This window comes from Lapillicoccus sp., assembly GCF_025353065.1.
In the GTDB taxonomy this organism is placed as follows: Bacteria; Actinomycetota; Actinomycetes; order Actinomycetales; family Dermatophilaceae; genus Lapillicoccus.
The window spans coordinates 1-51,472 of the sequence record NZ_JANXRJ010000272.1; the positions used below are offsets into that span (position 1 = coordinate 1).

General features: G+C 72.1%; 48 protein-coding genes and 1 pseudogene. 14 read left to right on the plus strand and 35 right to left on the minus strand.

Going from position 1 to position 51,472, the window contains the following annotated elements; translation table 11 throughout:
- Nucleotides 1–69 precede the first annotated feature (69 nt).
- From Q0R63_RS19745 to Q0R63_RS19780, 8 genes are all read right to left on the minus strand, one after another.
- Nucleotides 70–1,890: an ABC-F family ATP-binding cassette domain-containing protein gene (locus Q0R63_RS19745; protein WP_295701222.1), complete on the minus strand. Its 1,821-nt coding sequence runs from the start codon at nucleotides 1,888–1,890 to the stop codon at nucleotides 70–72.
- Nucleotides 1,890–2,825 carry a 4-(cytidine 5'-diphospho)-2-C-methyl-D-erythritol kinase gene (locus tag Q0R63_RS19750; RefSeq protein WP_295701225.1) on the minus strand — a complete coding sequence of 312 codons (936 nt, stop codon included), beginning with the start codon at nucleotides 2,823–2,825 and terminating at the stop codon, nucleotides 1,890–1,892. The genes Q0R63_RS19745 and Q0R63_RS19750 overlap by 1 nt, the downstream gene beginning before the upstream one ends.
- Before the next feature lie 9 nt (nucleotides 2,826–2,834).
- Nucleotides 2,835–3,752: a 16S rRNA (adenine(1518)-N(6)/adenine(1519)-N(6))-dimethyltransferase RsmA gene (gene rsmA / locus Q0R63_RS19755; RefSeq protein ID WP_295701228.1), complete on the minus strand. Its 918-nt coding sequence runs from the start codon at nucleotides 3,750–3,752 to the stop codon at nucleotides 2,835–2,837.
- 115 nt (nucleotides 3,753–3,867) lie between these two features.
- On the minus strand, nucleotides 3,868–5,037 hold the full coding sequence (locus Q0R63_RS19760; RefSeq protein WP_295701230.1) for a resuscitation-promoting factor: 1,170 nt from the start codon (nucleotides 5,035–5,037) through the stop codon (nucleotides 3,868–3,870).
- Nucleotides 5,038–5,351: 314 nt separating this feature from the next.
- Nucleotides 5,352–6,233: a TatD family hydrolase gene (locus Q0R63_RS19765; protein ID WP_295701232.1), complete on the minus strand. Its 882-nt coding sequence runs from the start codon at nucleotides 6,231–6,233 to the stop codon at nucleotides 5,352–5,354.
- Nucleotides 6,230–8,032: a methionine--tRNA ligase gene (metG, locus tag Q0R63_RS19770; RefSeq protein WP_295701234.1), complete on the minus strand. Its 1,803-nt coding sequence runs from the start codon at nucleotides 8,030–8,032 to the stop codon at nucleotides 6,230–6,232. Before metG ends, Q0R63_RS19765 begins: the two co-directional genes overlap by 4 nt.
- A gap of 194 nt (nucleotides 8,033–8,226) precedes the next feature.
- Complete coding sequence (locus Q0R63_RS19775) at nucleotides 8,227–9,882, minus strand: PH domain-containing protein (RefSeq protein WP_295701237.1); 1,656 nt, start codon at nucleotides 9,880–9,882, stop codon at nucleotides 8,227–8,229.
- A complete protein-coding gene (locus tag Q0R63_RS19780; protein WP_295701239.1) occupies nucleotides 9,879–10,421 on the minus strand; it encodes a PH domain-containing protein in 543 nt (180 codons plus the stop codon). Before Q0R63_RS19780 ends, Q0R63_RS19775 begins: the two co-directional genes overlap by 4 nt.
- 120 nt (nucleotides 10,422–10,541) lie before the next feature.
- Here Q0R63_RS19780 and Q0R63_RS19785 point away from each other — a divergent pair, with 120 nt between their 5' ends.
- Nucleotides 10,542–11,006 carry an SRPBCC family protein gene (locus tag Q0R63_RS19785; protein ID WP_295701243.1) on the plus strand — a complete coding sequence of 155 codons (465 nt, stop codon included), beginning with the start codon at nucleotides 10,542–10,544 and terminating at the stop codon, nucleotides 11,004–11,006.
- 111 nt (nucleotides 11,007–11,117) lie between these two features.
- On the opposite strand, the gene rsmI is transcribed toward Q0R63_RS19785, so the two are convergent.
- Complete coding sequence (gene rsmI, locus Q0R63_RS19790) at nucleotides 11,118–11,975, minus strand: 16S rRNA (cytidine(1402)-2'-O)-methyltransferase (protein WP_295701246.1); 858 nt, start codon at nucleotides 11,973–11,975, stop codon at nucleotides 11,118–11,120.
- A 177-nt stretch (nucleotides 11,976–12,152) separates the two neighbouring features.
- The gene (locus Q0R63_RS19795; protein ID WP_295701249.1) at nucleotides 12,153–13,073 is read right to left on the minus strand and encodes a DMT family transporter; all 921 of its coding nucleotides are present in this window, start codon (nucleotides 13,071–13,073) and stop codon (nucleotides 12,153–12,155) included.
- Between the two features lie 149 nt (nucleotides 13,074–13,222).
- Here Q0R63_RS19795 and Q0R63_RS19800 point away from each other — a divergent pair, with 149 nt between their 5' ends.
- The 4 genes from Q0R63_RS19800 (at nucleotide 13,223) to Q0R63_RS19815 (ending at nucleotide 18,512) form a co-directional block, all read left to right on the plus strand.
- A complete protein-coding gene (locus tag Q0R63_RS19800; RefSeq protein WP_295701252.1) occupies nucleotides 13,223–16,054 on the plus strand; it encodes an alpha/beta fold hydrolase in 2,832 nt (943 codons plus the stop codon).
- Nucleotides 16,051–16,905: an ABC transporter permease gene (locus Q0R63_RS19805; protein WP_295701255.1), complete on the plus strand. Its 855-nt coding sequence runs from the start codon at nucleotides 16,051–16,053 to the stop codon at nucleotides 16,903–16,905. Before Q0R63_RS19800 ends, Q0R63_RS19805 begins: the two co-directional genes overlap by 4 nt.
- Before the next feature lie 351 nt (nucleotides 16,906–17,256).
- Complete coding sequence (locus Q0R63_RS19810) at nucleotides 17,257–17,829, plus strand: DinB family protein (RefSeq protein ID WP_295701257.1); 573 nt, start codon at nucleotides 17,257–17,259, stop codon at nucleotides 17,827–17,829.
- Between the two features lie 86 nt (nucleotides 17,830–17,915).
- Nucleotides 17,916–18,512 carry a DinB family protein gene (locus Q0R63_RS19815; RefSeq protein WP_295701260.1) on the plus strand — a complete coding sequence of 199 codons (597 nt, stop codon included), beginning with the start codon at nucleotides 17,916–17,918 and terminating at the stop codon, nucleotides 18,510–18,512.
- On the opposite strand, the gene Q0R63_RS19820 is transcribed toward Q0R63_RS19815, so the two are convergent.
- The 3 genes from Q0R63_RS19820 to Q0R63_RS19830 are packed head-to-tail and all read right to left on the minus strand — an operon-like array spanning nucleotide 18,484 to nucleotide 20,901.
- Nucleotides 18,484–19,557: an AMP-binding protein gene (locus tag Q0R63_RS19820; protein ID WP_295701262.1), complete on the minus strand. Its 1,074-nt coding sequence runs from the start codon at nucleotides 19,555–19,557 to the stop codon at nucleotides 18,484–18,486. The genes Q0R63_RS19815 and Q0R63_RS19820 overlap by 29 nt on opposite strands.
- On the minus strand, nucleotides 19,554–20,048 hold the full coding sequence (locus Q0R63_RS19825) for an AMP-binding protein (protein ID WP_295701264.1): 495 nt from the start codon (nucleotides 20,046–20,048) through the stop codon (nucleotides 19,554–19,556). Before Q0R63_RS19825 ends, Q0R63_RS19820 begins: the two co-directional genes overlap by 4 nt.
- Before the next feature lie 58 nt (nucleotides 20,049–20,106).
- Entirely contained in the window at nucleotides 20,107–20,901 is a 795-nt protein-coding gene (locus Q0R63_RS19830; RefSeq protein ID WP_295701265.1) for an SDR family oxidoreductase, read from the minus strand.
- Nucleotides 20,902–21,100: 199 nt separating this feature from the next.
- On the opposite strand from Q0R63_RS19830, the gene Q0R63_RS19835 reads away from it, so the two are divergent.
- The 3 genes from Q0R63_RS19835 to Q0R63_RS19845 all read left to right on the plus strand — a co-directional run bounded on the left by Q0R63_RS19835 (nucleotide 21,101) and on the right by Q0R63_RS19845 (nucleotide 24,362).
- Nucleotides 21,101–21,787 (plus strand): TetR/AcrR family transcriptional regulator, encoded by a 687-nt coding sequence (locus Q0R63_RS19835; protein WP_295701270.1) that lies wholly within the window; start codon nucleotides 21,101–21,103, stop codon nucleotides 21,785–21,787.
- A gap of 113 nt (nucleotides 21,788–21,900) precedes the next feature.
- Nucleotides 21,901–22,716 (plus strand): CPBP family intramembrane glutamic endopeptidase, encoded by an 816-nt coding sequence (locus tag Q0R63_RS19840; RefSeq protein ID WP_295701272.1) that lies wholly within the window; start codon nucleotides 21,901–21,903, stop codon nucleotides 22,714–22,716.
- A complete protein-coding gene (locus Q0R63_RS19845) occupies nucleotides 22,713–24,362 on the plus strand; it encodes a phospholipid carrier-dependent glycosyltransferase (RefSeq protein WP_295701274.1) in 1,650 nt (549 codons plus the stop codon). The genes Q0R63_RS19840 and Q0R63_RS19845 overlap by 4 nt, the downstream gene beginning before the upstream one ends.
- Before the next feature lie 93 nt (nucleotides 24,363–24,455).
- On the opposite strand, the gene Q0R63_RS19850 is transcribed toward Q0R63_RS19845, so the two are convergent.
- The 4 genes from Q0R63_RS19850 to Q0R63_RS19865 all read right to left on the minus strand — a co-directional run bounded on the left by Q0R63_RS19850 (nucleotide 24,456) and on the right by Q0R63_RS19865 (nucleotide 28,432).
- On the minus strand, nucleotides 24,456–25,202 hold the full coding sequence (locus Q0R63_RS19850) for a DUF4118 domain-containing protein (protein WP_295701278.1): 747 nt from the start codon (nucleotides 25,200–25,202) through the stop codon (nucleotides 24,456–24,458).
- 57 nt (nucleotides 25,203–25,259) lie between these two features.
- A complete protein-coding gene (locus Q0R63_RS19855; protein WP_295701281.1) occupies nucleotides 25,260–26,537 on the minus strand; it encodes a hypothetical protein in 1,278 nt (425 codons plus the stop codon).
- An 89-nt stretch (nucleotides 26,538–26,626) separates the two neighbouring features.
- Entirely contained in the window at nucleotides 26,627–27,898 is a 1,272-nt protein-coding gene (locus Q0R63_RS19860) for a trehalase family glycosidase (protein WP_295701284.1), read from the minus strand.
- 75 nt (nucleotides 27,899–27,973) lie between these two features.
- Entirely contained in the window at nucleotides 27,974–28,432 is a 459-nt protein-coding gene (locus Q0R63_RS19865) for a MarR family transcriptional regulator (protein WP_295701289.1), read from the minus strand.
- A gap of 58 nt (nucleotides 28,433–28,490) precedes the next feature.
- Between Q0R63_RS19865 and Q0R63_RS19870 the strand changes: the two genes are divergently transcribed.
- Nucleotides 28,491–29,912: an MFS transporter gene (locus Q0R63_RS19870; protein ID WP_295701292.1), complete on the plus strand. Its 1,422-nt coding sequence runs from the start codon at nucleotides 28,491–28,493 to the stop codon at nucleotides 29,910–29,912.
- A 227-nt stretch (nucleotides 29,913–30,139) separates the two neighbouring features.
- Nucleotides 30,140–31,177 (plus strand): zinc-binding dehydrogenase, encoded by a 1,038-nt coding sequence (locus Q0R63_RS19875; RefSeq protein ID WP_295701295.1) that lies wholly within the window; start codon nucleotides 30,140–30,142, stop codon nucleotides 31,175–31,177.
- A gap of 162 nt (nucleotides 31,178–31,339) precedes the next feature.
- Here Q0R63_RS19875 and Q0R63_RS19880 read toward each other — a convergent pair whose 3' ends face one another.
- From Q0R63_RS19880 to Q0R63_RS19905, 6 genes are read right to left on the minus strand one after another with little or no spacing between them, the layout of a single operon-like run.
- Nucleotides 31,340–32,395 carry an ABC transporter ATP-binding protein gene (locus Q0R63_RS19880; protein WP_295701298.1) on the minus strand — a complete coding sequence of 352 codons (1,056 nt, stop codon included), beginning with the start codon at nucleotides 32,393–32,395 and terminating at the stop codon, nucleotides 31,340–31,342.
- Nucleotides 32,395–33,423 carry an ABC transporter ATP-binding protein gene (locus tag Q0R63_RS19885; RefSeq protein ID WP_295701300.1) on the minus strand — a complete coding sequence of 343 codons (1,029 nt, stop codon included), beginning with the start codon at nucleotides 33,421–33,423 and terminating at the stop codon, nucleotides 32,395–32,397. Before Q0R63_RS19885 ends, Q0R63_RS19880 begins: the two co-directional genes overlap by 1 nt.
- Nucleotides 33,420–34,346 carry an ABC transporter permease gene (locus Q0R63_RS19890; protein WP_295701302.1) on the minus strand — a complete coding sequence of 309 codons (927 nt, stop codon included), beginning with the start codon at nucleotides 34,344–34,346 and terminating at the stop codon, nucleotides 33,420–33,422. The genes Q0R63_RS19885 and Q0R63_RS19890 overlap by 4 nt, the downstream gene beginning before the upstream one ends.
- The gene (locus Q0R63_RS19895; protein WP_295701304.1) at nucleotides 34,343–35,419 is read right to left on the minus strand and encodes an ABC transporter permease; all 1,077 of its coding nucleotides are present in this window, start codon (nucleotides 35,417–35,419) and stop codon (nucleotides 34,343–34,345) included. Before Q0R63_RS19895 ends, Q0R63_RS19890 begins: the two co-directional genes overlap by 4 nt.
- A gap of 3 nt (nucleotides 35,420–35,422) precedes the next feature.
- Nucleotides 35,423–37,294 (minus strand): ABC transporter substrate-binding protein, encoded by a 1,872-nt coding sequence (locus Q0R63_RS19900; protein ID WP_295701306.1) that lies wholly within the window; start codon nucleotides 37,292–37,294, stop codon nucleotides 35,423–35,425.
- Nucleotides 37,291–38,682, minus strand: a complete 1,392-nt coding sequence (locus tag Q0R63_RS19905) for a M20/M25/M40 family metallo-hydrolase (protein ID WP_295701310.1) — start codon at nucleotides 38,680–38,682, stop codon at nucleotides 37,291–37,293. Before Q0R63_RS19905 ends, Q0R63_RS19900 begins: the two co-directional genes overlap by 4 nt.
- Before the next feature lie 175 nt (nucleotides 38,683–38,857).
- Here Q0R63_RS19905 and Q0R63_RS19910 point away from each other — a divergent pair, with 175 nt between their 5' ends.
- Entirely contained in the window at nucleotides 38,858–39,844 is a 987-nt protein-coding gene (locus tag Q0R63_RS19910; protein WP_295701313.1) for an LD-carboxypeptidase, read from the plus strand.
- Here Q0R63_RS19910 and sigK read toward each other — a convergent pair.
- The 3 genes from sigK to Q0R63_RS19925 form a co-directional block, all read right to left on the minus strand.
- Nucleotides 39,804–40,322 (minus strand): ECF RNA polymerase sigma factor SigK, encoded by a 519-nt coding sequence (gene sigK / locus Q0R63_RS19915; protein WP_295701316.1) that lies wholly within the window; start codon nucleotides 40,320–40,322, stop codon nucleotides 39,804–39,806. The two genes, Q0R63_RS19910 and sigK, sit on opposite strands and share 41 nt — an antisense overlap.
- 123 nt (nucleotides 40,323–40,445) lie before the next feature.
- Nucleotides 40,446–41,711, minus strand: coding sequence for an MFS transporter (locus Q0R63_RS19920; RefSeq protein WP_295701318.1), 1,266 nt, complete (start codon nucleotides 41,709–41,711; stop codon nucleotides 40,446–40,448).
- A 35-nt stretch (nucleotides 41,712–41,746) separates the two neighbouring features.
- A complete protein-coding gene (locus Q0R63_RS19925) occupies nucleotides 41,747–42,190 on the minus strand; it encodes a hypothetical protein (protein WP_295701320.1) in 444 nt (147 codons plus the stop codon).
- Nucleotides 42,191–42,308: 118 nt separating this feature from the next.
- Here Q0R63_RS19925 and Q0R63_RS19930 point away from each other — a divergent pair, with 118 nt between their 5' ends.
- Together Q0R63_RS19930 and Q0R63_RS19935 are read left to right on the plus strand one after the other, a co-directional pair.
- Nucleotides 42,309–42,545: a toxin-antitoxin system antitoxin subunit gene (locus Q0R63_RS19930; protein WP_295701322.1), complete on the plus strand. Its 237-nt coding sequence runs from the start codon at nucleotides 42,309–42,311 to the stop codon at nucleotides 42,543–42,545.
- Complete coding sequence (locus Q0R63_RS19935) at nucleotides 42,542–42,958, plus strand: type II toxin-antitoxin system VapC family toxin (protein ID WP_295701325.1); 417 nt, start codon at nucleotides 42,542–42,544, stop codon at nucleotides 42,956–42,958. Before Q0R63_RS19930 ends, Q0R63_RS19935 begins: the two co-directional genes overlap by 4 nt.
- Before the next feature lie 128 nt (nucleotides 42,959–43,086).
- Here the strand turns inward: Q0R63_RS19935 and idi are convergent, their stop codons facing one another.
- From idi to Q0R63_RS19955, 4 genes are read right to left on the minus strand one after another with little or no spacing between them, the layout of a single operon-like run.
- Complete coding sequence (idi, locus tag Q0R63_RS19940; RefSeq protein WP_295701328.1) at nucleotides 43,087–43,686, minus strand: isopentenyl-diphosphate Delta-isomerase; 600 nt, start codon at nucleotides 43,684–43,686, stop codon at nucleotides 43,087–43,089.
- Nucleotides 43,683–44,756 (minus strand): NAD(P)/FAD-dependent oxidoreductase, encoded by a 1,074-nt coding sequence (locus Q0R63_RS19945; RefSeq protein ID WP_295701332.1) that lies wholly within the window; start codon nucleotides 44,754–44,756, stop codon nucleotides 43,683–43,685. Before Q0R63_RS19945 ends, idi begins: the two co-directional genes overlap by 4 nt.
- Nucleotides 44,749–45,312 (minus strand): isoprenylcysteine carboxylmethyltransferase family protein, encoded by a 564-nt coding sequence (locus tag Q0R63_RS19950; RefSeq protein WP_295701334.1) that lies wholly within the window; start codon nucleotides 45,310–45,312, stop codon nucleotides 44,749–44,751. Before Q0R63_RS19950 ends, Q0R63_RS19945 begins: the two co-directional genes overlap by 8 nt.
- 2 nt (nucleotides 45,313–45,314) lie before the next feature.
- Nucleotides 45,315–46,382 carry a 3-oxoacyl-[acyl-carrier-protein] synthase III C-terminal domain-containing protein gene (locus tag Q0R63_RS19955; protein ID WP_295701336.1) on the minus strand — a complete coding sequence of 356 codons (1,068 nt, stop codon included), beginning with the start codon at nucleotides 46,380–46,382 and terminating at the stop codon, nucleotides 45,315–45,317.
- Between the two features lie 36 nt (nucleotides 46,383–46,418).
- Between Q0R63_RS19955 and Q0R63_RS19960 the strand changes: the two genes are divergently transcribed.
- Entirely contained in the window at nucleotides 46,419–47,240 is an 822-nt protein-coding gene (locus tag Q0R63_RS19960) for a UbiA family prenyltransferase (RefSeq protein WP_295701338.1), read from the plus strand.
- 87 nt (nucleotides 47,241–47,327) lie between these two features.
- Here the strand turns inward: Q0R63_RS19960 and Q0R63_RS19965 are convergent, their stop codons facing one another.
- From Q0R63_RS19965 to Q0R63_RS19985, 5 genes and pseudogenes are all read right to left on the minus strand, one after another.
- Complete coding sequence (locus Q0R63_RS19965) at nucleotides 47,328–48,407, minus strand: LacI family DNA-binding transcriptional regulator (protein WP_295701341.1); 1,080 nt, start codon at nucleotides 48,405–48,407, stop codon at nucleotides 47,328–47,330.
- Between the two features lie 32 nt (nucleotides 48,408–48,439).
- Entirely contained in the window at nucleotides 48,440–49,372 is a 933-nt protein-coding gene (locus Q0R63_RS19970) for a carbohydrate ABC transporter permease (RefSeq protein WP_295701343.1), read from the minus strand.
- 1 nt (nucleotide 49,373) lies between these two features.
- The gene (locus tag Q0R63_RS19975; RefSeq protein WP_295701346.1) at nucleotides 49,374–50,231 is read right to left on the minus strand and encodes a sugar ABC transporter permease; all 858 of its coding nucleotides are present in this window, start codon (nucleotides 50,229–50,231) and stop codon (nucleotides 49,374–49,376) included.
- Nucleotides 50,232–50,374: 143 nt separating this feature from the next.
- A complete protein-coding gene (locus Q0R63_RS19980; RefSeq protein WP_295701348.1) occupies nucleotides 50,375–50,941 on the minus strand; it encodes a hypothetical protein in 567 nt (188 codons plus the stop codon).
- Nucleotides 50,942–51,027: 86 nt separating this feature from the next.
- Nucleotides 51,028–51,447 (minus strand): annotated as a pseudogene (locus tag Q0R63_RS19985) (extracellular solute-binding protein); the annotation flags it as partial.
- Between the last annotated feature and the right edge of the window lie 25 nt (nucleotides 51,448–51,472).

Here is a 51,472-nt window from a genome sequence, read left to right on the forward strand (position 1 = left end):
GTGGTGTGCACACCACGACCTCAGCGCCAGACCACGACCTCGGCCGGATGGGCGGTGGGTTGGCCAGGTTTAGCCCACGACCTCGGCCGCGGTCATCCACGCCAGCTCCAGCTGCTCGCGCTCGTCGACGAGGGCGCGCAACGTGTCGTTGAGGCGCAGGACGGCTGCGTGGTCCGCGGCCTTCTCGGCCATCTCGTGGTGCAGCCGCTCCTCCTGGTCGGCCAGCTTGGTCAGCTGCCGCTCCAGTCGGCTCATCTCCTTGCGGGCCTCGCGCTGGTCCGCCGGGCTCGTCGTCGGGCCTCCGGACCCACCTGCCCCCGAGCCCGAGCCCGAGCCCGAGCCCGCCGGCATACCGTCCCGGGCGGGGACGCTCTCGAGGAGCTGGAGGTACTGCGCGACCCCGCCGGGGAGCTCGCGCACCTGGCCGTCGCCGAGGAGCGCGACCTGGCGGTCGGCCACGCGCTCGAGCAGGTAGCGGTCGTGGGAGACCACCAGCAACGTGCCGGCCCAACCGTCCAGGACGTCCTCGAGCGAGGTCAGGGTCTCGATGTCGAGGTCGTTGGTCGGCTCGTCGAGGATGAGCACGTTGGGCTCGGACATGAGCAGCCGCAACAGCTGCAGCCGCCGCCGCTCGCCACCGGAGAGGTCGGAGACACGGGTCTGCTGCCGACCACCGCTGAAACCCAGCCGCTTGGCGAGCGAGCTCGCGCTGACCTCCTTGTCGCCGAGCATGGTGAAGCTCTTGACGTCCTCGATGGCCTCGATGACCCTCCACGAGGCGAACTTCTCGAGCTCGCGCACCTCCTGGGTGAGGAAGGCGACCGCCACCGTCTTGCCGACCTTGCGCTGGCCGCCGGACAGGGGGACGTCGCCGGTGAAGGCGCGCAGCAGCGTCGACTTGCCGGAGCCGTTGACCCCGACGATGCCGACCCGCTCGCCGGGGGCGAGGCGCCAGGTGACCCGGTCGAGGATGGGCCGGTCACCGAGCTCGACGGAGGCGTCGACGAGGTCGATGACGTCCTTGCCGAGCCGGGTCGTGGCGAAACGCACCAGCGAGACGTCGTCGCGCGCGGGCGGCTCGTCGGCGATGAGGTCGTTGGCCGCGTCGATCCGGAACTTGGGCTTGGTCGTGCGCGCCGGCGGTCCGCGACGGAGCCAGGCCAGCTCCTTGCGGAGCAGGTTGTCGCGGCGCTCGGAGGTCACGGCGGCCATCCGCTCGCGCTCGGCCTTCGCGAGGACGTATGCCGCGTAGCCGCCGTCGAAGGGCGACACCTGCCCCTCGACGACCTCCCACGTGAGGGTGGCGACCTCGTCGAGGAACCACCGGTCGTGAGTGATCGCCACGAGGGCGCTGTCCGGCCGGATCCGTTTGGTGACGAGGTGGTTCGCCAGCCAGGCGACCCCCTCGACGTCGAGGTGGTTGGTGGGTTCGTCGAGCAGGAGCACGTCGGGGTCGGCGACGAGCAGCGCCGCCAGACCGAGCCGCCGCCGCTCCCCACCCGACATCGGCCCGACGACCGCCCCGAGGCCCCCGACGGACCGGGCGTCGATCCCGCCGAGCAACCCGGTCAGCACGTCGCGCACCCGAGGGTCGCCGGCCCAGACGTGCTCCGGGAGGTCGCCCAGCACTGCTTCGTGCACGGTATGCGTCGGGTCCAGCAGGTCGACCTGGGAGAGCATCCCGACGGTGACCGACCCGCCCCGGGTCACGCGCCCCTCGTCCAGCACCTGCTGGCCGGCGATGACCCGCATCAGGGTCGACTTGCCGCCGCCGTTGCGGCCGACGACCCCGATCCGCTGCCCGGTGTTGACGCCGGTGGAGACCTCGTCGAGAACGTGGGTCGTTCCGAAGACCAGCGAGGCCCGTTCCAGGGCAACAAGATTCGCCATCAGACCCGCGTCGGTCCGGGGACGACCTGGGCGCCGTGCACCGGTGCCTTGGCGCGCCGGACGTCACCGGCGACCCCTGACGCGGTCAGGGACACGCAGAGGTCGAGGGCCGCCTCCGGAGAGGCGGTGAGGAACGCGACCGTCGGCCCGGACCCGGAGACCAGACCTCCGAGGGCTCCGTACTCGACCCCGGCCTCGAGCACCTCGGCGAGGCCCGGCTGCAACGACAGGGCCGCCGGCTGGAGGTCGTTGTGCAACGCCCGTCCGAGCGCCTGCGGGTCACCGGAGCGGAGCGCGGTCATCACCTCGGGCGACGGGGTGGGGGCCGGGACCCGGCGGCCGGCGCGCAGCCGGTCGCACTCGGCATACACCTCCGGGGTGGAGAGGCCGGTCTCGCTGAGCGCGAACACCCAGTGGTAGCTGCCGCGGGCGAGCACCGGGGCGAGCTGCTCGCCGCGCCCGGACCCCATGGCGATGCCGCCGGACAGGGCGAAGGGGACGTCGCTCCCGAGCTGTCCCGCGAGGTCGGCCAGCTCGTCGCGGCTCATCCCCGCCGACCACAGGTGGTCGCAGGCCACGAGCGCGGCGGCCGCGTCGGCCGACCCACCCGCCATGCCCCCGGCGACCGGGATGTCCTTGTGCAGGTGCAGCGAGACGGGATCGTGGACGCCGACCTCCTCGGCGAGCGTGCGGGCGGCCAGCAGGGCGAGGTTGGTGTCGTCGGTGGGGACGCCGGCCGAGCAGGGCCCGCCGACGGTGACCCGCCACGTGTCGGACGTCGTGACCGTGACCTCGTCGTGGAGACCCACGGCCATGAAGACGGTCGACAGCTCGTGGTAGCCGTCGGGGCGGACCGGCCCGACGCGCAGGTCGAGGTTGACCTTCGCCGGGACACGCACCGTGACCGAACCGGGCGACTGGTCTGCGGTGGTCACGTCCTCACCCTAACCATTCGGGACCACGGCTCCGGGCCCGCCATCGGAACGAGGACGCGCGGCAGCGATCGCGGCGAACGCGATGATGTCGAGCTGCTCGCCCCGGGTGCGCGGGTCGATGCCGGCTGCGCGCAGGGCGACCTCGGCCGCCTCGGCGGAACCCGCCCAGGGGGCCAGCGCCGCGCGCAGGGTCTTGCGTCGCTGCGCGAAGGCGGCGTCGATGCAGGCGAAGACCTCGGTGCGGGTCGCCGTCGTCGGCGGAGCCGCCCGCCGGACGAGGGCCACGAGCCCCGAGTCGACGTTGGGGACCGGCCAGAACACGCTGCGGGGCACGGTCCCCGCGAGCCGCACGTCGGCATACCAGGCGGCCTTGAGGCTCGGCACGCCGTAGGTCTTGCTGCCGGGCGGGGCCGCGAGCCGCTCGGCGACCTCGAGCTGCACCATGACCAGCGTCCGCTCGAGGCTCGGGAAGCGCTCGAGGAACGACAGCACGACGGGCACGGAGATGTTGTAGGGCAGGTTGGCCACGAGCGCCGTCGGCTGCGGGTCGTCGAGCGCGGACAGCTGCAGGGCGTCGGCGAGAACGACGCGGAGGCGGGCGGCCGACGCGGGCTGGCGGGCGGCGACGGTGGACGCCAACGCCGCGGCGAGCACCGGGTCGATCTCGACCGCCACGACCTCGGCGACCTCGGGCAGCAGGGCGAGGGTCAGTGACCCGAGCCCGGGCCCGACCTCGACGACGACGTCGTCCGGGCCGACCCCCGCGAGCCGCACGATGCGGCGCACGGTGTTGGCGTCGACGACGAAGTTCTGACCCCACTTCTTCGTGGGGCGGATCCCCAGGCGGGTGGCGAGCTCCCGGACCAGGCCGGCCGTGAGCAGGCTCCGGCGGTCAGGGGCGACGTCGCCCGCCTCGTCCCCGCCCATGCGGCCTCACCCTACGGGGTGGCCGGACAGCCGGACGTCCGCGCCGACGGCATACCGGTATGCCGTTGACGCGGACGTCGGGTCGGGCTGGGGTCGCGCTGGTGTCGGGCTCGGGTCAGGCCGCGTGGGCGCAGCCCCACGGGCCGAGGCCGCGGGCGGCATACAGCCGGTTGGCGACGGTGATCTGCTGCTCGCGGGAGGCGAGGTCGGCGCGGGAGGCGAAGTCGCCACCACCGTTGGACAGCCAGGTGCCGCTGTTGAACTGCAGGCCGCCGTAGTAGCCGTTGCCGGTGTTGATGCTCCAGTTGCCGCCCGACTCGCAGGCGGCGATCCGGTCCCACATCGCGGCGTTGGCGAGGTTGATCCCGGCTCCGGACGTCGGACCGCTGGGCGGCGGCGGGGTGGGGCTGGGCGCAGTGGGCGCGGCGGGCGGCGCCGCGACGACCGGGAGGGGCTTGGTCCCGATCGCGAGGACCCGGTTGACCGGCGGCGTGGTCACCGCCGACGACGCCTGGACGCGGGACGCGAGCTGTCCGTCGATCCAGGTCTCCGACCAGGTGAGCGCGCGGACGCCGGCAACGCCTTCGGCGCTGGTCCGCGTCGTGCCGGCCGTGAGCGTCGCGTCGTTGGTGCGCACGGTGGCGAAGCCGATCGCCTGCGTCTCCGCCACGGACTTCCTCACGACCCGCTTCACGCTGATCGCGAGGCCGTTGGTCACCGCGGTCGACAGGGCCGGCTGCACCCAGTCGAGGGGTCCGACGGTGACCGCGAGCTGCTGCAGCGCGTCGGCGACGGTGGCGACGGTGGTCGACGTCGGGAGGGTCTTGCCGTCCACCGTGACGGTGATCGCGCGGGGGCTAATGATCGACATGGTGAGGCCGGCGCGGCCGAGCGGCTCCGAGCGGGAGACCGAGAGTCGGGCCGTGGCGTCGGCGCGGATGCCGAGCTGCGCGAGCGCCTCGTCGACGGACGTCGCCGTCGTGTAGTAGTCGGTCGTCTTCCCGTCGATGCTGACGACCAGCTTGCGACCGTAACGCACGACGACGGTCTCACCGTCCTCGAGGGCCGAGGTGGCCGACGGGGAGACGCTGTCGTGGGCGCCCACCGTGATGTCCTGCTTGGCGAGGAGATCGCCGACCGAGCTGCCGAGGACGTGGACGGACGAGGTCTTCCCGTCCACGCACAGGGTCACGGCCTTGTCGAGGTGGGCGATGCTGAAGGCGCCGACGGCGACCGCGGCAAGGACGCCCGCCTGGGCGACATACCGAACCGAACGTGAGATCACAATGCTCCAAAACTGGGACGTCCCGGGTCGAGAAGCGGTCCCGGCAAGACGAAGGGCGTCTGCCGGCCCGACCCGGGATCTCGTCCCGAACCGCCCGATGAACGCCCCTGTGTCTCGCCGGCCCGTGGTCTCACTACCGGCCAACAGCCGCTTACTGTCCTCGACGGGGCAGGCTTTGGTCAACTTTTGGTAACGGAGGATCGTCACCTGTGGGACGGATGTGGCTCAGGTGACACAAGTCCGGTACGCACCGCCTCACCTCCCGCTCAGCCGTGGCAGTGTCCTGCCGCGACAGGAACACGCTAATCCGGCTGTTAGCCCTCGCGTGTGGGCGGGATCGGCTGGGCCCAGGAGCCGTAGACGCGCTCGGAGTTGGCCGCGAGCGCCGCGCAGAGGGTGGGCACATCGAGGGTGAGGACCCCGGCCATCGCGCGGACGGTGAGCGGGATGAGGTAGGACGCGTTGGTGGCGCCGCGGTGGGGGGTCGGCGTCAGGTAGGGGGCGTCGGTCTCGACGAGCAGGTTGGCCGTGGGGGTGACCGCGAGGGCGTCCCTCAGGGTCTTGGCGTTCTTGAACGTCACGGTGCCGGAGAACGACAGCATCAGCCCCCGCTCGACCGCGACGCGGGCCATCGCCACGTCGCCGGAGTAGCAGTGCAGCACCGTGTGCTCGGGCGCCCCCTCCTCCGCCAGGATGCGCAGCACGTCGTCGTGGGCGTCGCGGTCATGGATCTGCAGCGCCTTGCCGGTGCGCTTGGCGAGGTCGATGTGCCAGCGCAGGGCCTCCTGCTGAGCCGGTATGCCGTCCGGTCCGGTCCGGAAGTAGTCGAGACCGGTCTCGCCGATGACCCGCACCCGGGGGTGCCCGGCCAGCTGCTCGATCTCGGCGAGCTGCTCGTCGAGCTGCCCGGAGGCGGCCAGACCGGGAATCTCGTTGGGGTGCAACGCCACTCCGCCGAGCAGCTGGGGGTGGAGGTCGACCTGCTCCACCGTGAACCGGGCGCCGGACAGGTCGCACCCGATCTGGACGAGGCGGGTGACGCCCACCGCCGACGCCGCCGCGATGGCGGCCCCGACCTCTGTCGAGACCTCGCCGTCTCGGGCGATGTCGAGGTGGACGTGGTTGTCGACGACGGCGATCGGCAGGGGGTCGGGCGCCGCGGGCCGCTCGCCCCGTGCCGACCGGGACGCGGTCACGCGCTCTCGTCCTGCAGTCGGGCGAGCTCGTCGTCGACGACGGACGGGTCGAACTTCGTGAAGACCGGGCTCGGCGTGGCGATCGGGGTGCCGACGACGACGGGCCGCGACCCCCACGCCGGTGTCGCCGAGTAGTCGCCGGTGATCACGGGGTATCCCGGACCGCCGTCGAGGTCGTCGACCTCCTCGAGCCGCGGCATCGGGACGAGGTCGCCCTCGCCGCCGAGCACCCGGTGGATCGCGTTGGCGCTGTGCGGGAGGAACGGCGACATCATCGTGTTGAGATCGCTCACGGCCTGGACGAGGACGTGGAGGATGGTGCCGAGCCGCTCGCGCTCGTCGTCGCGCTTGAGCCGGAAGGGCTCGGTCCTCGAGACGTAGGCGTTGGCCTCACCGACGATCCGCATCACCTCGGCGGTGGCCGCCCGGACCCGCTGACGTTCGAGCAGTCCTCCGACAGTAGCGAATCCGTTGCTGACCGCGGCCAGCAGCTCCTCGTCGACGGCCTCGAGCGGACCTGCGGCAGGGATCTCGCCGAAGGACTTGTGGGTCATCGTCGCGACGCGGTTCACGAGGTTGCCCCAGCCGGCGACGAGCTCGGAGTTGTTGCGCTGGACGAACTCGGCCCAGGTGAACTCCGCATCCTGGGTCTCCGGGCCGGCGGCGCAGATGAAGTACCGGAGAGGGTCCGGGCCGTAGCGGTCGAGGACGTCGCGCACGTAGACGACGTGGCCGCGCGAGCTGGAGAACTGCTGGTCGCCCATCGTGAGGTACTGCGAGGCGACGACCTCGGTCGGGAGGTTGAGCACGCCGTAGACGCCGGGCTCCCCTCCGCGGTCACCTTTCCCGGCATACGCGAGGAGCTCGGCCGGCCACACCTGGGTGTGGAACGTGATGTTGTCCTTGCCCTGGAAGTAGTAGGACGTCGCCTCGGGGTCGTTCCACCACTCGCGCCAGCGCTCGGGCTCACCGACGCGGCGGGCCCACTCGATGGACGCCGAGAGGTAACCGACGACGGCGTCGAACCAGACGTAGAACCGCTTCGTCGGCTGGTCGCGCCAGCCGTCGATCGGGACGGGGATGCCCCAGTCGAGGTCGCGCGTCATCGCGCGCGGACGGACGTCGTCGAGGAGGTTCTTGGAGAAGTTGAGGACCGACGGGCGCCAGGTGCCGGTGGCCTCGCGCTCGGCGAGCCACTCCCGGATCGCTCCCGAGAGGGCCGGGAGGTCGAGGAAGAAGTGCTGCGTCTCGACGAAGTCGGGGGTCTCGCCGTTGATCTTCGAGCGGGGGTCGATGAGCCGCGACGGCTCGATCTGGTTGCCGCAGTTGTCGCACTGGTCGCCGCGTGCTTCGGCGAATCCGCAGATGTAGCAGATGCCCTCGATGTAGCGGTCGGGCAGCGTGCGCCCCGTCGACGGGCTGATCGCCACGAAGTCCGTCATCTCGATCATGTAGCCGTTGCGCCAGTCGCCGGTGAAGAGCTCCTGCGCCACGGCGTAGTGGTTCCGGGTCGTGGTGCGGGTGAAGAGGTCGTAGGCGAGGCCGAGGTCGGTGAGATCCTGCGCGATGACCCGGTTGAACCGGTCGGCGAGCTCGCGCGGCGTCACCCCCTCCTTGTCGGCCTGGACGAGGATGGGCGTGCCGTGCTCGTCGGTGCCCGAGACCATCAGCACGTCGTGACCGGCCATCCGCATGTAGCGGCTGAAGACGTCGGAGGGCACACCGAAACCGGCGACGTGGCCGATGTGGCGCGGGCCGTTGGCGTAGGGCCAGGCGACGGCGGACAGGACCTTGGTCATATCGGCGATCCTATGGCGGGCGGCCAAGGTGTTGTGGCACTGATGGTGCGGCCGAGGACGCTGCCCACGGGCTTGACCCGAGAAGGGGGCGCTTCGCTCGAGAACCTTTCCCCCGCGGACCTGCCCTTTATCGGGTGACCCGACAAAGGGACACGAGGCGCGTCGGGGCCACCGCGATCCTCGAGGCCCGGCACCTACCGGGCGGCGAACTGGCCGAAGAGCCCGGGGTCGATCTCGCGGACGAGCGCCAGCCCGGCGTCGAGCGGGACGTCGTAGGCGACGTAGCTCTGCTTGCCGGCCGCCGTCGTCGCGACCACGTGCGCGAGCCCGGCCCGGCGCTGGAAGAAGGACTGCTCGATCTTCCAGCCGATGATGCCGTCACGCTGGAGGACGTCCCGCCGGCGGACGAAGGTGCCTTGGCGCACGACGAGGTGGCGGGCCGTGAGGTGGTGTCCGAGACCGGCATACCGGTCGGCGGCGAGGAAGGGCGAGACGACGAGCGGGACCAGGCACACGACCCCGACCCAGGCGGGGAGGTCGACGGTGCGGATGAGGACCCAGGCCGCGGCGGCGAGGACCAGCGCCGGGACCACCGCTCGGGTGAACCGGCGCCGGCGAGCGGCGGGTCCGTGCGGCGTGAGGTCGGCGTGGAGCGCCTCGTCGTCGTCGAGGACGGCGGCGGCGACCCGGTCGACGACGGTGCGCGGGGCCGAGGGCACGAGCCAGGCGCTGCCTCGCTCCTGCTCCTTCTTGGTCAGTCCGGTGGTGATCGCGTGCAGGCGGCCACCCCGGGCGAGGCGCAGGCCGAACGGCTGCCCGACCTCGAGGCCACGCAGCCGCTTCTCCTCGATGCTCGTCTCGCGCGTCGTGGTCAGGCCGCGCGTGACGTGGAGCGTGCCGCCGCTGTGCCGGGTGAGGCGGAAGGCCCAGAACTGCAGCACGTAGCCGATGATCGCGAGCAGCGACACCAGCACGGCGGCACCGACGAGGCCGACCAGGACGTCGATCCAGATCGGGTGCCGGGTCAGGGAGCTGACGGTGCTGCCGAGGTCGGCCTGCTGGAGGTAGCGCTGGAGGAACTGGTTGCCGAAGCCGAGGATGGCGAGGGCGGAGAACACCCCGGTCAGCGTCAGCGGCGCGAACCGCACCCACCGGGGGTCGAAGGTCAGGAGGACGGTCTCGGTCCCGGGGGTGTCCGGGCCGGACCAGACGGTGGTCGACCGCCCGTCGGCGTCCGTGGGGCCGGCCGGGGGAGGCGCCAACCCGTCGACCGGATCTCCTTGTGGCGCAGGCATGTCTGTGTCGTGCGTGGCCAGGACGACGTTGCGCCGGTGGATGAGCTCGTCGCGCAGGTGCCGCGCTTCGGGAAGGGCGAGGGCGTCGAGGACGAGGCGGTCCTTGCCCGTGCCCGCGGTGCCGATCTCGACCTTGGCCAGGCCGAGGATGCGGTGGAAGATCGGCGAGGTGAGGTCGACGGTGCGGACCCGGTCGGCCGGGGTGGCGATGACCCGCTTGTTGACCAGGCCCTTGCGCAGCTCGATCTGGCCGTTCTCGATGCGGAAGCGGGTCGTGAAGTAGCGCAGGAGGCCGAGCCCGATGACGGCGAGGAGGGCGGCATACTCCCAGTAGCCCCCGCTGTCGGAGGTGCGACCGAGGATGAAGACACCGGCAAGGGCCGGCAAGAAGCGGATGGCCTCCTGCACCGGGTGGATGAGCAGCATCCGGGGGTTGAGCCGGCGCCAGTCGGTCTCGACGTCGCGCAGCTCCGGCGGGGTGGCGTGGCCCGGCGGCGGGAGCGGCAGGAGCGGCGGCACAGCGGGCGGTCGGTCGCCGAGCCAGGGCTCGGTCACGTCGCGTCCCCGGGCTCGGCCACCGTGGCCGCTGTGAGCTCGTCGATCAGCCTGCGGGCGTCCTCGACGTCGAGCCCGTGGATCTTCAGGGGGCCGGCGGCGGACGCCGTCGTGACGGTCACGGTCGCGAGCCGGAACAGCTGGGAAACCGGCCCACGGGCCAGGTCGACGGTCTGGATGCGGCTGATAGGCGCGATCCGCCGCTCCTGGGCGATCCAGCCGGTTTGCGTATAGACCGCGGAAGGCGTTGCCTCCCAACGGTGCACGCGGTAGCGCCACTGCGGCATGACGACGAGGTAGACCGCGGTGAGCAGCAACCAGATCACCCCCACCACGAGGTGCGGGGTGCGCGACCCGTCCTCGTCGATGAACCACCAGAGCACCTGGACGACGAGCAGGACGAGCGACTCGGCAGCCCCTGACAGGGCCCACATCAGGCGGGCGCGCGGGCTGACCTGGTGGGCCGGCTCGCGCAGCCGGCTCCGCGGCATACCGGCGGGCGGGCCTGCTCGGCTCGCAGCCCCTGTCTGCTCACTCATGCCGACCACCGCCACCTCTCGTCCACCCCTGACGCGAGGCCGCGCCCGTGCACCCACCGTATGCGAAATCTCACGGGGGGAGGGGTCGGCCGTTCTCGGCGCCGCTGGTTGGATGGTCGGATGTCCGATCTTCGGGAGACACGCCACGTGGCCGCCTCCCCCACCGCCGTCTACGACCTCGTTGCCGACCTGCCGCGAATGGGTGAGTGGTCGCCGGAGTGCGAGCGCGTCCAGTGGCGCGGTGGTGCGACCGGCGCCGTGAAGGGCGCCAAGTTCATCGGCTGGAACCGCGCCGGCGCCGTGCGGTGGTTCACCTACGGCGAGGTGGTGGCGGCAGACCGCGGTCGCAACCTCGCCTTCGAGGTCACTGTGGGGCCGGTCAAGGTGGCGCGGTGGGAGTACTTCATCGTGCCCGACGACGAGGGCCTCGACTGCACGATCATCGAGGAGTGGACCGACCGCCGGGGCCAGTTCGGCGGGCTGATGGACCGCGCGCTCGGGACGCGGCGCAAGCTCAACGCCGCGGGCATCAGCGCCACGCTCGACGCCCTGAAGCGGGCGGCGGAGAGCGAGCGGGTCGCCTGACGCCGCGGTTCTCCCTCTCGGCGCTCCGAGGTGAAACAGGGGCCCAGGGAGCGCGGTTCCACCTCCGGCGTCCCCCACGACTTCGCCGAGCTAATAGCGCGCGGGCCCGGCTCAGCGCGACGCGAGCACCCCGTCGTAGAGCGCCTTCGACGACAGCCCCGTCGCCGCCGCCACGTCGGCACAGACGTCCTTGAGCCGCTCACCGGCCGCCACCCGAGCCCGTATGCCGGGTAACGCGTCCGCCACGGACGCCGCCACCGGGGCGGCCCCGGCGACCACGACGGTGATCTCCCCGCGGACCCCCTCGGCCGCCCAGGCGACGAGGTCGACGAGCGGCCCGCGCCGGACCTCCTCATAGGTCTTGGTCAGCTCCCGGCAGACCGCCGCGGGCCGGTCCCCCCCGAACGCCGTCGCCATCGCCTCGAGGGTGACGTCGAGCCGGTGCGGCGCCTCGAAGAAGACCATCGTGCGGCGTTCGTCGGTGAGCGCGGCCAGGGCCCGGCCGCGCTCGCCGGGCTTGCGCGGCAGGAAGCCCTCGAAGCAGAACCGGTCGACGGGCAGCCCGGAGACGGCCAGCGCCATCAGCACCGCACTCGGCCCGGGCACGCAGGTCACCCGGATCCCGGCCTCGACCGCGGCGACGACGAGCCGGTAGCCGGGGTCGGACACCGACGGCATACCGGCGTCGGTGACGACGAGCACCCGGTCACCGGCCCGCAGCCGCTCGACGAGGTCGGGTGTCCGGGCGGCCTCGTTGTGCTCGTGATAGCTGACCACCCGGCCCCGCGGCGACACCCCCAGCTCGCCGAGCAGGCGCCGCAGCCGGCGGGTGTCCTCGGCCGCGACGACGTCGGCGGTGGCCAGCTCGTCGGCCAGTCGCGGTGCGGCGTCACGGGGGTCGCCGATCGGGGTGGCCGCGAGGACCAGGACGCCGACGGCTCGCTCGGGGTCCACACCGTCGTCGCTCACCGCGCCATCGTCCCAGCCGCGCGCACACCCGGTGGCCACGCTCCGCCCAGCCCGGCCCGGCCCGCGTCCCCCCACCCCCGCCTTCTTGCTTCGCGATGGCCCAAAGCGGCCGGAATGTCCGCCGATTCGGGCGATCGCGAAGCAAGGAGCGGGTCGTCGTCCGCGATGTCTCGCCCGTCACCGGCTGCGTCGGACGGCCAGCCCGAGGACGAGACCCGCAGCGACGACAGCGATGCCCAGCCAGACGAACGGGTCGGGGACCGGCCCGCCGAGCACGACACCGGTGGCAGCTGCCGCGACGGGGGCGATGCCGGTGAGCAGCCCCGCCACGGCGGCGCCCAGGCGCCGGACGCTGGAGTACCAGAGGACGAAGGCCGTGGCGGTGACCGCGACCGCGAGGTAGGTGACGGCCAGCAGGTCGTGGTTGGTGAGCCGGGACACCGCGGTCGGCCCCTCGCGGATCATCCCGACGCCGACGAAGATCACGGCGGCCAACCAGGTCGTGTGGACCGAGACCCCCCACGGCCCGTGCCGCCCCAGCACCGGCACCGCGAGCAGGGTGAAGCCGGCCTCGCACGCCAGCACGACTGCGGCATAGGCCAGCCCGACGAGGTCGCTGCGGCCGACCCCCTGCACGAGCGCGGCACCGCAGGTGACCACGAGCGCGGCCAGCAGCACCACCGGGCTCGGCCGGCCACCATCCATCAGCGGCGCGACGACGGCGAGGACCAGCGGCACGCAGGCCACCGCGACCCCGAGGACGGCCGGCTCGGCGTGGGCGGAGCCCTCGACCAGCGCCAGGTTGAACACGACGAGACCGGTCGCGGCCACCCCCAGCAGCCACCCCCACTCGGCCCCTCTGGGGAGCACGAGACGGTGACCGGTCAGGCGTGCGGCGACGAGCAGCAGCAGGCAGGCCGCGGCATACCGGACGGCCTGGGCGGTGAAGAGCGGCGACCCGGCCAGGACCCCGGACACCGCGACGCTCCCACCCACGAACACCATGGCTGTGGCGCCGGCCAGCATGGCCGCCGGACCCGTCAGCCCCGGCACAGGTCGGGCGAGTGCCGGCTCGGGGAGCGGGGTGGTGTGGCGCACGGTGCCACCTTCGCACCCGGGCACGCCCGCCCCTCGCCTTCTTGCGTCGCGATGGCCCGAACCGCCGACAACAATCCCGGATTCGGGCCATCGCGGAGCAAGGAGCGGACGGGTCGTCGGGTCCTCCGGACTGCGGGTTACCGTTGGGTATGCCTCGACCCGTGCGCCTGCGCCGCTCCGTATGCCGCGCGCTCGCCACGTCGCTCGTCCTCCTCTGCGGTCTGTCGGGGTCCGCGATGGTGGCCGGATCGGCCCGCGCCGCGGACGGTTCGACGTCGGCCGTGCAGACCCAGGACGCGATGGTCCCGGTCGGCGCCGAGCCGGGAGGCGCGGCCGTCTCGCTCGACACGACGACCTTCGCCCCCACCGGCGACGGTTCCACGAAGCACCCGGCGGTGCTCCTGGCCCACGGGTTCGGCGGCAGCAAGGCCGACCTCGTCACCCAGGGGAAGGACCTCGCCGCCCACGGCTACGTCGTCCTCACCTACTCCGCCCGCGGCTTCGCGAAGTCCGGCGGGTTCATCCACCTGGACGACCCCGCCTACGAGATCGCCGACGCCCGCACGCTCGTCGACCTCCTCGCGACCCGTCCCGACGTCCTGCTCGACGCTCCCGGCGACCCGCGGGTCGGCGTCTTCGGTCCCTCCTACGGTGGCGGGCTCGCCCTCATGCTCGGCGCCACCGACAAGCGGGTGGACGCCGTCGCCGCGGCGATCACCTGGAACGACCTCGCCGACACCTTCTTCCCCCAGAACGCCCTGGCGACAACGCCGCCCGCCACCGGCTCCCCCGCCGACGTCGAGCGAGCAAGCAACCCGGGACCCTTCAAGCAGCTGTGGGCCTCGCGCTTCTTCCTCGGCACCGCTGCCGCCGGCGCCTCGGTCAGTCCCACCTGCGGCCGGTTCGACCCCACCGTCTGCCGGCTCTTCCTCACGGCCGCCCAGACCGGCCGGCCGAGCGCGGAGCTGCTCACCCTGCTGCACGCGCACAGCGTGAAGCCCCTGATCGGGGGGCTCACGGCCCCGACCTACCTCGTCCAGGGCATGGCCGACTCGCTCTTCGGCGTCGAGCAGTCCGACGCGACGGCCCGCGCCCTGCAGACCCAGGGCACGCCCGTCGCGGTCCGCTGGATGGACGGCGGCCACGACGGCACGAGCACCACCGCCGCCGACGACCTGGCGTCGGTGACGACCTGGCTGTCGCACTACCTCGACGGCGCCCAGAAACCCACTGCGACACCACTGCCCATCCCCACCTTCGTCTACGCCAACCCTCTCGCCCGGCGCGCCACGTCGGCCACGCTGTCGCAGACGAGCAGCTATCCCGACGCCGCCACCTGGTCCACGACCCCGATCGACGGCGCGACGAAACCCGTGCTCAACCCGCCCGGTGGGCAGCCGGCGTCGGTGACGATCATCCCCGGGCTGGGCACGCTCGCGGCGACCCTCCCGGCCTATCAGCTCGCGGCGCTGCCGACCGAGTCTGCGGCCTTCGACACCCCGGCCTTCGCGGACTCGCGCACGATCGTCGGCACCCCACGGGTGCGCCTCACGGTCACGTCGACCGGCCCGACCGCGACCCTCTTCCTCAGCCTGTGGCAGGTGACGACGGGGACGGCCACCTTACCGAGACAGGTGGTTTCGCCGGTCACCGTCGCCACGACCCCGGGCACGCCGACGACGGTCGACGTCGCGCTGCCGGGTGGCACGTGGAACGTCCCGGCCGGCAGCTCGCTGCGCGTCCTCGTCACGAGCACCGACTCGTCGTATGCCGCGCCGACCGTCGCCCGCGCCGACCGGGTCGCCGTCGCCGACCTCCAGCTCCCTGCGGTGGCCGGCACCGCCGTGGCCGGGGCAGGCGGCGGGACGCGCGACAGCGAGAGCATCGGCGTCCTCGTCGCCATCGCCGTCGTGGCCCTCGGGCTGATCGCCGCCGCCCTGTGGCGCCGCCGCACGCGCCAGCACACGCCCCACCTGGCCGAGCTCGCCGACGTGCCCCTCGTGGTCGACCACCTCGTCAAGACCTACTCCGACGGGCACCGTGCCGTCGACGACGTGTCGTGGCGGGCCGAACGCGGCCAGGTGGTGGGCCTGCTCGGCCCCAACGGCGCCGGCAAGACGACGACCCTGCGCCTGGTCATGGGGCTCATCCGTCCCGACTCGGGAGTCGCCCACGTGCTCGGCGAGCCCGTCTCGGCCGGCTCCCCGGTCCTCGCCCGCGTCGGCGCCCTCATCGAGGGCCCGGGCTTCCTGCCCCACCTCACCGGCCGGCAGAACCTCCACGCCTACTGGGCCGCCACCGGTCGCGACGACGCCGACGCGGCCTACGACGAGGTGCTCGCGGTCGCCGCGCTCGGCGGGGCCGTCGACCGTCCCGTCCGCTCCTACAGCCAGGGCATGCGCCAGCGGCTCGGCATCGCCCAGGCGATGCTCGGCCTCCCGGAGGTGCTCATCCTCGACGAGCCCACCAACGGGCTCGACCCGCCACAGATCGCCGCGATGCGGCCCATCCTCCATCGGTATGCCGCGGCCGGGCGCACCGTCGTCGTCTCCAGCCACCTGCTGGCCGAGGTCGAGATGACCTGCTCGCACGTCGTCGTCATGCACGCCGGCCGGGTCGTCACGACCGGCACCGTCGCCGAGCTCGTCGACAGCTCCGACACGACCGTCGTCCAGCTCGGCCCCGGCTCCGACGTGGTGGCCGCCGCCGTGTCGTTGCGCGCCGTCGACGGCGTCACGAAGGTCGAGGTCACCGACGACCCCGTCGAGCCACGGCTCGTCGTCACCGCCGACCTCACCCGGGCGGACGTCGTGCGTGCGGTGGCCAACACCGGCGTCGACATCGTCGGCATCAGCAGCCGCCGCCACCTCGAGGAGGTCTTCCTCAGCGTCATCGCGGGGGCCTCGGGCGGCGCGCCCGAGTCGACCGGCGGCGACTCCACATCACTGACCGACCGCCTGAGGCAGGTGCGCTCCCGATGACGTCCTCCGACACCGTGACCGCCTCCTCCGAGGTCGTCCGCAGCCCGTTGTCCTGGCGCGCCGAGCTCGGCCGCCAGCTGCGCCGGCGCCGGACGATGTGGTCCTTCATCCTCATCCTCGCGCTGCCGCTCATCCTCGTCGCCGCCTTCGCGATCGGCGGCGGCGGCCCCCAGACGACGACCGGATCACTCGTCTCCCTGGCCAAGGACGGGTCCGGCAACTTCGCCGTCTTCACGACCTCGGCCGCGGCGTCGTTCCTCCTCGTGGTCCTCGCCGCGCTCTTCGTGGGCGACACGGTCCCGTCCGAGGCCTCGTGGTCGACGCTGCGCTACCTGCTCATCGCGCCGGTGCCGCGGGCCCGCCTGCTGACGAGCAAGCTGGTCGTCGCCCTCGCTTCGATGGCCGTCGCCGTGGTCCTGCTGATCGCGTGGTCCGTCGTCGTGGGCGGAGTCGCCTACGGGTGGTCCGCCTTCACGAATCCCGCCGGTGGCACCCTCACCTGGGGCGAGCTGGCCCCGCGCCTGCTCGGCGTCGCGGCATACATCATCATCATGCTGTTGCAGGTCGGCGCGATCGCCTTCTGCCTCGGCGTCCGCACCGACGCCCCCCTCGCCGCGGTCGGCGGGGCCGTCATGGTGACCATCGTGTCGGCGATCCTCGGCCAGATCGAGAACCTCGGCTCGATCCGCAACGGCCTGCCGATGTACTACGACCGCGCGTGGTTCGACCTGCTCACCCCGGTGATCGACTGGACCGCGCTGCGCCACGGCACCCTCTGGTCGCTCTTCTACACGATCCTCTTCCTCGGGCTGGGCTACACCCTCTTCCGGCGCAAGGACATCCTGAGCTGAGGTGTCGGGGTCAGACCCGAATGACCGGCGGTCCGCCCAGGCGCACCAGCATCTCCGCCCACCGTTGAGCTGCCTCAGCGGTAACCGGCGAGGGCTCGACGGTCGACGCGGCTTCGAGCGTCGACAGGCGACGGGCCGGATAGCCGTATCGGGAGCCGCGAGTACTCCGACGTGTCCACCGGACTCGCAGAGGCACCAACGCAACGCCGAGTTCCACGGGGAGCGTTGACCCCCTTGGAGGGAGGCCAACACTCCCCGCCGGCCGGCGTCCACCGCGACCTTTGTCCTCACCGGGCCGAGGTTTCCCTCATCAGGACAGGATCTGTCCTGTGGCCCTGCCACGATGGCGTCATGGCCAGCCCACCCCGTGACCTCAACACCCTCCTCGTCGAGCAGCTCGACCGGCACTGGACCGCCCAGCTGCGACCCCGCCTCGAGGGACTGAGCGACGAGGAGTACTTCTGGGAGCCGGTGCCCGGCTCGTGGAACCTCCGCCGTCGAGTGACCGGTGACCCGGCGCTCCCGGTGGGCAACGAGGGGGACGTCACCATCGACGGCACCCATCCTGCTCCGCAGCCCGCACCCGTGACCACCATCGCCTGGCGCCTCGCGCACATCATCGTGGGCTGCCTCCTCGGCCGGGTCCACGGCCACTTCGGCGGCCCGGCGGTGGACCACAACACCCACACCTACGCCGCGACGGCGGGTGAAGCGCTCGAGCAGCTCGACAGCGCGTATGCCGCGTGGGTCGACGGCGTGCGCAGCTGGGGGGTCGCCGGGCTCGACGAGCCCTGCGGCTCCTCCGAGGGTCCCTTCGCCGACGAGCCCTGCACGGTGATCGTGCTCCACCTCAACCGCGAGCTGATCCACCACGGCGCCGAGATCGCGCTGCTGCGCGACCTCTGGGTCCACCGCACCCCCTGATCCACCACTGCGTCCGTGTCAACGTTGCCTCTCGCGCCCACTGACGCGGACGCAAGCAGCCACCACCCCGACCGAAGGAGCACCACGTGCCCGGCAACCCTCCCCCCGTCGCGACCGAGCACGAGGCGCTGCGCGCGTTCCTCGCCCAGCAGCACGACGGCATCCGCGGCGCGGCATACGGCCTCACCGACGAGCAGGCCCACGCCACACCGTCATCCAGTGCCATCACGATCGCCGGCCTGGTCAAGCACGTGACGGTCATGGAGCGTGGCTGGCTGGAGCGGGCTCTCGCTGCCCCCGACGTGCCCGCCGCCGACACCCGGCCCTTCGAGGAGCAGATGGCCGACTACGGCCAGGACTGGGACCCCGCCGGCCAGCGGATCGAGGACCTCCTCGCCGACTTCGACGCGATGGCGACGGCCAGCGAGGACGCCATCGCCGACCTCGACCTCGATGCCCCCGTCCCGGTGCCGCAGGGCGCGCCGTGGTTCCCCAGGGACATCGACGCCTGGTCGGTGCGCTGGGTGCTGTTCCACATCATCGAGGAGGTCGCCCGGCACGCGGGGCACGGCGACATCGTCCGCGAATCCCTCGACGGGGCAACGATGTACGAGCTGCTGGCCGGCCGCGAGGGCTGGCCCGCGACCGCCTGGCTCACCCCGTGGGCACCTCCGACGGCGTGAGGAGCCGGGCCCGGATCTCGGACTTGAGGACCTTGCCGACCTTCGACCGGGGCAGGTCGTCCCAGACCTCGACCTGCTTCGGAGCCTTGACGCTGCCGATCCGCCCCTTGACGAAGGCCGTGATCTCCGCGGCGGTGGCCTCGCGCCCGGCTCGCAGCTGGAGCACGGCCGTGACCCGCTCGCCCCACTTGTCGTCCGGCAGCCCGACGACGGCGCAGTCCTGCACCGCCGGGTGCTGCATCAGCGCCTGCTCCACCTCGGTGGAGTAGACGTTGAAGCCGCCGGTGATCACCATGTCCTTCGCCCGGTCGACGATGTAGAGATAGGTGTCGGGGTCGAGGTAGCCGATGTCACCGGTGTGGTGCCAGCCGTATGCCGCGGCCTCGGCGCTCGCGCGCTCGTCTCGGTAGTAGCCGGCCATGACGAGCGAGCTGCGGACGACGATCTCGCCGCGCTCCCCCGTCGCCAGGAGCGACCCGTCGTCGCCCATGATCGCGACCGTGACCAGCGGGCTGGGACGTCCGGCGGACGAAAGACGTTCTTGCGCCACGGATCCGTCGGGCCGGAAGTGATCGGCCGGCGACATCGTCGAGATCATCATCGGCGCCTCCGTCTGCCCGAAGAGCTGCGCCATGACCGGGCCGATTCGCGTGAGAGCCTCCTCGAGCCGGGCCGACGACATCGGCGCGGCGCCGTACCAGAAGCACTGCAGCGAGGACAGATCGGCAGCCGGCAGCCGCTCGTGGTCGAGGACCATGTAGATCAACGTCGGGGGGAGGAACGTGTGCGTGACGCGGTGGCGCTCGACGAGGTCGAGGAAGCCGCCGACGTCGGGGGCGCGCATGATGACGATCTCACCGCCCTCGGCGAGGACCGGGAAGCAGAGCACGCCGGCGGCGTGGGTCAACGGCGCGAGGGCGAGGTAGACGGGCCGGCCCTCGAAGGGATAGCTCATCAGCGTGATCGCGGTCATCGTCTCGAGGTTGCGGGTCGTCAGCAGCACCCCTTTCGGCCGGCCCGTCGTGCCCCCGGTGCCGACGATCATCGCGACGTCGTCGGGGGCTCGGGCTCGGACCAGTCCTCGGCGCCCCCGGCCAGGAACCGCTCCCACGTCAGGGAATCCGGGGCTTCACCGTCGAGACAGACGAGTGTCTCCAGCTTCGGCAGGTCGCCGCGGATGCTCGCGACCAGCGGCGCGAAGTGCTCCTGGAAGAGCAGCACGCTGCAGTCGGCGAGGTCGAGCAGGTCGCGGTTCTCCGCCGCCTCGTTGCGCGGGTTGATCGGGCACCAGACCGCGCCGGCGCGGCTGATCCCGAAGACGCAGGTGAACGCCACGGGGTCGTTGGCGGAGAGGATCGCGACCTTCGCCCCGGGCCGGACACCGCGGCCGGCCAGCGCCGCCGCGATGCGCACGCTGAGCGCGCGCACCTCGGCGTAGGTGCTGGTCCGGCCGTCGGTCGTCAGGCACGGCGCGTCCGGTCCGAGGGACGCCCCCTTGTCGAGGTAGTCGCTGAGTCGCACCGCGCCGCCCCTCATCTCTCCTCGGTCAGCCGGCGATCCTCCTCGGTCAGCACGCGATCCACGACGTCCGGGCTCACATCCCCATCCCGCCGTCGACGGCCAGCCCGGCGCCCGTGACGAAACGGGCCGCGTCGGAGGCGAGGAAGACCACCGCGTCGGCCATGTCGGACACCTCGCCGAGCCGGCCCGCCGGCGTCAGCTCGATCACGGCCCCCACCGCCTCCTCCGGCGAGGCGAAGAGCCCGATCGCCGCCACGTCGTTGGCCAGACCGGCGCCCATGGCGGTCGGCACGAGACCGGGATAGATGCAGTTGACGCGCACGCCGTAGCCGAGCTTGCCGGACTCCATCGCGGCGACCCGGGTCAGCCGGTCGACACCGGACTTCGTCGCGGAGTAGACCGCGATGCCGGGGAAGGCGATGGTGGCCGCGACCGATGCGGTGTTGATGATCGCGCCGCCGTTGCCGGCGGCCCCGCCGGGCCGCATGGTGCGGAACGCGTGCTTGATGCCGAGGGCCGTGCCGAGCAGGTTGACCTCGAGCTGGCGGCGCACCTGGTCGGGGTCGAGGTCGACGATGAGGCTGGTGATCTCGATGCCCGCGTTGTTGACGACGATGTCGAGGCCCCCCAGCAGGGCGGTCGCCTCGGCGACGGCCGACTCCCAGTTGGCGTCGTCCGTGACGTCGAGGTGGACGAACCCGTGTCCCTCTCCGAGGGACTTCGCCACCAGGGCGCCGAGCTCGTCCTGCAGGTCGGCGACGACGACGTGTGCGCCGGCCGCCGCGAGAGCGTGGGCCATGCCCTCTCCGAGGCCCTGGGCTCCACCGGTGACCAGTGCCTTGCGACCGGTCAGGTCGAAAACAGTCATGTCGACTCCTTTGTCGAATGGGGCGCCAGCGGGTGCGGCGCCTGACGTGCCGAGTGTCAAGTTTTCCCCGGACACCTGTCAAGACCTTGCTGGACACTCGTCAAGATCGGGGGGTGCAAATCCCCCGTCGCCGCGTACGATCGAGTCCTGACGACCGTCGCCCCTGTCCACCGCCGTCCCCCGGGAAAGGAGGCCGCTCGTGACGTCCACCGCCACCCGCCGCGTCGCCCGGACCGTGCGCCAGATCGACAAGGTCGACGAGCGGCGCAACCACCTGGCCGAGTCGGCCCTCAAGACCCTCGGCGAGCTGGGCTACGCCAGGTCGAGCCTGCGCGCGATCGCCAACAACTCGGAGTTCAGCCACGGCGTCGTGCACTACTACTTCCACGACAAGTTCGAGCTGATCATCTACTGCGTGCGCTACTACAAGGCCCGCTGCGTGCACCGTTACGACGCGCTCGTCGCCGACGCGACGACGGCGGAGGGACTGCTCGACGCCTTCGCCGCCAAGCTCCAGGAGACCCTGCGCGAGGAGGCCCCGATGCACCGCCTGTGGTACGACCTGCGCGCGCAGAGCATGTTCGAGGAGTCCCTGCGGGAGGCCGTGACGATGATCGACCGCACCCTCGAGGAGATGATCTGGCGAGTGGTCTCGCGGTATGCCGAGCTGTCCGGACGCGAGTCGGTCGCCGGCCCCGCGGCGGCATACGGCATGCTCGACGGGGTCTTCCAGCAGGCGCTGCTGGGCTACGGCGCTGCGAGCAACGACCGCGACGACGACGGCGAGCGCGTCCTCGCGACCCTCGCCGACCAGGTCCACGGACTCCTGCCCCTCATTCTCCGGACCGACCCGCCACCGTCGTCAGGCCTGCACGAGACCGCCTGACGCCCGCTGACGGGCCGCGCCCACCGGGCCCTCCCCCACGGGCCCGCGCCCGCCCGACGCCTCGCCGGGCGGGCGCTCCCTGTCACCCCAGCCGCGCCGCATAGAGTGCCCGCATGTCCGTCACGGCCGAGACCCCCTTGGGCGCCGCTCCGGCCGTGGTGCCCACGGAGCGACGCGGCCTGCTGCGCCGCGAGGTGCTCATCGTGCTGGGGCTCTCGCTCGGCGCCTCCGCGGTGTATGCCGTGCTGCAGATCATCGACCGGCTCACCAAGCAGGTGGCCCTGTCCCAGCAGTCGTCGTCGCTCAACAACTCGGTCACCCCGGACCGGCCCTACCTCGACCTCGCCTACCAGCTGACCGCCATCGCCGTGGCGCTCGTCCCGGTGGCCGCCGCGATCTATCTGATGCGCCGGGTCGAACCACCAGCACCGTTCTCTCCCAGTCGTTTCCTCGGACTCGACTGGCAGCGGCCAGGATTCGACGCCGCCGGCGGTCTCGCCCTGGCCGCTCTCATCGGCGTCCCGGGGCTGGGGCTCTACCTCGTCGCCCGGGCCATCGGCATCAACACGCAGGTCGCCGCGGCCAACCTCGGTGGCGCCTGGTGGACGATCCCCGTCCTCGTGCTCTCGGCGATCCAGAACGCCGTGCTCGAGGAGGTCATCGTCGTCGGCTACCTCGTCACCCGGCTCCGCCAGGTCGGCTGGGCGCTGCCGGCGATCGTCGTCGGGTCCGCCCTGCTGCGCGGCAGCTACCACCTCTACCAGGGGTTCGGGGCCTTCATCGGCAACGCCGTGATGGGCGTCGTCTTCGTCCTGGTCTACCTGCGGTGGCGGCGGGTCGGTCCGCTCGTCGTCGCCCACAGCATCCTCGACATCGTCGCCTTCATCGGCTACACCCTGCTGAAGAGCCACCTCTCGTGGCTGCAGTGACCGCACCCACCGCGGCCACCGCAGTCCTCGAGGCCGACGAAGCCGTCCCGAGCGACGCGGCGGCCCCACCCGCCCGCCACGGGCGCGAGCTCCGGCTGCGCGAACACCTCCTGGGCCGCCCACCGACCGACCGTCTCCTCGGCTGGCTCGGCCCGCTGGCCGCCGCGGTCATCGGCGGCATCCTGCGCTTCTGGAACCTCGGCAACCCCCACCAGCTGGTCTTCGACGAGACGTACTACGTCAAGGAGGGCTGGTCGATGATCCTGTTCGGGGTCGAGATGCGGAACAACGCCTCTCTCGACGCCGCGAAGCAGATCGACCAGAACTTCACGGCCGGCAACGTGCGCACCGTCTACGACCCGACGGTGGGCGACCTCGTCGTCCACCCGCCCGTCGGCAAGTGGCTCATCGGCTGGGGCGAGCAGCTCTTCGGCATCGACAACTCGTTCGGCTGGCGCTTCGCGGTCTGCGTGCTGGGCACCCTGTCGATCCTGATGCTCGGGCGGGTCGCCCGTCGCCTGTTCCACTCGTCCTTCCTCGGCACCGTCGCCGCGATCCTCCTCGCCTTCGAGGGCCACCACTTCGTCCACTCGCGCACCGGCCTGCTCGACCTCATCGTGATGTTCTGGGGGTTGGCCGGCTTCGCCTTCCTGCTCATCGACCGCGACGCCTCACGCAGGGTCCTCGCCACCCGCGTCTCGGCCCTCTCGCAGGACCGGCTCGGGCGCTTCGGCCCGTCGATGGGCTGGCGTCCCTCCCGCTGGGCGGCCGGGCTGTGCCTCGGCCTGGCCACGGGGACGAAGTGGTCGGGGGTCTACTTCGTCATCGCCTTCGGGCTGATGACGGTGTTGTGGGACATGGGCGCTCGCCGAGCCGCCGGCATACCGGGGTGGCGCACGGCGTGGCTGGTGAAGGACGCCCCGGTCGCGTTCGTCTCCATCGTCGGCACCACCGTCGTCACCTACTGCCTCACCTGGTGGGGGTGGTTCGTCTCGAGCGACGGCTACAACCGGCACTGGGCCGACACCCACGGCTCGACGCGGTGGGGGTGGATCCCCGGCCCGGTGCGGTCGCTGTGGAACTACCACGCCCAGATCCTCGAGTTCCACACCCACCTGACCTCCTTCCACCCCTACAAGACCAGCCCGTGGTCCTGGCTCATCCAGGGCCGCCCCACGTCGTTCTTCTACGAGGGCCCGAAGAAGGGCGCCGACGGCTGCACCGTCGCGGTCTGCTCGAAGGCGATCACCTCGATCGGCACCGTGTCGATCTGGTGGGGTGGGACCCTGGCGATCGTCGTGCTGCTCTTCATGTGGGCGCTGCGCAGGGACTGGCGCGCCGGTGCGATCCTGGCCGGCTTCGTCGGCGGCTACCTGCCCTGGTTCGCGCTCGGTGACCGCACCATCTACTCGTTCTACGCCGTGACCTTCGTGCCCTGGGTCGTCCTCGCCTGCGTCTACGTCCTCGGCCTGCTCATCGGCGGGCCACGGGCATCCCGCGGTCGGCACCGGGTCGGCATGGGGATCACCGGGGGCTTCGTGGTCCTCAGCGTGGTGCTCTTCGCCTATTTCTACCCGCTCTACACCGCGCAGGTCATCCCCGAGGACTTCTGGCGCGCGCGGATGTGGTTCCCGAGCTGGGTCTAGCCGCACCCCACGCAACGTCCGCACCGTCGCGACACCGGTGTGCCGACGGCGCGGACGCAGTGGCCCGGACGCAGTGGCCCGTATGCCGCGGGCTCAGTCCCGTGAGCGACTGACGACCGAGCCGACCTGGTCGGCGAGCAGCACCGCGACCCGCAGCTGCTCCTTGCGCGGGCGCCGGACCCGGGTCGCGGCGACGAGCACGAACGCCCCGACCGTGGTCCCCCCGACGCGCACCGGCAGGGTGATCTCCTCGTCCGTCGGGAGCCCGTGCCGCGCGATGTCGTAGTCCTTGCCGCCGCGCACCACGGTCCCGTCGGGGCGGATGATCACCCGGGGCGAGGCCGCGTGCGGCACGAAGCGGCAGTCGTCGAGGCCGAGCAGGTCGGTCAGCTGGGTGCGCACGAGGGCGACCAGGCTCTCGGGCTCGGGGTTGCGCGACGCGACGCTCTCGGCGGCGCTGAGGACGCCGTCGAGGTAGCCGGTGCTGCGACTGGCCCGGGCCTGCTGCCGGCGTCCCCAGAGGGCGAGCTCGGTCACGGCGACACCGACGGCCACCAGGAGGGCGAACGCCTCCACGTCGTTGGGGTCGCTGATCGCGAGGTTGCCGTAGGGCTGGGTCAGCAGCAGGTCGAAGAAGATCCCGCTCGAGACCGAGGCGGTGAGCCCCGCCATCCGGTCGCCGGTCGCCGACACGGCCACGATGACGAGCACCAGGACGAGGACGGTCGTGGCCGCGCTGAGGTGGTCGCGCACCAGCGCGAGCAGCCCCGCGACGGCCGCAGGGATGACGGCGGCGACGAGGAGGAACCACGTCCGGTTGCGCTCGAGCCAGCTCTCCATACGTCAGGGATACACCCCCCGCCGGCGGTCGGCGCGCGCGCTAATGGGTTCTTGACGTCAGACGCTCGAGACGGCGGCGACGTGGTGCGCCAGCACGGGACCCCACTGCTGCTCCTGGCTCCCCATGAAGGGCTGGTGCACCGGGTAGTCGTCGCTGCCGAAGCCGCCCCCGTGCACCTCCTGACCCCCGACGAACGTCCAGGCCAGGTCGGCCGCGATGGCGCCCGTTCCCTCGATCTTGGCCCACCACTGGTCGCCGTCCGAGCGCGTCCAGGGGTACTCGCCCATGACGAAGACCTTGCCCGCGTTCGTGGCGGCCGCGACGTCGGCGTCCAGCCGGGCGGCATACGTCATCATCGGCGCCGGCGCCCAGCTGCTGTCGTGGGCGTAGTAGTGGCTCCCGACGATGTCGACCTCCGCGACCCCGAGCCCGGGGGCGTTCGACACCGCCAGGTCGGTGGCGGCCGACCCGTCGGCGATCAGCTTGTGCGGGGCGATCGTGCGCAGGTGGGAGGCGATCGCCTGCGTCCACTCCGCGGTGGCGGGATAGATCTCGTTGCCCGTCTCGATGATCGCGATGGTGGGGTCGTCGGCGTAGGAGAGACCCGTGTAAGGGTTCACGTGCGCCATCAGGTGGGTGAGGTAGTCCGTGAACAGCGCCCGGATCCGCAGGCCCCCCGCGGTGGCGGCGAAGAACTGGTCCTCCTCCGTGGCGCCCTTCTCGGATCCGTCGCCGTCGAAGAGGTGGGCCGGTCCGGGGACGTCGACCAGGCCGGAGCCGTTCTGCTGGTAGGCCCAGTGGACGAAGACCCCCTTGCCGCCGTGGTAGTAGTTCCACTGGTCGACGACGGGGACCATGAGGTAGATGCCATGGAGCCCGGCGAGGTAGACCGCGTAGTCCGCGCTGTCGAGGTTGGCGGCGACGTAGCTGCCGGCGGCGGGCGAGAAGCTCTGCGGCGTGCCGGCGCTCACCCCGACCGTGTGCGCGCGGACGATGCTCGCGCCCATCGACCGCATCGCGGTGAAGGCGTTGGCCAGCGCGCTGTGCCCCGGGAACGTCGGAGCTCCCGAGGCATCCCGCACGTTGTCGTCGAGCCCGACCCAGTAGGCGTTCATCCCCGACAGCCGGTCCTGGGCACCCTTCACCTGCAGCTGGGTCCCCGACCGGATCAGGGGCGCCATCGGGCTCGCGGCGCGGGGGGTGCGCCGCGGGCGACTCGCGCTGCTCGCGCTGCTCGCGCTGGTCGTGCGACTCGTGGCATCAGCCCGACCGAGTCCGGTGAGGGCGCCGAGCGCCACAGCCGCAGCGATGGTCGTGAAGCCACGTCGCGTCACCGTTCGAGATTCCATTTTATTCCTTTTTGGGGTTTTTGTCCGGTATGCGCTGTGAGCAGCGAACCATCAAGTGACCCTGCCGTCAAGGCCTAGGGACCGCCGAAGGCCGTTCGGCCGAGGACGACGGCGGCTGCGGACGACCACCCGTGCAGCCCGACCGAGGGGTAACGCTCGACGGGGAGCTCGAGGGTGCCGTCGACGACGTTGTACTTCTCCCAGAGCTTGCCGGTCCGTTCCCAGGCTCCGACCTGGAGCCGGAGCCACGAGACGGCGAGCTCGCGCGCCTCCCGCTCGAACCCGTACTGCCGCAACGCCTCGCCCACCATCAGCTGCTCCGGCGGCCAGCCGGCCGGGAACTCCCACTGCAGGTGGTGGAACTCCGGGTGCGGGCTCGGATAGGGCCGGTCCGTCGAGGTCAGGCCGAAGGGATGCCGGAAGCGACCCAGTCCTGCCACGACGCGCGCGGCGCGGTCGGTGTCGGACACCCCGGCCCAGAGCGGCCACAGGCTCGAGACGGTCGCGACCGGCACCTGGGTCCCGGCCACGAAGTCGTACTCCCGGTAGAGCCCGGCCTCCTCGTCCCAGCACAGCTCGTCGATGAGGGTGGCCCGGCGGACGCGTTCCGCCTCCCACCGCTCCGCCTCCTGCTCGTCCCCGAGCTGGCGGTTGACCCAGGCCAGCGCACCCGCGGCCCGCACCAGGCAGGAGTTGGTGATGAGGGGCGTGCACCGCCTCACGTCACCGCCGAACTGCGGCGTGTAGTCCAGCCCGGTCTCGCTCTCGCTCGCCAGCTCGATCCGCTCCCGGCTGCCACCGAGGTCGCGGTTGGTGGCCAGGCCCACCGGCGTCGTGTGGTGGTCCGCGCACCAGTAGGTCTCGTACTCGTGGGCGCACCACCGGGCGACCAGGCGGGCGAGCCCCGGGTCGAAGCGCTGCTCCAGCAGCCGTCGCGCGGACTCGGCGAGGAGGGGAGGCTGGGACCGGGAGAGGTAGTAGGTCCGGTTGCCGTTGAGGACCATGCCGTAGCGCTCGATCATCGCGATGTGGTTGCGCACGTGGCGCTCCACCTGATCCACCTCACCGTGGGCCAGCAGGGCCGTGTTGATGAAGTGCGTGTCCCACCCGAACATCTCGGGGAAGTCCGCCTCCGAGCCCCCGGCCGAGACATAGGGGTAGGGCAGCGGCAGCAGCGTCCCCTCGGGGTCGGCCCGCACGTCGTCGTCCGTGGCGGTGTGCACGTCGAGGGGCCACCAGGTGCGGATCGCCGCATCCAGCACCCGCCACCGGTCGCGCAGCTCGTCGAGGTCCGAGGTGACGAGGGCCAGTGCGCCGTCGTCCCGTATGCCGTCGGGCTCGCTCACTCTCGTTCTCCCACCTGTCGTTGTCCCACCTGTCGTCGTCCCACCTGTTGTCGTCCCACCTGTCGACGACCCGTCTCAGGCGTCGGCGATCCGCTTGAGGATGACGGCGGCGGCGGCGAGGGTTTCGCGCTCGTCGTCCGAGAGCTCGCCGAGCCGGTCGTCGATCCAGGCGTTGCGCCTCGTCCGGGCGGCCTGGGAGAGCCGCTTGCCCATCGGCGTCGCCCGGATGATGACCCGCCGTCCGTCGTCGGGGTCTCGAGCCCGCACGGCATACCCGACCGAGGCCAGCCGGTTGACGGTCTGGCTCATCGAGGCCGGGGTGACGCGGTGGTGCTCGCTCAGCGCGGTGAGGGTCTGCGGTCCGCCCCGGTCGAGCAGCGCCAGCACCTCGAGGGCGCCGTCGCCCAGGTCGCCGTCGGGGCGTTCGGAGCGGAACCGGCTGTAGAGGCGGCTCACCGCCGACTTCACCGCGTGACCGAGATCGCTCACGCCGTCGTCGATGGTGCCGTCGTCCCGGATTGCCTGTCGCCGCATAGGCACTTAGTATACCGAAGGGAATCCTTCGTATACCTAAGTAAAGCCGGGAGGCGCCGTGTCGCTCGCTGCCCGGGTCCGCAGCCGCTTCCAGGGCGAGGCCTCTCCGGCCTTCGACCGTCGCCTCATCGCGCCGATGATCCTCGGGTCGATCCTCAACCCGATCAACTCCTCGATCATCGCGGTCTCGCTCGTGCCGATCGGTCTCGACCTCGGTGCCCCGCCGTCCCAGACCGCCTGGTTGGTCTCGGCGCTCTACCTCGCCACGGCCATCGGCCAACCCGTCGTCGGGCGCCTCGTCGACCTCTACGGCCCGCGCCCGCTCTACCTCGTCGGAACGGCGATGGTCGGCCTCGCGGGCCTCGGTGGGGTGCTGGCCCCGAGTCTCTGGTGGCTGGTGGCCGCCCGCGTCCTCCTCGGGTTCGGCACCTGCGCCGGCTACCCCGCGGCGATGTTTCTCATCCGCAGCGAGGCCGAACGCACCGGCAAGTCCAGCCCGGCGGGCGTCCTCACCCTGCTCGCGGTCTCCAGCCAGACCATCGCCGTGATCGGGCCCACCCTCGGTGGTCTGCTGATCGGCCTCGGCGGGTGGCGCAGCACGATGGCCGTCAACATCCCGCTCTCGCTCGCGTGCCTCGTGCTCGGTGCCCGCCGGCTCCCGCGCGGCCGGGCCGCCACACCCTCCGCTGCCACATCCTCCGCCGTGGGCGGGCTCGCCCGCTTCGACCTGCCGGGCATCGGCCTCTTCGCCGTTACCCTCGTCGCCGCACTGCTCTTCCTGATGGAACCGCACGTCTCCCGGACCTGGCTGGTGGCGGTCGCCGTCGCCGCCGCGGTGGCCTTCACCCGCGTCGAGGGTCGCGCGGCCAGCCCGTTCATCGACCTGCGCATCCTGCGCGGCAACCGCCCCCTCGTCACCACGTATGCCCGCAACCTGCTCAGCGCGATCGTCTCCTACGCGTTCCTCTACGGCTTCACCCAGTGGCTCGAGGCCGGTCGCGGACTCAGCCCCTCACAGGCCGGGCTCCTGCTGCTGCCCATGTTCGTGACGGCGATCGCCGTGTCCTCGACGACGGGCCGCCGGCCACAGATCCGCGGCAAGCTCGTGGTCGGCGGCGTCGCCTCCGTCGTCGGCTGCGCGCTGCTGCTGCTGGTGAGCTCGACGAGCGCCATCTGGCTGCTGGTCGTCGTCGTCCTCGTCATCGGCGTCCCCCAGGGACTGGTCAGCCTGGCCAACCAGAACGCCGTCTACCACCAGGCGTCGCCCGAGCGGATGGGCTCCTCGGCCGGGCTGCTGCGCACCTCGCTCTACCTCGGCGCGATCATCGCCTCCGCCGCGAACGGCGCGTTCCTCGGTCAGGGCGCCGACACGGCCGGGCTCCACGAGCTCGCCGCCTTCACCGTCGTCGTCGGCGCCCTCATGCTCGTCGTCACCTTCACCGACCGCTCGCTCGCCGCCGTCGGTCGTCCCCCGACCTGACATGGTGGGGCCGGCAGGGGTCACAGGACCGGCCGGTGCCCGGTATGCCGCCCCGACCGGCCGGCATACCGGACTCGTGCCGGTCGACAGTCCCCGGTCGCCGGGCTCGAGGGCCGGCGCTGCATCGGGCGGGCGCTAATATCGTCGGGCTGCGCCCACCGGGACACGATCCGACCGGGGCGTGTTGCTCGAAGGGGGTTGGCCGTCCAGGAGAGGAACGTCGCAGCGTGGAGACCGTCGTAGGGACCGAGACGATGCAGGTCGCCCGACTCTTCGGGGCCGGTGACCTGCGGCTCGTGGAAGAGCCGGCGCCCGGTCCGCCGCCACCCGACCACAGCACCGTGGCCGTCAGCGCCGTGGGGATCTGCGGGTCGGACCTGCACTGGTTCTCCGAGGGCGCCATCGGCGACGCCCGGCTGACCGCGCCGCTGGCCCTCGGTCACGAGATGGGAGGGCGAGCGCTCTCTGGCCCGTATGCCGGGCAGCGAGTGGCCATCGACCCCGCCATCCCCTGCGAGCACTGCGCGACCTGCCGGGCCGGCGACGCGAACCTCTGCCCCGACGTGGTCTTCGCCGGCCACGGCGGCTGCGACGGCGGTCTGCGGGAGATCATGACCTGGCCGACCCGCCTGTTGCACCCGGTCCCCGACGAGCTCGGCGACGCCGCGGTCGCCGCGCTGGAACCCCTGGGGGTCGCCATCCACGCCGTCGACCTCTCGCACCTGCGGCTCGGGGCGACGGTCGCCGTCGTCGGCTGCGGACCGATCGGCATCTTCCTGATCGAGCTCGCCCGGCTCTGCGGCGCCGCCCGGGTCATCGCGGTCGAACCCCTCGAGCACCGCCGCCGGGCGGCGCTCGAGCACGGCGCCGACGAGGCACACTCCCCCGCTGCCGACAACGCGAAGATCGTCGCTGTGCAGTCGGTCGCCCACGTCGTCTTCGAGGTCTCGGGCAGCGACGCAGCCGTCGGCGCCGCCCTCGACGCCGCCCGCCCCGGGGCGAGGGTGGTCCTGGTCGGGATCCCCGACGGCGACCTGACGACGTTCACGGCCTCGACCGCCCGGCGCAAGGGCCTGACCCTGGTGATGTCGCGCCGGATGGGTGAGGTCTACCCCCGGGCGATCCACCTCGCCGCGACGAGCATCGATGTCGCCAGCGTGGTGTCCGACGTCTTCGCCCTCCAGGACGTGGGGCAGGCCTTCGAGCACGCCTCGGCGCGGCGCGGCCTGAAAACTGTTGTGTCACTATGGTCCTCGACAACCTGACCCAGGTCAGGTGGTTGGGGACCGGACCCGCGCTTCCCCGGGCCGCAGTTGACCCCGGTCAGCCAGACGTACAGAAGGGGCCAGCGGGCGCGGCATACCGGGGCAATCCGGGTCAGCCCGTGGCCCTCTGCATGTCTGGCGGCGCAGGTGGCGGTCCGGCCGTCAGCCGACGCCGGACGGGCTCGGAACGGGTGACGGGATGAGGTGGCACGAGGCCACGCTGGTCGGTCGCCCGGTGCCGGTCAACGGCGGCAGGGCCCGGCTGTGGCAGAGCTCGCGGCGGGGGTCGTGGGGGGCGAGCTCCGCGGCCGCCGGGCAACGGGGATGGAACCGGCAGCCGGCCGGGATCGCGGTCGGGTCGGGCGGCTCGCCCGTCAGCAGGATCGGGCGCCGGTGGGACAGCGTGCCGGGCAGCACGGAGAGCAGCGAGCGGGTGTAGGGGTGCTTCGGCTCGAGCAGCACCTCCTCGACGGTGCCGACCTCCACGATACGGCCGAGGTACATCACGGCGACGCGGTCGGCGATGTTCCAGGCCAGGCCGAGGTCGTGGCTGACCACGAGAGCCGACAGGTCGAGGGTGTCGCGCAGGTCGAGGAACAGGCGCAGGATCTCCCCCCGGGCGGAGGCGTCGAGCGACGAGACGGGTTCGTCGGCGACGATCACGGAGGGCTCGAGCGCCAGGGCACCGGCGATGACCACGCGTTGCTGCTGTCCCCCTGACAGGTTGTGGGGATATCGCTCGAGGAACTGCTCGGGCGGACGGAGCCCCGCCTGCGACAACGCGCGGTGGACGCGGGCGCCGAGCCGGTCGGTGTCCTTGTGCAGACGGAGCCCCTCGGCGACGGCGTCGAAGACGTTCTGCCGCGGGTTGAGCGCGCCGCCGGGGTCCTGCAGGACGAGCTGGGTATGCCGCCGGTAGGCCTTGAGGGCGGCGTTGGAGTAGCCCAGGGTCGTCCCGCGATAGAGGACCTCCCCGCTGGTGGGCTTGACCAGCCCGACGAGCGCCCGGGCGAGCGTGCTCTTGCCACAACCCGATTCGCCGATCAGGGCGACGATCTCGCGGGCTCCGACGGTGAGGTTGACCCCGTCGACGGCACGGGCCGGACCGCGTCCCCGCCGGGACGGGAAGGTGACGTGGAGATCCCGCACCTCGAGGGCCGGCGGCGCAGCTCCCCCGGTGGGCGATGCTCCGGCAGGCGCGGCCCGGTCGATGGTCATCAGTCCGACGCGCCGACGCGCGGGTGGCGCTCACCGACGCGCGGGCCGTCCTCACCGACGACCGCCGGGTCCGGCAGCACGAGGAGGCAGGCGGCCTCCCGACCGGGGCCGCTCGGCCACGGCTCGATGTCGCGGGTCAGGCAGTCGGGCATGACCAGGCTGCAGCGCGGCGCGAACGCGCACCCGTCGCCGACCGCGCCCAGAGCGGGGGGCTCGCCGGGCAGGCTGGCGGGAGCCCGGCGCGACGTCGGGTCGCCGACCCGCGGGAACGCCCGGGACAGCGCCTGCGTGTAGGGGTGTCGGGGCTCGGCGAACACCTGGCCGGCAGGCCCGCTCTCCACCAACCGGCCGGCATACATGACCGCCAGCCGGTCGCAGGTGTCGGCCAGCATCGCCAGGTCGTGGCTGATCATGATCACCGCGATGTCGGACTGCGCCACGAGGTCGGTCAGCAGCTGCAGGATCTGCGCCTGCACCATGACGTCGAGAGCCGTCGTGGGTTCGTCGGCGATGATCAGGTCCGGCCGGCAGGCGAGCGCCATCGCGATCATCACGCGCTGCCGTTGACCGCCGGACAGCTCGTGCGGATAGGCGGACGCGCGCCGCGAGGAGACCCCCACGCTGTCCAGCAGGTCCGCCACCCGCCGGCCGATGGCCCGGTGGTCGACCCGCTCGTGCAGCCGGATGGGCTCGGCGATCTGCTCGCCGACGCTGCGGACGGGGTTGAGGGCGTTCATCGCGCCCTGGAAGACCAGGGAGGCCTGCGCCCAGCGCACCGCCCGCAGCTTGCCCCAGGTCGCCGTCGTCAGGTCCTCTCCGTGGAAGAGCACCTGACCCGTGATCCCGGCTCCGGGTGGCAGCAGGCGGACCAGGCTCAGGGCCATGGTCGACTTCCCCGAGCCCGACTCCCCCGCGACACCCAGGATCTCCCCTCCGTCGAGAGTGAAGCCCACCGACCGGACCGCGGCGAGCGAGGCACCGCCGTAACGGTAGGTGACGGTGAGGTCGCGCACCTCTAGCATCGTCATGCCCGGTCCACCATCCGGGGGTCGAGCACGTGCTCGATCGCCCGTCCGGTGAGGGTGAACCCCATGACCACCAACAGGATCGCGATGCCGGGGGTGAGCAGATACCACCACGCGCCGACCGTGACCGCTCCCTGCGCGAACGCCGAGTTCAGCATCGACCCCCACGAGACGGTGGTCGGGTCCCCGAGGCCGAGGAAGGTCAGTGTCGCCTCGGCGAGGATGGCCGACCCGATGGTCAGGATGGACGAGACGAGGATCAGCGGCAGCACGCTGGGCAGGACGTGGCGGACCATGATCTGGGGGTCGCTGGCGCCGAGCGCGCGGCCTCGTTCGATGAAGGGTCGGGCTCCCACGGCGAGGGTCTGGGCGCGCACCAGGCGCGCGGTGCCCGTCCACGACGTGATGGCGATCGCGATGATGATCGACGACGCGCCCTGGCCGAGCACCACCGAGAGGGCGATCGCCAGGGGCAGGCTCGGCAGGACGATGAACCAGTCGGTGACGTGCATCAGGAGCGCGCCGACCCGGCCCTGGTAGTGACCGGCGACCAGACCGATGGTGCCGCCGATGAAGACCGTCATCAGGGTCGCGACGACGCCGATGAACAACGACGCGCGGGCGCCCCAGATCACCAGGAAGAGGACCGAGCGGCCGTTCTCGTCGGTGCCGAGCGGGTATGCCCCGGTCGGCGGCGCCATCAGCGCACCGCTGGCCCGGGTGACGTCCAGGTCGTGCGGGTGGATGAACGAGGGGGCGACGAGCGCCGCCACGGCGAAGGCGAGCAGCATCACGAGGCCCACGATCCCCGAGGGGCGGCGCAGGTAGCCGCGGGCGAAGCGGCGCAGCGCGGCATACCGCGGGGGTGCTGCGGCCTCGCCGGCCGGCTCCTCGGCGCGCGTCCGACCGCGCGTGGGAGCCGTCACTGGGCACGCACCCGGGGGTCGAGGAAGCGGTAGAGGACGTCGGCGGCGAGGTTCATGATGATCACCGAGGCGCTGAAGATGATGAAGGTACCCTGCAGCAGCGGGAGGTCGGGCACCTTCAGGGCCTGGTAGGTGAGGTAGCCCAGCCCCGGCCACGAGTAGACGGTCTCGACCGTGACCGCGCCGCCGATGATGCCGCCGATCTGGAGGAAGATCACCGTCACGGCGGGCAGCAGCGCGTTGGGGACGGCGTGCTTGCGTCGCACGTCGGAGTCGAACAGGCCCTTGGCCCGCGCGGTCAGCAGGTAGGGGCTGTCCATCTCGTCGATCAGCGAGGACCGCATGATCGACACGTAGAGCGCGTAGTCCCCGAGCACGAGGGTCGCCACGGGCAGCACCAGGTGCCGCGCGACGTCGACCACGTGCGGCCAGCCGGCGGCGGCGATGGACGGGTCGCTCATCCCGTCGGCGGGGAACAGGCTCGGGATCGGGCCGAAGCCGACGCTGAACGCGACGAGCAGGAGCAGTCCCAGCCAGAAGGTCGGGACGCTCCACAGCGTCAACGAGACGCCGGAGGAGATCCGGTCGAACACGCTGCCCTGGCGCCATCCGCTGCGGATGCCCAGCCACAGCCCGAGCGAGACGGAGATGACCGTCGACACGCCCATGAGGAGCACCGTCGGCCACAGGTGCGACCCGACGAGCGACGCCACGGGCTCCTGGAACTGCCAGGAGAAGCCGAGCCGGCCGTGCAGCGTGTCGCCGACGAAGCTCGCGAACCGCTGCCACAGCGGTTTGTCCAGCCCCAGCGAGTCGCGCAGCGCCTGCATCTGGGCCGCGCTGGTCGGACGGCCCTGGGTCAGGGCGCGCACCGGGTCGGCGGGCATCAGCTGGAAGAGGACGAAGCCGATGACGAGGGTGATGAAGAAGCTCACCACCGCGGCCAGCAGCTTGCGCGCGTAGAACCACAGGGCGCCGGCCCGGGACGCGCCTCCGGACGCGCCCGAGGGCGGGTCCGGGGTGGGGTCGGCGGCGAGCGGTTCGCCGAGCAGGACGTCGGGGGGGATGGACACGAGCTACCCGCGAAGGTCCGAGGTGGACCGGCGCCGGAGGACGAAGGCGCCGGCGAGGAGGACGACCAGGACCGCCACCCCTCCGACGACGAGCCCGGTCTTCGACGACGAGGCGGCCGGTGCGGCTGACGCGGCTCCCGGCGGGGTCGCGTCCAGGTAGTTCCAGAACACCGACTGCGCCGGGTGCAGCCCCGTCGAGCTCGGCGGGCCGAAGAGCAGGTTGGAGACGTGGTCGTTGCGGTAGACCTCCAGCCCGTCGCCGTAGAACAGGATGATGTCGTAGTTGGCCTGGTAGAGGATGTCCTGCATCTGGGCCACGATCTTCACCCGCTCGGTCGCGTCGAGGGTGACGACCTGCTGGGCGAACAGCTTGTCGTACTCCGGGGTGCAGTAGAACGCGTCGGTGTTGCCGTTCGCGCCGGTGTCGTCCGGCAGGGTCCCGCAGGTCTGGATGGACAGCAGGTAGGTCGGGTCGGGCCCGGTCGTCCACGCGTCCATCAGCATGTCCCAGTCGGCCCGGGACAGGTTGCTGTTCAGCTGGGCGAAGCTCAGCGAGTCGATCCGGATGCTGATCCCGATGTCGGTGAGCCAGCCCTTGAGGAACTGGGAGATCTGCGCGTCGCTCGCGCTGTCGGAGTGGATACCGAGCCGGAAGTCCAGCTTCTTGCCCGTCCTGGGGTCGACCCGGATGCCGTCCGCGCCCTTGGTGTAGCCGGCCGCATCCAGGATGGAGTTGGCCTTGGCCGGGTCGTAGGTCACCGCGTCGGCCGCGGCCGGCTTCCAGGACCACTGCGGGTATGCCGGGGGCAGATAGCCGTTGCCCACGACCCCCTTCCCGCCGAGCACGTTGGTCAGCAGCTTGTTCTTGTCGATGGCCCAGTGGATGGCCGAGCGGACCTGCGGGTCGCCGAGGAGCGGGTTGCCCGTCCCGATGGCCTTGCCGCTCTTCGTCCTGGCGCCACCGTTGATCTCCAGCCCGGTCCAGCCGTTGCCGACCTCCTGCACCGCGGTCATCTTCGTGTCCGCCTTGAGCACGTCGAACTGCTTCGCGTTCACCGAGGTGTCCGCGACCTGGCCGTTCTTGAGCGCGGCCACGGAGGCGTCGGAGTTCTTCAGCAGCTGCACCACGAGGGTGTCGAACTTCGGCGCGCCGGAGCTGCCGAGGCGGAAGGCCTTGTTGGCGGTGAAGCGTTCGAACTGGTCGGTCTGGTAGGTCTGCAGGAGCCACGGGCCGTAGCCGACGACCGGGTAGGTCTCGTTCTTGTAGGACTTGAGGTCGGCGACGTGGGCGCTCCAGACGTGCTTCGGGACGATGGGGATCCCCGAGACGGGGATGCTGACGTAGAGCATGTTGGCCTGGGGCTGCTTCGTCTTCACCACCAGCGTCGTCGCGTCGGGAGCCGTCACGGAGGCGAAGTTGGCCACCAACGAGCCGTTCGCGGTGGCCGCGGTGAGGTTGGTCATGATCAGGTTGAAGGTCCAGGCGGCGTCCTCGGCCGTGATGGGCTGGCCGTCGCTCCACTTCAGGCCGTCCTGGACGGTGAAGGTCCAGGTGAGCTTGTCGTCGGAGGTGGTCCAGCTCTTGGCCAGGTAGGGACCCGGCACCCCGTCCTTGCCGAGGGAGTTCAGCGACGGGTAGATCAGGCCGAAGGTGTTGAGCGCGCCGTTGTAGAAGGACAGGAAGGGGTTGAGCGTGTCGATCCCCGACCCGTCCATCGTCACGGTCAGGTTGGTGTCGGACGCGGCGGCGGACGCCGGTCCGGTCCCCAGGCCGACGGCGGCGGCCACGAGCAACGCACCGCCCAGCGCGACCGCGACGAGGCGACGGACCCGGCCGGGTCCTCGGGGGTCGTGCCGAACGGTGCCAACCCTCATGGGCGATCTCTTCTCTGGTGAGTGCGGCTCTGCTGGTTACGGCTCTGATCGAGTGGGGCGGGGGCGGGGGCGGTGCGCAGGTAGGTGTCGAGGACACCGACACCGAACGCGAGGCTGTCGACGAGGACGCGCTCGTCGACGCCGTGCACGTAGCTGTCGGAGGGGAATCCGGGAGGCGTGCGACCCGGCACGAAGCCGTAGCAGTCGATGCCGAGTCGCGCGAAGGCCTTCGCGTCGGTGCCGCCCGCCATGCAGTAGGGCAGGACGAGCGCCGCGGGGTCGTGCGCTCGCAGCGCGTCGGCCATCGCGGCGTACTCCCCCTGCTCGTCGCCGGCCGCCACGGGCGGGGAGAAGTTGACGAACGCGCGCGAGACGCCCTCGCCGATCAGGGTGTCGAGCGCCTCGAAGAACTCCTCTTCGGTGCCCGGCAGGATCCGTCCGTCGATGCCGGCCGTGGCGGACCCCGGCACCACGTTGTGCTTGTAGCCGGCCGAGAGCATCGTCGGGTTCACCGAGTTCGCGGTGGTCGAGGTCACCAGGGTGGCAGCCTCCCCCAGCTGCGCCAGGCTCGCCGGGTCGTTGGGGTCGATCGTGACGCCCAGGTGGGCGCTCAGGCCGTCGAGGAGAACCGACGTGGGGGGGACGAGGTGGGGCGGCCACTCGTGGTCGGCGAGCCGCGCGACGGCACGGGCCAGCCGCGCGACCGCGTTGGCGGGATGGTGCAGGGACCCGTGTCCGGCCGGCCCGACCGCGGTCAGGTCGATCCAGGCCGAGCCGCGCTCCGCCGTGGCGACGGGGTAGAGGCGCGTCCCGTCGGGGAGGTGCACCGAGTGGCCGCCGGACTCCCCGATCGCGGTGCGCACCCCCTCGAACAGGTCGGGATGCTCCGCCACCAGGAACCCTGCGCCCAGGTCTCCCCGGTCCTCCTCGTCGGCGACGAAGGCGAGCACGATGTCACGGGGCGGGACGAACTCCTCACGGGCCCAGGCCCGCACGACGGCGAGCATCATCGCGTCCATGTCCTTCATGTCCAGCGCGCCCCGGCCCCAGACGGCCCCGTCGCGCACCTCGCCTCCGAACGGGTCGACGCTCCAGTCGGCCGCCTCGGCCGGGACCACGTCGAGGTGGCCGTGCACGACCAAGGCGGGCGCGAGGCGATCGACGCCGGGGATCCGGGCCACCGTGCTGGCCCGGCCGGGTGCCGCCTCGAAGATCTCCGGCAGGTAGCCCGCGTCGGAGAGCCGCTCGGCGACCCATTCCGCGGCCGCCCGCTCACCGCGGGCGTTCCCCCCGCCGAAATTGGACGTGTCGAACCGGATCAGCCGGGAGCAGAGCTCCACGGCCTCGGCCACCACCACGTCGGGCGTCGGCGTGAGGGTGTGTGCCATCCGGTCCTCTCACTGCGCCGCCAACCGAGCGGGGGGGATAACGTTATCTCCGCGGAGCGTGGTCTCGCGCGCTGCCGAGTCTGGTGCCCTCCCGATGGCGACGTCAAGGGCCGTCACCGAGTTGTGGCCGACCACCGCGCAGCGCCTTCTCCCTCGACGAAAGGTCACCTTCCTCGTGAGCGACTCCACCCCCCGCATACCCACGTCGTTGCGTCGTGCCCCTGCCCTGCGGGCCGGTGACCGGGTCGCCGTCCTCACCGCCAGCAGCCCCCCCGACCAGCTCCGCCTGCCGGTGGGCCTGGACGCGCTCACCTTCGTCGGCCTCGTGCCCGTGGTCTACGAGTCGGCCCGGGCCGCCGGCGACGTCCGGCACTACCTCGCCGGCAGCGACGAGCTGCGGGCCTCGGACCTGCGGGCGGCCCTGCTCGACGACACGGTCGCCGGCATCATCTTCGCCGGCGGTGGCTACGGAGCCCAGCGCACGCTCGAGCTGATGGACTGGAGCGGCCTCGAGCACGTCGCACCGAAGATCCTCGTCGGCTACTCCGACGTCACCGCCATCCTCGAAGCGGTCGGCGTCCGGCTGGGATGGGCCTCGCTGATGAGCGGCATGGTGGCCTGCGGGGAGTTCGCCGAGGCCTACACCTTCGCCTCGATGCTGCGGTGCCTGATGGCACCCGAGCAGGCGCAGGACATCCGGTATGCCGCGTCGGTCACCATCACCGGTGGCACGGCCCAGGGGGTCACCCTCGGCGGGAACCTCTGCCTGCTGACGTCCTCGCTGGCCACCGACTCCTGCCGTCCGGCCCGTGGGGGGATCCTGCTGATCGAGGACGAGTCCGAGGAGGACTACCGCGTGGACCGGATGCTGACCCAGCTCCGCCGCAGCGGCTACCTCGACGGGGTCGCCGGCATCGTCGCGGGGACCTGGGAGGGCTGCGGAGGCGTGGAGGCCATCCATCCGGTCCTGGTCGACCGCCTCGGGGACCTCGGGGTCCCGGTGATCGCGTGGGCGGACGTGGGGCACGGCGGGCACTTCCAGGCCTTCCCGATCGGGGTGGCGGCCGAGCTGGACGCCGACGCGGGGACGCTGCGCCTCCTCGACCCTCCCCTGGTCCCGGTCACTCCTTCGACGTGGGCGGGACCAGCTCGCGGAGCTTGACCAGACCGTCCCGGATCCGCGACTTCGCCGTGCCGAGCGGGATGCCGAGCCGCTCGGCGACCTCCTGGTGCGTGCATCCCTCGAAGTAGGCCAGCGTGAGCGCCGTGCGCTGCGACCACGGGATCTGCTCGAGCGCCGCCCGCACCCGGAGGGCCTCGACGGAGGCCAGCGCGTCGTCGCTCGTCGCGTCGTGGGCGATCTGCTGGTTGGCGTCGAGGTAGCGCTGGTCCCGGTTCCGCGACGCCTGCGAGGCGCGCACCCGGTCGACCGCACGACGGTGGGACATGGCCAGCATCCAGGCGAGCACCGAGCCCCGGTCGGGGTCGAAGCGCGAGCTCGTGCGCCACACCTCGAGGAAGACGTCCTGGGCCACCTCCTCGGACTGCGCCGGGTCGCGCAGGACCGCCAGCACCAGGCCGTAGACCCGGCGCGACGTCAGGTCGTAGAGCTCGGCGAACGCGCCCTCGTCGCCCTCCATGCAGCGCCCGATGACCCCGACCAGGTGATCGGCCGCGTCAGGACGACCGGCCGGCTGCGCGGGCAGCGGTCGGTCTTCGGCACGACGATGTGGCGACACGAGCGTTCAACACCCCCGCACATGTTAAGCCCGGTCGGCTGGCACCTGCTCGGCGGGGACGGGCACCGGCGGACGCAGCGAGGTGGCGAGCAGGCACGCGATGCCGAGGAGGACTGCGCCGACGACGAGCGCCCGGAGGACGCCCCCGTGGAGGCCCAGGAAGCCGATCAACGGGGGCCCACCGAGGAAGGCGCAGTAGCCGACCGAGGCCACGACGCTGACCCGGCCCGCGGCATACCGGGGCTCGTCGGCGCCCGCACTCATCCCGACGGGGAAGCCGAGCGAGGTGCCGAGGCCCCACAGCAGCGCGCCGACGAACGCGAGCCAGGTGACTCCGCCGAAGACGAAGAGGACGAGGCCGACGATGGCGACGAGGGCCGAGACGCGCAAGGTGGGGACGCGCCCGTAACGGTCGAGGAGGTCGGGTCCGAACCACCGACCGATCGTCATCGCCGTGAGGAAGGCCGCGAAGGCGAGCGTGCCGACCGCTGCCTCGGCGCCGTAGCCGTCGATGACCGCGACGCTGATCCAGTCGTTGCCGGTGCCCTCGGCGAAGGCGAAGGCGAGCACGAAGACACCGATCAGCAGCGTCCGCGGCTCCCGCCAGGCCGCGAGCGGGCTGCGCGCCGGCAGGCTCTCCGGGCCCGTCTCCGGCTCCTCCGTGTCCGGGACGAACTCCCGGGCGCCGAGCGGGACACCGATCGCGACGAGCACCCCGACGACGGCGAGGTGGACCGTGACCGGGACCCCGAGGACGACCATCAGCGCCCCGATGAGGGCGCCCGCCACGGTCCCGACGCTCCACCCGGCGTGGAAGCGGGACATGATCGACCGGCCCAGCCGGCGCTCGGCGACGGCGCCCTGGACGTTCATCGCGACGTCCCACGCACCGTTGCCGAAGCCGAGGAGCGCGAGGCCGATGACGAGCGGGAGGACCCCGACGAGGAAGCCGAACGCGGCGACGACGAGGGCGAGGCCGAGCACGACCGCCATCGCGGTGACGACGGCGCGGGAGCCGAAGCGGCTGACGAGGGCGCCGGACAGGCCCAGCGCCACGAGGGACCCCGCTGCGATGGCGAGCAGCACCAGGCCGAGCTGCGCGGGGTCGAGGTGGAGCTCGTCGCGGACCTGCGGGATGCGTGAGGCCCAGCTCGCGAAGGCGAACCCGGAACCGGTGAACGCGATGTAGGTGGCGCGGACGGCGGCCGTGGTGTCACGCGCATACGCGGTGCTGACGGCGTCGCTGCTGGTGTCGCTGCTGGGGTTGTCGGGCAGACGGTGGGAGGTCACGGGGTCTCTCGGCGAGTGGCTGCTGGGTCAGGGACCTACCGTATGCCGCCGCCCCCCGCATCCGGCCACTCCAGCCGCAGCGCGAGCAACGCGTCGAGGGCGACGGACTCGCCGTCCCGGCCGCCCCTCCCCGTCTGCAGCGGCGGCGGGGTCGGCTCGAGCGGGACCGTGCGCCACCGGCCGAACCACCGCGGCACCGCGACGAGCAAGTAGTAGCGGCCATCCACGTCGACGCCGAGCGACCGGTCGTGGCGCAGGTACCAGCCGACCACCCCCGTCCGGTAGCGGCCGCGTCCGGACCACGGGCGAGCCGTGAGCTCCTCGGTGGCGATTCCCGCCTCGGTCGCCTGCGCGACGAACCGGTCGAGCAGCACTTGGGCCTTCGCCGACTCCTGCTCGTCCCGGCGGCGCTGCGCTGCGACGTGGTAGTCCGCCTGCGCGGCCCGCTCAGCCCGCCGCTCGTCCGCGTCCTCACTCATCCGCGCCTTTCCGCTCGCACCGTGCCTCCGGTATGCCGCGCACTGGGCGCTGGCGCGTCTTCCACCATGTCACGTCCCGGTCAATGACGCTGGCATCGCTGTCAGGGAGGTGGTCACGATGGCTACTCTGACCATTCGTCAGCTCGACGACACCATCCATTCGCGGTTGAGGCTCCGAGCCGCAGAGCACGGCCGCTCGGTCGAGGCGGAGGTGCGCGCGATCCTCGACGCCGCCGTGAACCGTCCGGACACCAACGTCCTGATCGCGCTCGGCGAGTCGATGGCCCAGGTCGGCGGCATCGATCTCGAACGGCCGGAGCGAGTCGATCGACCCCGGGCCGTGGACCTGCCGTGATCGTCGCGGACACCGACGTGGTGTCGGAGTTCATGCGAGAGCGGCCCGACAGGTCCGTCGAGGCCTGGGCGCGCGGCCTCGGGGTCGGCGACCTCGCCATCAGTGTCATCACGGTGGAGGAGATCGAGCGAGGAATCGGCTCACTCCCCGCCGGGCGCCGTCGTGACGAGCTGGAGGGACGCTGGCACGTGTTGATCGACGCCTACGCCGACTCCGTCCTCTCCTACGACCTGCCCGCGGCGCGGGCAACAGCCCGGATCCTGGTGAGCCGGGCAACCGCAGGATCCCCGATGGGTATGGCGGACGCTGAGATCGCCGGTATCTGCGTCTCCCGCGGATGCCAGGTCGCGACGCGGAACGTCCGTGACTTCGAGGACATCAGCGGCCTCGCGGTGGTGGACCCCTTCACCTGACGGCTGGTAGCAGTGACACGCGAGCCGATGGGTGGCCCTCGCAGCATCAAGCCTGGCGCGAGGCCGCCTTCGAGAGACATCGGGTGGAGATGACCCCGGCGATCCCACCCACGGCGGGTGCGCCGCGGTCAGTCCCAGTGCAGCGCGGGTGGCAGCAACCCGACATCAGCGGCGGGCCAGGCCGCAGGGTCGGGCCCGAGCGCAGCGAGCTGGGGGATCTGTTCCCGGCACCACGGCGACAGGCTCTCGTCGTTGCGCGCGCGGGCCACGAGCTCCGGCCAATGCACGAGCTCCCACGCCGAGACCTCGTCGGGGCTGAGGTCCAGGGCGACGTCGGCATCCATCGTGCCGGTCACGACCGGGCACCACTCGTGCTCCTCGACGCCGGCCATCTGCGCGCGGTAGCGGAAGCGCGGGAGGACCAGGCGCAGGTCGGCCACCTCGACACCGAGCTCGTCGTGCACCCTCCGACGGATGCTCGGGACCAGCGCCTCGCCGGGCAGCGGGTGCCCGCAGACCGAGTTGGTCCACACCCCGGGGAAGGTCCGCTTGCCGTCGGCCCGCCGCGTCATCAGCACGCTGTCGCCGGTGAAGAGGTAGCACGAGAAGGCGAGATGCAGCGGCGTCTCGGCGCCGTGCACCAGCGCCTTGAGCGCGGTCCCCACGCTGTGGCCGAGCCCGTCGAGCAGGACGACACGCTCCTCGACCTGGGTCAGTGGGCTCGTCATGACGTGGTCTCCGTCGGCATCGATGTGGTTGCAGCAGAAGCGATCTCGTCGACGATCAGCGAGAACAGGGCGGGAAAGGCCGACGCCAGCGGCACGATCGCACCGCGTCCGAGCCGGGCCCTCGTCACCAGGGCGAGCCCAGCGGTCAACGCATCGGGCCGACGGCTCACCGACCGCCACCCCCGTTCGTATGCCGCCGGGTCACCGGCCGCCACCGCGGCCACCGCCCGCTCCGCCTGCCGCAGACCCAGGGCGATGCCCTCCCCGGTCAGGGCGTCGACGTAGCCGCTGGCGTCGCCCACGAGCAGCACGCGGCCGTTGACCCGGGCCGTCGAGCGACGCCGCAGCGATCCGGATCCGCGCACCGACGTGACCGGCGCGACCCCCTCGAGCCGGCGCCGCAGCTCGGGGAAGTCCGCGAGCAGCTCGTCGTAGCCGAGCCGCTCGCGGGTGAGGAAGGCGACGCCCACGGTATCGGCCGCCACGGGGGTGACGTAGGCCTCGGCCCGGCGTCCCCAGTGGACCTCGACGGTCGGCGACCAGGGGGCGACACCGTGGTGGCGGCGCAGCCCGTGCCGGGCCGGCTTCGCGATCACCGCCCCCTCGAGACCGGCCGCGCCGCGCACGAACGACTGCAGCCCGTCGGCCCCGACGACGTGCCGGGCGGCCGCGAGCCCGCCGTCCCGCAGACCGACCCGGACCCCCTCGTCGTCCTGGTCCAGCGTCACGGCGACACCGGTCCGCACCGGGACCCCGGCAGCGAGGACGGCGTCGGTGAGCGCGTCGTGGAGGACGGTCCGCCGGACGCCGCGCCCCGGCCCCCGTCGGAAGGGCGCGGTCACGCGACGCCGCCCGGCCACGTAGGTGATGCCCTCGATCGGCGAACCCGCGGGGTCGACGCCCAGCTCCGCGAGGGCGGCGAGCGCACCCGGCATCAGCCCCTCGCCGCAGGCCTTGTCGACACTGCCCTCACGCCGCTCGAGGACCGAGACGCGCAGGCCGGAGCGGGCGGCATACAGGGCCGTGGCGAGGCCGACGGGACCGCCGCCGACCACCAGGAGGTCATCCACGGGACTCTCCTCCCGTGCTGTCCCCTAGTGTGCTGCCCGACGCCACGAGCGTGCGAAGAGCCTTCTCCTCGGCCGGGATCCGGATCGTCATGAGCCACACGTTGAGCACGGTGAAGATGATCGCGGTGACCCACGCCGAGCCGGCGAGCGGCAGCGCCAGCCCCTCGACGGCGACGGCGAGGTAGTTGGGGTGGGGCAGGAAGCGGTAGGGGCCCGAGGTGACCGGCGCCAGGCCCGGGACGATGACGATCCGGGTGTTCCACTGCGGGCCGAGGGTGCGGATGCACCACCAGCGCAGCAGCTGGGTGAGGACGACCACCCCGGCCATCACCCCGCCGAGGACGGGGTGCGGCCCGCGGTGGGCGACCCACGCCTCGACGAGGCAGCCGGCCAGCAGCCCGGTGTGCAGGAGCACCATCCACGGGTAGTGCCGCCGACCCGACTCGACCCCACCGCGCGCCGTCGCCCACGCGAGGTGGCGTGTCGCGACGACGAGCTCGACGACCCGCTCGAGCGCCACGAGGGCGACGAGGACGGTGAACCACCCGGGCGTCATCGTCAGGCCCTCAGCAGGACGAGCTCGAGGCAGAAGCCGGGGCCCATGGCCAGCAGCACGCCGAAGCTGCCTGGTGCAGGGGCGTGGTCGCGCAGCGTGTCCCCGAGCACGTGGAGCACCGACGCCGACGAGAGGTTGCCGATGTCGTGCAGCGACTGCCACGTCACCCCGACGGCCTCGCGGTCGACCTCGAGCGCCTCCTCCATCGCCTCGAGCACCTTGGGGCCACCGGGATGGACCACCCACCAGCCGATCTCGTCGCGACCGAGACCGTGCCGCGCGAGGAACGCGTCGACGTCGCCGCGCACGTGCTCGCGCACCAGCTCTGGCACCTCGACGCCGAGGACGATCCGCAGCCCGCCCCGTCCGACGTCCCAGCCCATGGCCCGCTCCGTGTCGGGATAGAGCCGACTTCGCGACGCGAGCACCGTTGGCTGACAGCCCTCCCCGCGACCAGCGCCGCGCGCCGAGCCGGTCATCACCACGGCAGCAGCGCCGTCGCCGAAGAGCCCGGAGGCCACGATGTTGGCGGCGGACGCGTCGTCGCGCTGCATCGTCAGGCTGCAGAGCTCGACCGAGAGCAGCACGGCCACCTCGTCGGGGTGCCCCACGAGGTAGTCGTGGACCCGGGCGATCCCCGCCGCCCCGGCGACGCATCCCAGTCCCATCAACGGCATTCGCTTGACGTCGTCGCGCAGCCCGATCCGGGCCGCGACCCGCGCCTCGAGGGACGGGACGGCGACCCCGGTCACGGTCGTCGACACGACGAGGTCGACGTCACCGGGGGTGAGACCGGCAGCGTCGAGGGCGCGTAGCACGGCGTCCGAGCCGAGATCGACTCCGGCACGGATGAACTCGTCGTTGCTCACGCCGAAGTCGGTCAGACCCTCGTAGCGCTCGAGCGGCAGCACGAGGTGCCGGAACGCGACGCCGGCGTTGCCGTGGATGCGGTCGATGAGGGCCCGCTGGCCGGCGGTCGCGCCGAGGAACCGGCGCAGCTCCGCGGTCACCTCGGCCTGGGGGTAGCGGTGGGCCGGCAGGGCGGTCCCGACCGACACGATCCGGCTCACGGCAGGAGGTGTGGCGACGTTGTCTAGTCTCGGGGCGTGAGCCACCCCCACGACGGCCTGGCGTCCGAGCTGCTGCGCGCTAGTCACCCCGGTCCCTCCGCCGCGGTCACGCTGCTCACCGCGGGCCTCGCCGCCACCGTCGGGCACTCCTGGGCATCCGGGCTCCTCGTCACGGCAGCGGTGCTGACGGGCCAGCTCTCCATCGGGTGGTCCAACGACCTCGTCGACGCCGACCGCGACCGGCTCGTCGGGCGACAGGACAAGCCTGCGGCGACCGGGAGCCTCTCCCTCCGGGTGCTCCGCGCTGCGACCGCCGCGGCCGTCGTGGCCACCCTCGTGCTCTCGCTCCTCTGCGGGCTGCGGTCGGGCCTGGTCCACCTCGTCCTGCTGGTCGGTTCGGGATGGGCATACAACCTCGGGCTCAAGCGCACGACCCTCTCGCCCCTGCCGTATGCCGTGGCCTTCGGCGCGCTCCCGTCGGTGGTCACGCTCGCCCTCGCCACCCCGCGCCTGGCCCCGCTGTGGATGACCGTCACCGGGGCGCTGCTCGGGATGGCCGCGCACTTCCTCAACGTGCTGCCCGACCTCGCCGACGACGCCAGCACCGGGGTGCTCGGCGCACCGCACCGGTTGGGTGAGGCCCCCACCAGGGTCATCGCCCTGACCCTGCTCACGGCCGGGACCGTCGTCGCCGTGGTGGGGCCCGGCCGGCCACCCCTCTGGGCGGGCGTGGGGGCGGGGGCCTGCGTCGTCCTCGGCGTCGTCGGCGCGTGGTCGCGGGGGCGGCTGCCCTTCGTCATCGGCGCCACCATCGCCCTCGTGGACGTCGTCATGCTCGTCGTGCGCGGCAGAGCGTGAGCCGGTGGTGCCGGGCCGGTCGAGGTCCATCGGCGTCCCTTCCGTGCGGGGGGCGAGCAGGGGTGTCCGTCCCCCGCCCACAGCCAATCACGCCCGCCGCCCGACCGCCTCACCCCTGCCGGGATCTTCCGCAGCTCCGCCCGTGCTCGCCCGCACCACCAGGGCCGCCGGGAGGGTGACCGCGGCCGACTCCTGCCCGTCGATGACCTCCATCATGAGCCGCACCATCTCGGCGCTGATCCGCTCGAAGGGCTGGTGGATCGTCGTCAGCGGCGGGTCGAGGGTCGCGGCGAGACCCGAGTCGTCGAAGCCGCCGAGGGCCACGTCACCCGGCACGGTGCGGCCGGCCCCGCGCAGGGCCGCGAGGGCGCCGGCCGCCATGAGGTCGGAGGCGACGAAGACGGCGTCGAGGTCGGGGCGCCGACCCAGCAGCTCACGCATCGCGGCGGCCCCGCTCTCGCGGGAGTAGTCGCCGTGGGCGACCAGTGACGGGTCGAAGCGGTCGCCGAGCTCCGCCCGGTAGCCCTCGAGGCGGAGCCGGCCGCCGGGCGTGTCCAGGGGCCCGGTGATCGTCGCGACCGCGGTGCGGCCGAGGTCGATCAGGTGCCGGGTCATCTGCCGTCCCCCGCCGAGGTCGTCGGCCGCGACGTAGCCCACGCGCCCCTCGAAGCCCAGCGGTATGCCGCACGCGATCGTCGGGATCTCCTGTGCCACAAGCGATTCCACAACCGGGTTGCCGGCGTGCGACGAGATGAGGAGCACCCCGTCGACGTGCCCGGCGCCGACGTAGTCGAGCACCTGCCGCTGCTCGGCGCTCGTGCCGGCGATCAGGAGCACGAGCGGCATACCCCGCAGGGCGAGCTGCTGGGCCGCACCCCGGACGAGGATCGAGAAGTTCGGGTCCTCGAAGAGCAGGTGCTGGGGCTCCGTGAGCAGGAAGGCGACGGAGTTGGCGCGGCCGGTCTTGAGGCTGCGGGCGTGCTGGTTGGTCGTGTAGCCCGTCTCGCGGATCGCCGCCTCCACGGCGGCGAGGGCGTCCGTGGACACCCAGTGGCCGCCGTTGATCACTCGCGAGACGGTGCCCCGGGACACGCCGGCCGCCTCGGCCACGTCGTGGATCGTCGGCCGTCTCCTCGGTGCCTTGGGTGTCCTGTCGCTGGTCGCCATCGAGGAGAACGATAGAGGTCCACGACCCGGGGTCAACCCTTGACCGCGCCGCTGGTGAGGTCGACCTGCCAGAACCGTTGCAGCGTCAGGAAGAGCGCCACCAGCGGCAGGATCGACAGCAGCGCGCCGGTGATGACGAGGCTGTACATCGAGGGCTGCGACGCCCCCTGGTTGAGCAGGCCGGAGAGGCCGACCGTCACCGGGAAGAGGCTGTCGTCGCCGAGCATGATGTAGGGCAGCATGAAGTTGTTCCAGATCGCGACGAACTGGAAGAGGAAGACCGTGAACAGCCCGGGCAGCATCATCGGCATGGCGATGGACACGAAGATCCGCCACTCCGGGGCGCCGTCGGTCCTCGCCGCCTCGATCACGTCGTCGGGCACCGTTGCGGCGGCATAGATCCGGGCGAGGTAGATGCCGTAGGGACTGATGATGCTCGGCAGCAGGACCGACCAGTAGGTGTTGGTGAGGCCGACCTGCGCGAGCAGGAGGTACTGGGGGATGGCGAGCACGACACCGGGGACCAGGACGCCCGCGAGGATGATGTTGAAGGTTAGCTGCTTGCCGACGAAAGTGAACTTCGCCAGCCCGTAGCCGGCCATCCCCGAGACGACGACCGAGAGCAGGCCGCCGCCCACGGCATACAGGGCGGTGTTGGCCATCCAGCGCCAGAAGATGCCGTTGCGCACCTGGGTCAGGGCGACGACGTCGTCCCACAGGTGGGTCGACGGCGCGAAGGTGAACGTCGAGAACAGCTCGGCCGGGCTCTTGGTGGAGGCCGTCACGACCCAGAGGACGGGCAGCAGGCAGTATGCCGCGCCGACGAGGAGGACCAGCGTCGGGAAGCCGCCCGCGAGCCGGCGCCGCCGACCCCCCGGGCCGCCGGACGGGCCGGGCCGGGCGGTCACCGGATGGCTGGCGGGCCCGGTCGTCGAGGTGGTGGACAGCGGCGAGAGGGCAGTCATGTCAGCTGTTCTCCTGGCTGAAGGCGCGGCTCGAGACGAGGCGCAGGAAGCCGAACGACAGGGCGAAGGTCGCGACGGCGATGACGACGGAGGTGGCAGCCGCCGAGTAGACGTCGTCCCGGGTGAAGGCATCGCGGTAGACCTTCATCAGCGGGCTCCACGTCGAGGCGATGGTGTTGGTGAGCGGTCGCAGCGTCATCGGCTCTGCGAAGACCTGGAGCGTGGCGATCATCGAGAACAGGAAGGTCAGGATGAGCGACGGCGTGACGATGGGGATCTTGATCCGCCACGCGACCCCGGCCTCGGAGCACCCGTCGAGGCGGGCGGCCTCGAAGAGCTCCCGCGGGATCGCCTTGAGCGCGGTGTAGATGACGATCATGTTGAAGCCGACACCGCCCCACAGGCCGATGTTGGCGATCGCGAAGACGACCAGACCCGAGGACAGGATGTCCGGGACGGCGACGCCGATCCGGTCGGCGACGAACGTCACCGGGGAGACGCCGGGGAGGTAGAGGAAGCCCCAGAGGAGCGAGGCGATGACGGCCGGGACGGCATACGGGAGGAAGATCGAGAGCCGGGCGAAACCGCGGCCTCGGGCCTTCCCGGAGTCGAGCAGGAGGGCGAAGACCAGGGCCAGCCCGAGCATCGTCGGGACGAGCAGCAGGCCGTAGAGGGCGACCCGGCCGACCGACGCGAGGAAGTCGGGATCGCCGAGCGCGCGGGCGTAGTTGTCGAAGCCGGCCCACACCTCGGTCCGCGAGTTCTTGCCCAGGCCGAGGCCGCTCACCCTCGCGGCACGCAGGCTGAGGTAGACGGCATACCCGATCGGGAGGGCGAGGAAGAGCACGAAGAGCGTCATCGCCGGGGCGAGGTAGACGTAGGGGGCGAGGGACCGGCGACGCCAGGCGCCGCTGCGGGAGGCCGCTGCTCGCGGTGCGACGGTCGTGGGGGGCGAGGCGAGCTGCGTCACCGGTTCAGCTCCTGGTGATGGGGTGGGTGGGGTCACGGGGCGATCGAGAAGCCGGACTTCTTGAGGTCGGCCAGCGTCGTGGTCTGCATCGCGGTCACTGCGGCGAGGAAGGCCGAGGCCTTCTTGGCCTGGGTCGCCTTGCCGAACTCGTCGTTGTAGGAGGAGTAGGCGACGTTGACGTTGGGGCCGTAGGTGAACGGCTTCACCGTCTTGGCGACCGACGCGGCGACCGTGTAGAAGTCCTTCTGGGTGGCGAAGAACGGCGGCGGTGTCGTGAGCGCGGCCTGGCCGGGCAGGTCGGCGGGATAGAGGCTGCCGTCGCTGACGAGCGCGCTGACCCCGGCCTGGGAGCTGTTCATCCAGGCGATGAACTTCGCGGCCTCGGGAAGGTGCTTGCCCTGGGTCGTCGCGGAGGTGGCCGACCCGCCCCACGTGCCGGTGGCCTGGTCGCCGGCGTTCCACTGGGGCAACGGGGCCATCGCCCACTTGCCGGCGGTCGACGCGGCGTTGCCGTCGAGGACGCTGGGGGCCCAGATGGCGGAGATCCAGCCGACCTGGGTGCCGTTGTTGAGCGCAGCGTTCCAGGCGGGGGTGTACATCGGCTTGTTGTCGATGGTCCCCTTTCGACGAGGTCGCCCCAGTACTGCGCGACCTTCTGCGTCGGTCCCGCGTCGATTCCGACCTTCCAGGCCTGCCCGTCGACCGCCCACCACGAGGCCCCAGCCTGCTGGGTGAGACCCGCGAACCAGCCGGCGTCGGTGGCGGAGAACGTGCCGAGGTAGTTCTTCGGGTTGGCGGCATGGACCTTCTCGGCGGCCGCGGCATACTCAGCCCAGGTCGTCGGGGCCTTCAGGCCGAGCGAGTCGAAGACGTCCTTGCGGTAGTACATCTCCATCGGGCCGGAGTCCTGGGGCACGCCGTAGACGGCCTTCGAGCCGAGGGTCACGGCCTGCCAGGTGCCCGAGGAGTAGTGCTGCTGCAGGTCCGTCGGCAGCACCGGGGCGAGGTCGGCGAGGGCGTCGGCCGAGACGAGGGTGGGGATCTTCTGGTACTCGGTCTGGATGAGGTCGGGCGCCCCCGACCCCGCCTTGACGGCAGTCAGCAGCTTGGTGACGGCCGGGTCGCCGCCG

What these genes read in the sequence shown, in the direction of transcription:
- Q0R63_RS19745 (WP_295701222.1), bottom strand. Translation starts at nt 1,890, where the DNA reads ATGGCGAATCTTGTTGCCCTGGAACGGGCCTCGCTGGTCTTCGGAACG.
- rsmA (WP_295701228.1), bottom strand. Translation starts at nt 3,752, where the DNA reads ATGGGCGGGGACGAGGCGGGCGACGTCGCCCCTGACCGCCGGAGCCTG.
- metG (WP_295701234.1), bottom strand. Translation starts at nt 8,032, where the DNA reads ATGACCAAGGTCCTGTCCGCCGTCGCCTGGCCCTACGCCAACGGCCCG.
- Q0R63_RS19780 (WP_295701239.1), bottom strand. Translation starts at nt 10,421, where the DNA reads ATGAGTGAGCAGACAGGGGCTGCGAGCCGAGCAGGCCCGCCCGCCGGT.
- Q0R63_RS19785 (WP_295701243.1), top strand. Translation starts at nt 10,542, where the DNA reads ATGTCCGATCTTCGGGAGACACGCCACGTGGCCGCCTCCCCCACCGCC.
- Q0R63_RS19800 (WP_295701252.1), top strand. Translation starts at nt 13,223, where the DNA reads ATGCCTCGACCCGTGCGCCTGCGCCGCTCCGTATGCCGCGCGCTCGCC.
- Q0R63_RS19805 (WP_295701255.1), top strand. Translation starts at nt 16,051, where the DNA reads ATGACGTCCTCCGACACCGTGACCGCCTCCTCCGAGGTCGTCCGCAGC.
- Q0R63_RS19810 (WP_295701257.1), top strand. Translation starts at nt 17,257, where the DNA reads ATGGCCAGCCCACCCCGTGACCTCAACACCCTCCTCGTCGAGCAGCTC.
- Q0R63_RS19820 (WP_295701262.1), bottom strand. Translation starts at nt 19,557, where the DNA reads ATGATCGTCGGCACCGGGGGCACGACGGGCCGGCCGAAAGGGGTGCTG.
- Q0R63_RS19825 (WP_295701264.1), bottom strand. Translation starts at nt 20,048, where the DNA reads ATGAGGGGCGGCGCGGTGCGACTCAGCGACTACCTCGACAAGGGGGCG.
- Q0R63_RS19830 (WP_295701265.1), bottom strand. Translation starts at nt 20,901, where the DNA reads ATGACTGTTTTCGACCTGACCGGTCGCAAGGCACTGGTCACCGGTGGA.
- Q0R63_RS19840 (WP_295701272.1), top strand. Translation starts at nt 21,901, where the DNA reads ATGTCCGTCACGGCCGAGACCCCCTTGGGCGCCGCTCCGGCCGTGGTG.
- Q0R63_RS19850 (WP_295701278.1), bottom strand. Translation starts at nt 25,202, where the DNA reads ATGGAGAGCTGGCTCGAGCGCAACCGGACGTGGTTCCTCCTCGTCGCC.
- Q0R63_RS19865 (WP_295701289.1), bottom strand. Translation starts at nt 28,432, where the DNA reads ATGCGGCGACAGGCAATCCGGGACGACGGCACCATCGACGACGGCGTG.
- Q0R63_RS19880 (WP_295701298.1), bottom strand. Translation starts at nt 32,395, where the DNA reads ATGACCATCGACCGGGCCGCGCCTGCCGGAGCATCGCCCACCGGGGGA.
- Q0R63_RS19885 (WP_295701300.1), bottom strand. Translation starts at nt 33,423, where the DNA reads ATGACGATGCTAGAGGTGCGCGACCTCACCGTCACCTACCGTTACGGC.
- Q0R63_RS19900 (WP_295701306.1), bottom strand. Translation starts at nt 37,294, where the DNA reads ATGAGGGTTGGCACCGTTCGGCACGACCCCCGAGGACCCGGCCGGGTC.
- Q0R63_RS19905 (WP_295701310.1), bottom strand. Translation starts at nt 38,682, where the DNA reads ATGGCACACACCCTCACGCCGACGCCCGACGTGGTGGTGGCCGAGGCC.
- sigK (WP_295701316.1), bottom strand. Translation starts at nt 40,322, where the DNA reads ATGGAGGGCGACGAGGGCGCGTTCGCCGAGCTCTACGACCTGACGTCG.
- Q0R63_RS19925 (WP_295701320.1), bottom strand. Translation starts at nt 42,190, where the DNA reads ATGAGTGAGGACGCGGACGAGCGGCGGGCTGAGCGGGCCGCGCAGGCG.
- Q0R63_RS19930 (WP_295701322.1), top strand. Translation starts at nt 42,309, where the DNA reads ATGGCTACTCTGACCATTCGTCAGCTCGACGACACCATCCATTCGCGG.
- idi (WP_295701328.1), bottom strand. Translation starts at nt 43,686, where the DNA reads ATGACGAGCCCACTGACCCAGGTCGAGGAGCGTGTCGTCCTGCTCGAC.
- Q0R63_RS19950 (WP_295701334.1), bottom strand. Translation starts at nt 45,312, where the DNA reads ATGACGCCCGGGTGGTTCACCGTCCTCGTCGCCCTCGTGGCGCTCGAG.
- Q0R63_RS19965 (WP_295701341.1), bottom strand. Translation starts at nt 48,407, where the DNA reads ATGGCGACCAGCGACAGGACACCCAAGGCACCGAGGAGACGGCCGACG.
- Q0R63_RS19970 (WP_295701343.1), bottom strand. Translation starts at nt 49,372, where the DNA reads ATGACTGCCCTCTCGCCGCTGTCCACCACCTCGACGACCGGGCCCGCC.
- Q0R63_RS19975 (WP_295701346.1), bottom strand. Translation starts at nt 50,231, where the DNA reads ATGACGCTCTTCGTGCTCTTCCTCGCCCTCCCGATCGGGTATGCCGTC.
- Q0R63_RS19980 (WP_295701348.1), bottom strand. Translation starts at nt 50,941, where the DNA reads ATGTACACCCCCGCCTGGAACGCTGCGCTCAACAACGGCACCCAGGTC.